General features: G+C 53.5%; 61 protein-coding genes and 1 riboswitch (2 of these 62 only partly in view). Of the genes, 45 read left to right on the top strand and 16 right to left on the bottom strand.

Features of this window, described 5'->3' with window-relative positions:
• The 3 genes from V9K95_RS21570 to V9K95_RS21560 all read left to right on the top strand — a co-directional run.
• Positions 1-779: the 3' portion of a phosphoglycerate kinase gene (locus V9K95_RS21570; RefSeq protein ID WP_336442034.1), read on the top strand. Its footprint begins 415 nt before the window's first position; the window shows 779 of its 1,194 coding nt (coding positions 416-1,194); its start codon lies off the left edge, out of view; its stop codon occupies positions 777-779.
• A 173-nt stretch (positions 780-952) separates the two neighbouring features.
• Positions 953-1,978: a class I fructose-bisphosphate aldolase gene (locus V9K95_RS21565; RefSeq protein ID WP_307280904.1), complete on the top strand. Its 1,026-nt coding sequence runs from the start codon at positions 953-955 to the stop codon at positions 1,976-1,978.
• A gap of 88 nt (positions 1,979-2,066) precedes the next feature.
• Positions 2,067-2,828, top strand: a complete 762-nt coding sequence (locus V9K95_RS21560; protein WP_307280902.1) for an SGNH/GDSL hydrolase family protein — start codon at positions 2,067-2,069, stop codon at positions 2,826-2,828.
• A 5-nt stretch (positions 2,829-2,833) separates the two neighbouring features.
• Here V9K95_RS21560 and V9K95_RS21555 read toward each other — a convergent pair whose 3' ends face one another.
• The gene (locus V9K95_RS21555) at positions 2,834-2,995 is read right to left on the bottom strand and encodes a hypothetical protein (protein ID WP_336442035.1); all 162 of its coding nucleotides are present in this window, start codon (positions 2,993-2,995) and stop codon (positions 2,834-2,836) included.
• Positions 2,996-3,116: 121 nt separating this feature from the next.
• Between V9K95_RS21555 and V9K95_RS21550 the strand changes: the two genes are divergently transcribed.
• The 5 genes from V9K95_RS21550 (at position 3,117) to V9K95_RS21530 (ending at position 7,588) form a co-directional block, all read left to right on the top strand.
• The gene (locus V9K95_RS21550) at positions 3,117-5,027 is read left to right on the top strand and encodes a propionyl-CoA synthetase (RefSeq protein ID WP_336442036.1); all 1,911 of its coding nucleotides are present in this window, start codon (positions 3,117-3,119) and stop codon (positions 5,025-5,027) included.
• Between the two features lie 48 nt (positions 5,028-5,075).
• Positions 5,076-5,861, top strand: coding sequence for an SDR family NAD(P)-dependent oxidoreductase (locus V9K95_RS21545; RefSeq protein ID WP_336442037.1), 786 nt, complete (start codon positions 5,076-5,078; stop codon positions 5,859-5,861).
• An 86-nt stretch (positions 5,862-5,947) separates the two neighbouring features.
• Complete coding sequence (locus tag V9K95_RS21540; RefSeq protein ID WP_162802576.1) at positions 5,948-6,247, top strand: DUF1127 domain-containing protein; 300 nt, start codon at positions 5,948-5,950, stop codon at positions 6,245-6,247.
• Positions 6,248-6,274: 27 nt separating this feature from the next.
• Positions 6,275-6,874, top strand: coding sequence for a DJ-1/PfpI family protein (locus tag V9K95_RS21535; RefSeq protein ID WP_115054127.1), 600 nt, complete (start codon positions 6,275-6,277; stop codon positions 6,872-6,874).
• A gap of 3 nt (positions 6,875-6,877) precedes the next feature.
• Positions 6,878-7,588 (top strand): helix-turn-helix transcriptional regulator, encoded by a 711-nt coding sequence (locus V9K95_RS21530; protein ID WP_115054128.1) that lies wholly within the window; start codon positions 6,878-6,880, stop codon positions 7,586-7,588.
• 6 nt (positions 7,589-7,594) lie between these two features.
• Here the strand turns inward: V9K95_RS21530 and V9K95_RS21525 are convergent, their stop codons facing one another.
• Positions 7,595-8,137, bottom strand: a complete 543-nt coding sequence (locus tag V9K95_RS21525) for a GNAT family N-acetyltransferase (protein WP_307280885.1) — start codon at positions 8,135-8,137, stop codon at positions 7,595-7,597.
• 77 nt (positions 8,138-8,214) lie between these two features.
• Positions 8,215-8,907 (bottom strand): DUF1013 domain-containing protein, encoded by a 693-nt coding sequence (locus V9K95_RS21520; protein WP_115054130.1) that lies wholly within the window; start codon positions 8,905-8,907, stop codon positions 8,215-8,217.
• Between the two features lie 249 nt (positions 8,908-9,156).
• Between V9K95_RS21520 and V9K95_RS21515 the strand changes: the two genes are divergently transcribed.
• On the top strand, positions 9,157-11,355 hold the full coding sequence (locus V9K95_RS21515) for an esterase-like activity of phytase family protein (RefSeq protein ID WP_336442038.1): 2,199 nt from the start codon (positions 9,157-9,159) through the stop codon (positions 11,353-11,355).
• Between the two features lie 52 nt (positions 11,356-11,407).
• On the opposite strand, the gene V9K95_RS21510 is transcribed toward V9K95_RS21515, so the two are convergent.
• Positions 11,408-12,412, bottom strand: coding sequence for an NAD(P)H-quinone oxidoreductase (locus tag V9K95_RS21510; RefSeq protein WP_336442039.1), 1,005 nt, complete (start codon positions 12,410-12,412; stop codon positions 11,408-11,410).
• A 96-nt stretch (positions 12,413-12,508) separates the two neighbouring features.
• Here V9K95_RS21510 and V9K95_RS21505 point away from each other — a divergent pair, with 96 nt between their 5' ends.
• From V9K95_RS21505 to V9K95_RS21495, 3 genes are all read left to right on the top strand, one after another.
• Positions 12,509-12,694: a DUF1192 domain-containing protein gene (locus V9K95_RS21505; protein ID WP_115054133.1), complete on the top strand. Its 186-nt coding sequence runs from the start codon at positions 12,509-12,511 to the stop codon at positions 12,692-12,694.
• A 111-nt stretch (positions 12,695-12,805) separates the two neighbouring features.
• A complete protein-coding gene (locus V9K95_RS21500) occupies positions 12,806-14,047 on the top strand; it encodes an MFS transporter (RefSeq protein WP_115054134.1) in 1,242 nt (413 codons plus the stop codon).
• Between the two features lie 46 nt (positions 14,048-14,093).
• Positions 14,094-14,357, top strand: coding sequence for an ArsR/SmtB family transcription factor (locus tag V9K95_RS21495; RefSeq protein WP_008128262.1), 264 nt, complete (start codon positions 14,094-14,096; stop codon positions 14,355-14,357).
• A gap of 141 nt (positions 14,358-14,498) precedes the next feature.
• On the opposite strand, the gene V9K95_RS21490 is transcribed toward V9K95_RS21495, so the two are convergent.
• A complete protein-coding gene (locus tag V9K95_RS21490; RefSeq protein ID WP_115054136.1) occupies positions 14,499-14,678 on the bottom strand; it encodes a YdcH family protein in 180 nt (59 codons plus the stop codon).
• 224 nt (positions 14,679-14,902) lie between these two features.
• Between V9K95_RS21490 and V9K95_RS21485 the strand changes: the two genes are divergently transcribed.
• The 5 genes from V9K95_RS21485 (at position 14,903) to V9K95_RS21465 (ending at position 17,799) form a co-directional block, all read left to right on the top strand.
• A complete protein-coding gene (locus tag V9K95_RS21485) occupies positions 14,903-15,106 on the top strand; it encodes a YdcH family protein (protein ID WP_008128260.1) in 204 nt (67 codons plus the stop codon).
• A gap of 91 nt (positions 15,107-15,197) precedes the next feature.
• Complete coding sequence (gene purE / locus V9K95_RS21480) at positions 15,198-15,695, top strand: 5-(carboxyamino)imidazole ribonucleotide mutase (RefSeq protein WP_115054137.1); 498 nt, start codon at positions 15,198-15,200, stop codon at positions 15,693-15,695.
• A gap of 2 nt (positions 15,696-15,697) precedes the next feature.
• Complete coding sequence (locus V9K95_RS21475; RefSeq protein WP_115054138.1) at positions 15,698-16,771, top strand: 5-(carboxyamino)imidazole ribonucleotide synthase; 1,074 nt, start codon at positions 15,698-15,700, stop codon at positions 16,769-16,771.
• Positions 16,772-16,937: 166 nt separating this feature from the next.
• Positions 16,938-17,063 (top strand): type B 50S ribosomal protein L36, encoded by a 126-nt coding sequence (gene ykgO, locus V9K95_RS21470; protein ID WP_040856283.1) that lies wholly within the window; start codon positions 16,938-16,940, stop codon positions 17,061-17,063.
• A 61-nt stretch (positions 17,064-17,124) separates the two neighbouring features.
• The gene (locus tag V9K95_RS21465) at positions 17,125-17,799 is read left to right on the top strand and encodes a tetratricopeptide repeat protein (RefSeq protein WP_336442040.1); all 675 of its coding nucleotides are present in this window, start codon (positions 17,125-17,127) and stop codon (positions 17,797-17,799) included.
• Between the two features lie 306 nt (positions 17,800-18,105).
• On the opposite strand, the gene pyk is transcribed toward V9K95_RS21465, so the two are convergent.
• The 3 genes from pyk to V9K95_RS21450 all read right to left on the bottom strand — a co-directional run bounded on the left by pyk (position 18,106) and on the right by V9K95_RS21450 (position 20,432).
• Complete coding sequence (gene pyk, locus V9K95_RS21460) at positions 18,106-19,542, bottom strand: pyruvate kinase (protein ID WP_115054140.1); 1,437 nt, start codon at positions 19,540-19,542, stop codon at positions 18,106-18,108.
• On the bottom strand, positions 19,539-20,012 hold the full coding sequence (locus tag V9K95_RS21455) for a DUF1036 domain-containing protein (RefSeq protein ID WP_307286259.1): 474 nt from the start codon (positions 20,010-20,012) through the stop codon (positions 19,539-19,541). The genes pyk and V9K95_RS21455 overlap by 4 nt, the downstream gene beginning before the upstream one ends.
• A 210-nt stretch (positions 20,013-20,222) precedes the next feature.
• Positions 20,223-20,432, bottom strand: coding sequence for a hypothetical protein (locus tag V9K95_RS21450; RefSeq protein ID WP_336442041.1), 210 nt, complete (start codon positions 20,430-20,432; stop codon positions 20,223-20,225).
• Between the two features lie 165 nt (positions 20,433-20,597).
• On the opposite strand from V9K95_RS21450, the gene V9K95_RS21445 reads away from it, so the two are divergent.
• The 3 genes from V9K95_RS21445 to V9K95_RS21435 all read left to right on the top strand — a co-directional run bounded on the left by V9K95_RS21445 (position 20,598) and on the right by V9K95_RS21435 (position 22,089).
• Positions 20,598-21,401 (top strand): N-formylglutamate amidohydrolase, encoded by an 804-nt coding sequence (locus V9K95_RS21445; RefSeq protein WP_336442042.1) that lies wholly within the window; start codon positions 20,598-20,600, stop codon positions 21,399-21,401.
• A complete protein-coding gene (locus V9K95_RS21440; protein WP_115054144.1) occupies positions 21,394-21,699 on the top strand; it encodes a DUF1244 domain-containing protein in 306 nt (101 codons plus the stop codon). Before V9K95_RS21445 ends, V9K95_RS21440 begins: the two co-directional genes overlap by 8 nt.
• Before the next feature lie 120 nt (positions 21,700-21,819).
• Positions 21,820-22,089 carry a DUF2312 domain-containing protein gene (locus V9K95_RS21435; RefSeq protein ID WP_008128240.1) on the top strand — a complete coding sequence of 90 codons (270 nt, stop codon included), beginning with the start codon at positions 21,820-21,822 and terminating at the stop codon, positions 22,087-22,089.
• On the opposite strand, the gene V9K95_RS21430 is transcribed toward V9K95_RS21435, so the two are convergent.
• On the bottom strand, positions 22,062-22,331 hold the full coding sequence (locus V9K95_RS21430; protein ID WP_336442043.1) for a hypothetical protein: 270 nt from the start codon (positions 22,329-22,331) through the stop codon (positions 22,062-22,064). The genes V9K95_RS21435 and V9K95_RS21430 overlap by 28 nt on opposite strands.
• 405 nt (positions 22,332-22,736) lie before the next feature.
• Complete coding sequence (locus tag V9K95_RS21425) at positions 22,737-23,015, bottom strand: hypothetical protein (RefSeq protein WP_115054145.1); 279 nt, start codon at positions 23,013-23,015, stop codon at positions 22,737-22,739.
• A gap of 839 nt (positions 23,016-23,854) precedes the next feature.
• On the opposite strand from V9K95_RS21425, the gene V9K95_RS21420 reads away from it, so the two are divergent.
• Genes V9K95_RS21420 through V9K95_RS21410 form a run of 3 tightly spaced genes read left to right on the top strand, consistent with a single transcriptional unit; the run spans position 23,855 to position 25,597 of the window.
• Entirely contained in the window at positions 23,855-24,334 is a 480-nt protein-coding gene (locus V9K95_RS21420; protein ID WP_336442044.1) for a carboxymuconolactone decarboxylase family protein, read from the top strand.
• Positions 24,335-24,391: 57 nt separating this feature from the next.
• On the top strand, positions 24,392-25,147 hold the full coding sequence (locus V9K95_RS21415; protein WP_336442045.1) for an SDR family oxidoreductase: 756 nt from the start codon (positions 24,392-24,394) through the stop codon (positions 25,145-25,147).
• Between the two features lie 33 nt (positions 25,148-25,180).
• Complete coding sequence (locus tag V9K95_RS21410) at positions 25,181-25,597, top strand: cupin domain-containing protein (RefSeq protein ID WP_115054148.1); 417 nt, start codon at positions 25,181-25,183, stop codon at positions 25,595-25,597.
• A gap of 55 nt (positions 25,598-25,652) precedes the next feature.
• Here the strand turns inward: V9K95_RS21410 and V9K95_RS21405 are convergent, their stop codons facing one another.
• Complete coding sequence (locus V9K95_RS21405) at positions 25,653-26,138, bottom strand: RrF2 family transcriptional regulator (protein WP_336442046.1); 486 nt, start codon at positions 26,136-26,138, stop codon at positions 25,653-25,655.
• A gap of 415 nt (positions 26,139-26,553) precedes the next feature.
• Between V9K95_RS21405 and V9K95_RS21400 the strand changes: the two genes are divergently transcribed.
• The 6 genes from V9K95_RS21400 (at position 26,554) to phoB (ending at position 33,082) form a co-directional block, all read left to right on the top strand.
• The gene (locus V9K95_RS21400) at positions 26,554-27,603 is read left to right on the top strand and encodes a PstS family phosphate ABC transporter substrate-binding protein (protein ID WP_115054150.1); all 1,050 of its coding nucleotides are present in this window, start codon (positions 26,554-26,556) and stop codon (positions 27,601-27,603) included.
• An 88-nt stretch (positions 27,604-27,691) separates the two neighbouring features.
• Positions 27,692-29,065 (top strand): phosphate ABC transporter permease subunit PstC, encoded by a 1,374-nt coding sequence (pstC, locus tag V9K95_RS21395; protein ID WP_115054151.1) that lies wholly within the window; start codon positions 27,692-27,694, stop codon positions 29,063-29,065.
• Entirely contained in the window at positions 29,058-30,797 is a 1,740-nt protein-coding gene (pstA, locus tag V9K95_RS21390; RefSeq protein ID WP_307280825.1) for a phosphate ABC transporter permease PstA, read from the top strand. The genes pstC and pstA overlap by 8 nt, the downstream gene beginning before the upstream one ends.
• A gap of 14 nt (positions 30,798-30,811) precedes the next feature.
• Positions 30,812-31,627 (top strand): phosphate ABC transporter ATP-binding protein PstB, encoded by an 816-nt coding sequence (gene pstB / locus V9K95_RS21385; RefSeq protein ID WP_307280822.1) that lies wholly within the window; start codon positions 30,812-30,814, stop codon positions 31,625-31,627.
• A 23-nt stretch (positions 31,628-31,650) separates the two neighbouring features.
• On the top strand, positions 31,651-32,379 hold the full coding sequence (phoU, locus tag V9K95_RS21380; protein WP_115054154.1) for a phosphate signaling complex protein PhoU: 729 nt from the start codon (positions 31,651-31,653) through the stop codon (positions 32,377-32,379).
• Between the two features lie 16 nt (positions 32,380-32,395).
• The gene (phoB, locus tag V9K95_RS21375) at positions 32,396-33,082 is read left to right on the top strand and encodes a phosphate regulon transcriptional regulator PhoB (RefSeq protein WP_008128223.1); all 687 of its coding nucleotides are present in this window, start codon (positions 32,396-32,398) and stop codon (positions 33,080-33,082) included.
• 163 nt (positions 33,083-33,245) lie between these two features.
• On the opposite strand, the gene V9K95_RS21370 is transcribed toward phoB, so the two are convergent.
• Positions 33,246-35,099 carry an ABC transporter ATP-binding protein/permease gene (locus V9K95_RS21370; RefSeq protein WP_336442113.1) on the bottom strand — a complete coding sequence of 618 codons (1,854 nt, stop codon included), beginning with the start codon at positions 35,097-35,099 and terminating at the stop codon, positions 33,246-33,248.
• Between the two features lie 166 nt (positions 35,100-35,265).
• Positions 35,266-37,059 carry a chloride channel protein gene (locus tag V9K95_RS21365; RefSeq protein ID WP_336442047.1) on the bottom strand — a complete coding sequence of 598 codons (1,794 nt, stop codon included), beginning with the start codon at positions 37,057-37,059 and terminating at the stop codon, positions 35,266-35,268.
• 270 nt (positions 37,060-37,329) lie between these two features.
• Between V9K95_RS21365 and V9K95_RS21360 the strand changes: the two genes are divergently transcribed.
• The 9 genes from V9K95_RS21360 to V9K95_RS21320 all read left to right on the top strand — a co-directional run bounded on the left by V9K95_RS21360 (position 37,330) and on the right by V9K95_RS21320 (position 46,597).
• Positions 37,330-37,563 carry a hypothetical protein gene (locus V9K95_RS21360; RefSeq protein WP_115054158.1) on the top strand — a complete coding sequence of 78 codons (234 nt, stop codon included), beginning with the start codon at positions 37,330-37,332 and terminating at the stop codon, positions 37,561-37,563.
• 212 nt (positions 37,564-37,775) lie between these two features.
• Positions 37,776-38,774, top strand: a complete 999-nt coding sequence (locus V9K95_RS21355) for a BMP family protein (protein WP_115054159.1) — start codon at positions 37,776-37,778, stop codon at positions 38,772-38,774.
• A 257-nt stretch (positions 38,775-39,031) separates the two neighbouring features.
• Positions 39,032-40,594 carry an ABC transporter ATP-binding protein gene (locus V9K95_RS21350; protein WP_336442048.1) on the top strand — a complete coding sequence of 521 codons (1,563 nt, stop codon included), beginning with the start codon at positions 39,032-39,034 and terminating at the stop codon, positions 40,592-40,594.
• A complete protein-coding gene (locus V9K95_RS21345; protein WP_336442114.1) occupies positions 40,594-41,679 on the top strand; it encodes an ABC transporter permease in 1,086 nt (361 codons plus the stop codon). The genes V9K95_RS21350 and V9K95_RS21345 overlap by 1 nt, the downstream gene beginning before the upstream one ends.
• Before the next feature lies 1 nt (position 41,680).
• Positions 41,681-42,622 (top strand): ABC transporter permease, encoded by a 942-nt coding sequence (locus V9K95_RS21340; RefSeq protein ID WP_115054162.1) that lies wholly within the window; start codon positions 41,681-41,683, stop codon positions 42,620-42,622.
• A gap of 7 nt (positions 42,623-42,629) precedes the next feature.
• Entirely contained in the window at positions 42,630-43,922 is a 1,293-nt protein-coding gene (locus tag V9K95_RS21335) for an amidohydrolase family protein (protein WP_336442115.1), read from the top strand.
• A 111-nt stretch (positions 43,923-44,033) separates the two neighbouring features.
• A complete protein-coding gene (locus V9K95_RS21330; protein WP_115054163.1) occupies positions 44,034-44,981 on the top strand; it encodes an ABC transporter substrate-binding protein in 948 nt (315 codons plus the stop codon).
• Positions 44,982-45,038: 57 nt separating this feature from the next.
• On the top strand, positions 45,039-45,815 hold the full coding sequence (locus V9K95_RS21325; RefSeq protein WP_307280797.1) for an ABC transporter permease: 777 nt from the start codon (positions 45,039-45,041) through the stop codon (positions 45,813-45,815).
• Complete coding sequence (locus V9K95_RS21320; protein ID WP_307280793.1) at positions 45,812-46,597, top strand: ABC transporter ATP-binding protein; 786 nt, start codon at positions 45,812-45,814, stop codon at positions 46,595-46,597. Before V9K95_RS21325 ends, V9K95_RS21320 begins: the two co-directional genes overlap by 4 nt.
• A gap of 5 nt (positions 46,598-46,602) precedes the next feature.
• Here V9K95_RS21320 and V9K95_RS21315 read toward each other — a convergent pair whose 3' ends face one another.
• Entirely contained in the window at positions 46,603-46,860 is a 258-nt protein-coding gene (locus V9K95_RS21315) for a GlsB/YeaQ/YmgE family stress response membrane protein (protein ID WP_115054166.1), read from the bottom strand.
• 348 nt (positions 46,861-47,208) lie between these two features.
• On the opposite strand from V9K95_RS21315, the gene V9K95_RS21310 reads away from it, so the two are divergent.
• The 6 genes from V9K95_RS21310 (at position 47,209) to V9K95_RS21285 (ending at position 53,000) form a co-directional block, all read left to right on the top strand.
• Entirely contained in the window at positions 47,209-48,249 is a 1,041-nt protein-coding gene (locus tag V9K95_RS21310; RefSeq protein ID WP_115054167.1) for a glutamine synthetase beta-grasp domain-containing protein, read from the top strand.
• A 137-nt stretch (positions 48,250-48,386) separates the two neighbouring features.
• Positions 48,387-48,609, top strand: a riboswitch (cobalamin riboswitch).
• Between the two features lie 102 nt (positions 48,610-48,711).
• Positions 48,712-48,975, top strand: a complete 264-nt coding sequence (locus V9K95_RS21305; RefSeq protein WP_336442049.1) for a hypothetical protein — start codon at positions 48,712-48,714, stop codon at positions 48,973-48,975.
• Positions 48,972-49,745 (top strand): precorrin-6A synthase (deacetylating), encoded by a 774-nt coding sequence (gene cobF, locus V9K95_RS21300; RefSeq protein ID WP_336442050.1) that lies wholly within the window; start codon positions 48,972-48,974, stop codon positions 49,743-49,745. Before V9K95_RS21305 ends, cobF begins: the two co-directional genes overlap by 4 nt.
• Before the next feature lie 139 nt (positions 49,746-49,884).
• Positions 49,885-50,856, top strand: coding sequence for a GAF domain-containing protein (locus V9K95_RS21295; protein WP_336442051.1), 972 nt, complete (start codon positions 49,885-49,887; stop codon positions 50,854-50,856).
• Between the two features lie 170 nt (positions 50,857-51,026).
• A complete protein-coding gene (gene adh / locus V9K95_RS21290) occupies positions 51,027-52,544 on the top strand; it encodes an aldehyde dehydrogenase (protein WP_336442052.1) in 1,518 nt (505 codons plus the stop codon).
• A 105-nt stretch (positions 52,545-52,649) separates the two neighbouring features.
• Positions 52,650-53,000 (top strand): DUF779 domain-containing protein, encoded by a 351-nt coding sequence (locus V9K95_RS21285; protein ID WP_115054172.1) that lies wholly within the window; start codon positions 52,650-52,652, stop codon positions 52,998-53,000.
• Here V9K95_RS21285 and V9K95_RS21280 read toward each other — a convergent pair.
• Positions 52,993-53,403: a DoxX family protein gene (locus V9K95_RS21280; protein WP_307280773.1), complete on the bottom strand. Its 411-nt coding sequence runs from the start codon at positions 53,401-53,403 to the stop codon at positions 52,993-52,995. The genes V9K95_RS21285 and V9K95_RS21280 overlap by 8 nt on opposite strands.
• 133 nt (positions 53,404-53,536) lie before the next feature.
• Between V9K95_RS21280 and V9K95_RS21275 the strand changes: the two genes are divergently transcribed.
• Positions 53,537-54,091, top strand: a complete 555-nt coding sequence (locus tag V9K95_RS21275; protein WP_307280770.1) for a DNA-3-methyladenine glycosylase — start codon at positions 53,537-53,539, stop codon at positions 54,089-54,091.
• 35 nt (positions 54,092-54,126) lie between these two features.
• Here V9K95_RS21275 and V9K95_RS21270 read toward each other — a convergent pair whose 3' ends face one another.
• On the bottom strand, positions 54,127-55,114 hold the 3' portion of the coding sequence (locus tag V9K95_RS21270; protein WP_115054175.1) for a TRAP transporter large permease. It continues 455 nt past the right edge of the window; only the last 988 of its 1,443 coding nucleotides appear in the window; the start codon falls outside the window, past its right edge — the gene reads right to left on this strand; it ends in the stop codon at positions 54,127-54,129.

The raw sequence follows: 55,114 nt of genomic DNA, 5'->3' as shown, positions 1-55,114 counted from the left end.
GTGACATCTACGTCAATGACGCTTTTTCCGCCGCGCACCGTGCGCATGCTTCGACAGAAGGTCTGGCTCGTGTTCTGCCAGCCTATGCCGGACGAACGATGGAAGCAGAGCTTAAAGCGCTGGAAAAGGGTCTCGGCGCACCGAAACGCCCTGTCGTGGCCATTGTCGGCGGCGCAAAGGTTTCGTCCAAGCTGGATCTGCTCGGCAATCTGGTAGAAAAAGTCGATGCACTGGTCATTGGCGGCGGCATGGCAAATACATTTCTGGCGGCGCAGGGCGTCAAGGTCGGCAAATCGCTGTGCGAACACGATTTGGCCGGAACCGCGCGCGAGATCATGGCAAAAGCGAAAGCAGCTAACTGCACAATCATTCTTCCGGTGGATGCCATTGTGGCTTGGCATTTTGAGGCCAATGCTCCATTCCACGCCTATGGGCTCGATGCGATCCCCGATGATGGCATGATCCTTGATGTGGGTCCGCAATCCATTGAGCGCGTAAAGGCGGCAATTGATGATGCATCCACCCTCGTCTGGAACGGCCCGCTTGGTGCCTTTGAGCTGACGCCATTCGACAAGGCAACGGTGGCCGCAGCCCGTCACGTTGCGCAGCGTACCAAGGCCGGACATCTGGTTTCGGTTGCTGGCGGCGGAGATACCGTGTCGGCGCTCAATCATGCCGGAGTCGCCGATGATTTCAGCTATGTTTCAACTGCCGGAGGCGCTTTCCTTGAATGGATGGAAGGCAAGCCATTGCCCGGCGTCGATGTGCTGAAGAAGTAAGTTTTACTCCCTGATCAAGCCCGGAAATCGGGCTTGATTACCAATTATAAGAAAATGTTATCCGGTTAAATCGGTTGAAAAAATTTCAATCGTTTCAGTTACTTGGTGCACCGTTTCGTTTGTCATAGGCTTCTGTTATGGGGCGGATAAGGGAAAAAGGAGTACATCAGTCTATGAGCGAACGTCTGGAAGATATAGCGGTTGCAATGGTTGCCAATGGCAAGGGCCTCCTTGCCGCCGATGAAAGTTCAGGAACAATCAAAAAGCGGTTCGATAGTATCGGGCTGGAATCCACCGCCGATAGCCGCCGCGACTATCGTGAAATGCTGTTCCGCTCCGATGAGGCGATGAAGAACTACATTTCCGGTGTCATCCTTTACGATGAAACCATTCGCCAGAATGCCAAGGACGGAACATCACTGGTCAAGATCATGCAGGATGCAGGCTGCATTCCAGGCATCAAGGTTGACGCAGGCGCCAAGCCGCTTGCTGGGTTTCCCGGCGAAACCATCACAGAAGGTCTGGATGGTCTTCGCGAGCGCCTAGCGGAATATTACAAGCTTGGCGCACGCTTCTCCAAGTGGCGGGCCGCTATCTCGATTTCCGACGGTCTGCCAACATGGGGTGCCGTGAAGCAGAATGCCCAAGCTCTGGCACGCTATGCCGCGCTTTGTCAGGAAGCTGGAATTGTGCCAATCGTTGAGCCGGAAGTACTTATGGACGGCACACCGGGCAATCACTCGATCGAACGCTGCTATGAAGTCAGCGAATGGGTTCTGAAGACCGTATTCGACGAGCTTTATGATGCACGCGTTGTTCTGGAAGGCATGATCCTCAAGCCGAACATGGTCGTTGCAGGACAGAAGGCCCAGAAGGCTTCCGTCGAGCAGGTTGCTGAGCTGACTGTGCGCCTGTTGAAGTCGACTGTTCCATCCGCTGTACCAGGCATTGCATTCCTGTCCGGCGGTCAGACGGAAGAAGAAGCAACAGCGCATCTATCGGCGATGAACGCTAATTTCACCATGCCTTGGAAGCTGACTTTCTCCTATGGTCGTGCCTTGCAGGCAGCAGCGTTGAGCGCCTGGAACGGGAAGTCAGAAAATGTTGCAGCAGGTCAGCGCGCCTTTGCACATCGTGCAAAAATGAATGGTCTTGCTGCCACTGGCGGCTGGAAGAAAGACCTGGAAAAGGCTGCTTAAGGGTCTCTTAAGCATTTTTTATCCAAAAGCGTATCTCATGGAGCCCGGGGAATCAGCCCGGGCTTTTTTATGGGACAACCAAAGACGAATGAAACCTGCGCCATTCCATCCTTTGCTGAGTTGGTTTCTTTATCCTGTCTATGCGTGGCAGGGGATAAATGTACGATTGAAGACAGAGCGAATGATTCCGCCTGTTGGCCTGCCCGTGGGGGAAATTGCGGGCAAAGATCCGGCTATCCGGCTGCTTGTTCTGGGGGACTCGTCTGCCGCAGGGGTGGGTGTCACTGATGCATGGCAGGGGCTTTGTGTACGGTTGGCGGTCTATCTGCAGGGCCGGACAGGCCGTAAGGTCATCTGGCGTGCTGCAGGGTTCAATTCAGCAACATCGGGACAATTGCGCGATCATGTCGTGCCAAATCTTGAACGCGGAATGTGGACGCATATCGTGCTATCAACCGGCACAAATGACACAAAGAATTTTCACTCGCTGCCACGCTTCAAGCGCGAATTTGGCGGGCTTCTTTATGCACTGAGAGCGAAATGGCCTGAGGCCCACGTGGTATGGTCACAGGTTATCGATTTTCGCGATGTTCCGGCTATGCCTCCATTGCTCGGGCGTATTCTGGAAGGACGCGCTGTCGCAATCAACAAGCTCGGCGAAAGATTGTGCCGCGAGCGAATGGCTATTCCAGCGCTTCGCCTACCAGTGGAATCTGCCGAAGGTTTTTCCACGGACGGCTTTCACGCTTCGGCATTGGGCTATGATGCTTGGGCAAAACATCTCGTCCCCTACATCCTCAATCGCCCCCAGGTCGATGAGAAGGATGCCGCTTCCCCCGCTGGTGGCTAAACGCACTATCCTATGTGTCTTGAGACGCCAACGACCAAAATAGCCAGCACTGCTCCGACGGCGATTTTCCAGAAATCCTTGCGCTTTTTCAATCCGGGCAAGCCGAGCGGCTTGAATAGATGCAGCGCCATAATGACGATGAAAACAAAGGACAGGATTTTGGTCATGGATGATCTGTCTGCAATATCCTGTTGATTGAATTGAGCAGTGTGCCAAGCGCGGAGAATTGTCAATTCGCCCTTTGACTCCGCCTTCCGGATTTAGGATGCTTCTTACGGGAGGAATTTCATGACATCACTATATGCGCAGGTCTATCAGGATTGGCAGACCGATCCCTTGGCATTCTGGGCCAAAGCAGGAGTAGCCATCGATTGGATCAAGCCGTGGGATACGGTTTTTGATCCAGACAGTGGCCCTTATGGCCGTTGGTACGCGGGAGCTGAATGCAACACCTGTTACAACGCCGTAGACAGGCATGTTCTCGCAGGGCGTGGCGATCAGGACGCGCTGATCCATGATAGCGCCATAACAGGTACGGTTCGCAAGATAAGTTATAGTGATTTACAGGCCGAAATCGAGGCATTGGCGTCGGTGCTGGTCGATAAAGGGGTGGGGAAGGGGGATCGCGTCATTATCTACATGGCGATGGTGCCTGAAGCCGTTGTTGCAATGCTCGCATGCGCGCGCATTGGTGCAGTTCATTCGGTTGTCTTCGGAGGATTTGCCGCTAACGAGCTTGCCACAAGGATAGACGACGCCAAGCCGGTTATGATTATCGCTACGTCCTGCGGGCTGGAACCGGGCAGGGTGGTTGCTTACAAACCGATGCTCGACAAGGCTATCGAACAGGCCCAGCACAAAGTGGCTACTTGTCTGATCCTTGTGCGCCCGCAACAGCCGCATGAACTGGTTTCGGGGCGGGATATTGACTATGCCCAAGCAGTTGCCGCCTCTGCGGGGCGTAAGGTTCCCTGTGAGCCTCTTAAATCGACTGATCCGCTTTATATTCTTTATACATCAGGTACGACGGGACAGCCAAAAGGCGTTGTTCGCGACAATGGCGGCCATCTGGTCGCCTTGGCGTGGTCGATGGGCGCAATCTATGACACCTACCCGGGAGATGTGTTCTGGGCGGCTTCGGACATAGGCTGGGCCGTCGGCCACTCCTATATCGCTTATGCGCCACTTTTCGTTGGGGCGACGAGCATTCTTTATGAAGGCAAGCCGGTTGGAACGCCCGATGCTGGTACATTCTGGCGCGTAATCGCTGACCACAAGGTCAAGGTACTATTTACCGCGCCGACCGCATTTCGGGCGATCAAGAAAGAAGACCCCAAGGGCGAGCTTATCGGCAGATATGATATTTCTTCGTTGAAGTATCTTTTCCTGGCGGGAGAGCGCGCCGATACGGATACGATCAAATGGGCCGAACAAAAACTAGGCGTTCCGGTCATAGATCATTGGTGGCAGACCGAAAGCGGCTGGCCCATGGCAGCCAACCCGGCGGGGCTTGGAATGTTGCCGGTAAAATATGGCTCGCCGACGGTCCCAATGCCCGGTTATGACGTGCAGGTTCTTGACGATGCAGGTCATCCAGTCAAGCGCGGCGAGCTTGGCAATATCGTGGTCAAACTGCCCTTGCCGCCGGCATTCCTGCCGACATTGTGGAATGCGGACCAGAGGTTTCGCGAGGCGTACATCAGCGAGTTTCCGGGATATTACAAGACCGCAGATGCAGGCATCATGGACGAGGACGGTTATATCTATATTATGAGCCGCACCGACGACATCATCAATGTTGCCGGTCATCGCCTGTCGACCGGGGCGATGGAAGAGGTTCTTTCCAGCCATCCGGATGTTGCCGAATGCGCTGTTATCGGCATTGCCGACAGTGTGAAAGGTCAGGTTCCTTGCGGGTTCATTGTGCTGAAATCCGGCGTTACAAGGAGCGAAGCCGATATTGAGCAAGATTGCGTTGCTTTGATGCGGGAGAAGATTGGCCCGGTTGCTGCGTTTAAAATGGCCATAACGGCAAAACGTCTGCCCAAGACGCGCTCCGGTAAAATATTGCGGGGCACCATGCAGAAGATTGCCGATCAGGAGCCGTGGAATATGCCCGCAACGATTGACGATCCAGCGATTCTTGAGGAAATCCAGTTGGTGCTCAATGCACGAGGAATTGGTCTGGTTACTGGTTGACCATCTGCCATCCAAGGTTAAGCTCTGTTGTCAAATTGGAGACTGGCAATGGCATTGGATGGCAAAATCGCAATTGTAACGGGTGGCGCTCAGGGTATCGGGCTGGCCATTGCAAGGCGCTTTCTTCAAGATGGGGCCAGTGTTATGCTTGCTGACATCAATGATGCTCAGGGAGCCGCGGCGGTAAAAGAGCTGTCCCCTTTGGGTAAAGTCCGCTTTTCCTCAACAGATGTCAGCAGCAGGCTGGATGTGCACAATCTCGTGGCTGGAACAATCGAGGCATTCGGTGATGTGGATATACTGGTCAATAATGCTGGTATTGTACACACCGCAGATTTTCTCGAGCTGAACGAGGATGATTTTGATCGGGTTCTGCGGGTTAATCTAAAAGGATCGTTTCTTTGTGGTCAGGCTGTAGCCCGGTATATGGTCAAAAAGATAAAAGACGGAGGTAATGCAGGCTCCATAGTCAATATGTCGTCAATCAATGCAGTCGTCGGTTTGCCGGAGCAAATTGCCTATTCGGTTTCGAAGGGTGGCGTCAGTCAATTGACCAAAGTCATGGCTCTTTCGCTCGCACCCTATGGGATTCGCGTGAACGCAATCGGTCCAGGCTCGATCAAAACCCAGATGCTGGATACGGTCAATTCGGATATGGCCGCAAAACAGCGGATATTGTCCCGTACACCGCTGGGCCGGGTGGGAGAGCCCTCCGAAATAGCTGCTGTGGCGGCGTTCCTGGCTTCAGATGATGCGAGCTACATAACGGGGCAAACGATCTATGCCGATGGTGGTCGATTACCATTGAATTATACAGTGCCGGTCAATGGATGATTTTTTAGGCTGTTGACATCCTACTGACAGAAGGTTGTCAGGAGGGGTATGCCATTATGTTCCCGTAGTCAGAAGGAGACAGGGATATGGCTTACCTCGATTTTGATATCGTACAGAGTGTGAAGCATTGGTTTTCCGAGTTTGCAATTCACCGGCAGGAGCTGCGTACGGAACGGCATCTTAACTCGCTTCCCGAGCATCTCTTGAAAGACATTGGCTGGCCGGATGCCTATGCTGAACGATTGGCAAAACGCAATTCCCTAGGCGAAGACGACACTGCCGTGCCTGCAACCAGTGATGAGCTTACGCCATGGCAGTTGGATTGGCCAAAACACTATGAGAGCTTAAAAGCTCGCAAATCCAGCCCCTTAGAGCTGGGATGTTGAATTTGACTGCCATGGAGGAGGGCTTCAATGGAAAAGAAACGAACAGTTGGATTTGTTTTCGTTGAAGGCTTTGCCGATTGGGAATTTGGCATGCTTTCCGGCTCGGTCAATGAGTGGTTTGGTGGCCGAGCCGTCTGCCTTTCACCTTCTCCGGGTCCGCTAAAATCAATTGGCGGCTTTCGCATGCTCCCGGATCGCGGTGTCGATCCATCAGACAATCTTGATCTTGATGCGGTTGCCGTCATTGGATCCGACACATGGTCGGACGCGGATGCTCCTGACATAACACCCTTATTGAAGGATGTTCTGGCGCGCGGTGGAATTGTCGGTGGCATATGTGCCGGTACTCTTGCACTGGCGCGTGCGGGCCTGTTTTCAGGCCGCAAGCATACCAGCAATGGAGCCGGTTGGATCGAATCGCGTCTGGATACTTATGCCGGGTCTGAGCATTATCAGGATGTGCCCTATGCAGTACGCGATGGGCATGTTGTAAGTGCGGCGGGAACTGCGCCCGGAACCTTTGCCATTGCCTTCCTCGAAGCGCTCTTTCCCGAACAAGCGCCCCAAATCGCCGAGATGCGTGAAATGATTGCAAGAGAATTTACTTCCCGAAGTGAGAAGGCTTGAGCGATGCGTAGAGCAGACCGACTTTTCCAGATTGTGCAGAAGCTGCGTGGCGGGCGACTTGTAACGGCAAGGCAACTTGCCGAAAAGCTTGAAGTGTCAGAACGTACGATCTATCGCGACATTGCCGATTTGCAGTCTACGGGTGTTCCCATTGATGGCGAAGCGGGCGTTGGCTATATTTTACGGGAAGGTTTTGACCTCCCACCCTTGATGTTCACCCGGGATGAGGTGGTAGCGCTTGTTGCTGGCGCGCGGCTGATAACTGCCTGGGGCGGTGCTTCCATGGCGCGCGCGGCCGAAGAGGCGATTATAAAGATCGGAGCCGTCCTGCCAAAGGAGGATCGCCCGCGTATCACCAATACACATATTCACGCATCGGGCACCAATATTAGTGATAGCGCACGCGCTTTGATTGATCTGGCAGAAAATGCTGCCGAACAATGCCGTGTGCTTTCGATCACCTATACCGACCTTGAGGGCAAGGACAGTACGCGGGATATCAGGCCACTCGGTCTGTGGTTTTGGGGAAAAGTCTGGACATTGATCAGCTGGTGCGAGCTGCGTAATGACTTTCGGACCTTCCGGATCGATCGCATCACGAAGGTTGAGAAGGCTGATCGCATCTTCCGTCAGGAGCGCGGCAGGACGCTTGCCGATTTCTACCGCAGGGTGGAACTTAGCGAAACACCCAATACCGAAGCCCGTGCTTCATAAAGCCTTTTAACTGGGCAATTGATCAATGGCGGTCTGGAAAGTTGCGCGCAATATTGCGTAGGTTACGAAATGATAGCCGTCCTCCTCAGTTTCGCCCATCAGCTCCATTCCAAGCTTTTCGGCGACTCGGACTGATGCGCTGTTGCGAGGATCAATAGCGGCGATAATTCGATCCACGGTGGTCGCCTTGAAACCATGTTCAAGAACAGGCTTGGCTGCTTCAGTTGCGATTCCTTTGCCCCAAGCCAGACGGTTGAGACGCCAGCCGATTTCCACATCGGGCCCGATAGCATTATGGGGAATCAACAGCACCCAGCCAAGAAATTGATCCGAACGGGTTTTCTCGAAGATTGACCAGTAGCCAAGGCCGATACCGAAATCGGTTGTTATCCGATCCGTCAGAAACTGTCTGTGACTGGTGTCATCGGTCCATGGACCGGGGATGAACTTTGTCACAGCGGGATCGCGATCCATGGCAATGCAATCTTCGAAATGATCCATGGTCCGAGGTCGCAACAGCAAACGTTCAGTTTCAAAACCTGGAAGCATTGCTCACTCCTTGACGTAAAAAGCCTCGTCACGGACGAGGCTTTTGCTACATAGTCAGTCGAATGGTGCGGAGACGATTATTCCTCGTCTTCGTCGTCCTGACGGCCTTTCAACGACGAAAGCTTGGCGAAAACCTTGTCTGCGTCAAGCTCCTGGTCTTCTTCACGAACCGTTGGCTGAATGTCGAGATTTTCAGTCGCGGAAGCTGGCAGAAGTGTATCGCCACCTTCGCCCGGTTGTACTGGACGCCCGCGCGAAGAACGCTCGACTTCGATATCCAGATCAATCTGCGACGAGAGGCCCAGTGTAACCGGGTCCATTGGTTGCAGATTGTTGGAGTTCCAATGGGTGCGGTTGCGGATCTGTTCAATTGTCGATTTGGTCGTACCGATCAGGCGCGAAATTTGCGCATCTTTGAGCTCTGGATGATTGCGAACGAGCCAGAGAATAGCATTCGGACGATCCTGACGCTTGGACAACGGCGTATAGCGAGGGCCCTTGCGCTTGGTCTCGGGAACGCGAACCTTGGGGTCCGAAATCTTGAGCTTATGGTTCGGGTCTTTTTCGCCCTTGGCAATTTCTTCGCGGGATAGCTGTCCGGTGATCAATGGATCAAGGCCCTTGATGCCTTGGGCCGATTCACCGTCCGCGATAGCCTTAACTTCAAGCGGATGGAGCGTGCAGAAAGCAGCGATCTGATCGAAAGACAGGGCCGTATTATCGACAAGCCAGACGGCCGTTGCCTTTGGCATTAGAAGCTGGGTGGCCATAGATATAGTCCTCTTGTTCGTCCGCTCCGGAGGGGCGGGACGTGGGTTCAACCACAATTTCCGGGATTTCGAGCCGTTATATAGCGGTATTTTAATCGATGAGCAAGAATCGCTTTGGGGATTCGTGCCATGTTCCAAATAACCGCACATTCCCTCGGGCAAGTGTTTCATCAAACTGTCATGTAAATGTCATGACACTGCAACAGACGCACGCGATCAGTCTCTTCAATTCAATCGGAGATTGTTCCAATGTCGCATCGTTTTCTCACCATCGGTCTTTGGACCATTCTGGCTGCATCCACAGCAATACCTGCAATGGCAGAACCAGTGTTCAACCGCATTGCAAGCTTTCCCGTGATTTCCAACCTGCCAAAGGATTCCGATGTCTCGCAGGTGACTTCTTCCGAGATCATCACAGCATCAGAAGATGGCAAGACATTGGTTTATTCTGACAGCCCAAATGGTGCGATCGGTTTTATTGATATCACTGAAGCAGGCAAGCCGCAGCCGCTGGGACAACTTAAGCTGGATGGCGAACCGACATCGGTAGCAGCCGTCGGTGCAAACGTCCTTGCCGCGGTCAATACTTCCAAGGACAAGGCTAATCCTTCAGGCCGCCTCGATGTGGTCGAGCTAGCCTCCCGCAAGGTGATTGCTACATGTGATCTCGGTGGACAGCCCGATTCTGTCGCTATCTCTCCCGACAAGACTTTTGCTGCCATAGCAATCGAAAATGAACGTGATGAAGAGTTGAATGATGGAGAAATACCCCAGCTTCCAAGCGGCAATCTCAAAATAATTTCGCTGAAGGATGGTGCTCCGGATTGCGCAACAGCGAAAACCGTTGAACTTACCGGACTTTCCGAAATCGCACCGGAAGATGCCGAACCTGAGTTTGTCTCCATCAACCGGGAAAACCAGATTGCGGTAACACTGCAGGAAAACAACCATATCGCAATTATCGATGCGGCGAGCGGAAAAATTACAAATCATTTCTCTGCCGGCACTGTCGATCTGGATAAAATCGACGTGGAAAAAGATGGCGCTCTCAAGTTTGATGGCAGTGCAAAAGGTGTTCTGAGAGAGCCTGACACGATCAAATGGCTCGACAATAACCGCGTGATTGTTGCCAATGAAGGCGATTACAAAGGCGGATCGCGCAGCTTTACAATATTCACCAAAGACGGGAAAGTTGCCTACGAATCCGGCGCATCGCTTGAGCATAAGATTGCTGAAGCTGGTCACTATCCCGATAAGCGCAACAAGAAGGGCGTAGAGCTTGAAGGGGCTGAGGTCGGCAAATTCGGCGATACAAACTACCTGTTTGTTGCCAGTGAGCGTGCTTCGATTGTCGGTGTCTACAAGGACACGGGCGCTGAGCCGGAATTTGTTCAATTGCTGCCATCAGGCATCGCCCCCGAAGGTGTATTGGCAATCCCATCACGCAATCTGCTGGTAACAGCCAATGAGGCTGATTTGATTAAAGATGGCGGCGTACGCTCGCATGTTATGATTTATGAACTCAAGGATCAGAAGCCGAATTATCCGCAGATCGTTTCGACGATGAAGGATGATGGAACGCTGCTTGGCTGGGGCGCTCTATCGGGATTGGTTGCTGATCTAAAGGAAGCGGGCAAGCTCTATGCCGTATCGGATTCCTTCTACTCCGCGGCGCCTTCGATCTTCACGATTGATGCGAACCAAAGCCCGGCAAAAATCACCAAAGCACTGGTCGTCAAACGCGGTGGGCAACCGGCACAGAAACTTGATCTTGAAGGCATCACCACGGATGGCGATGGCGGTTTCTGGCTCGCCAATGAAGGCGACCAGGCCAAGCTCGTGCCCCATGCAATTCTCAACGTAAACGGGAAAGGCGAGATCAAAAAAGAAATCGCACTTCCCGAAGAACTTCTGCCAAACCAGGTTCGTTTCGGCCTGGAAGGGATTACGCGTGTTGGGGAAGGTGATGACGCCACATTGTGGATGGCGATCCAGCGCGAGTGGAAGGATGACGAAAAAGGTTTCGTCAAACTGCTGAACTACAACATCAAGGATAAATCCTGGACTGCTGTTTCCTATCCGCTCGATAAGAGCGGAGCAGGTTGGGTCGGTCTTTCCGAAATTACCGCTCATGACGGTCAGCTTTATATCGTTGAACGCGATAACCAGATTGGTGATAAGGCTGCCAACAAACGGTTATATCGTGTGGCGCTAGAGGGTTTGAAACCTGCCAAGATCGGCGAAAAGCTACCCGTCGTTGAAAAGGTGCTGGCACATGATTTCATTGACGATCTCAAGAGCGCCAATGGCTACATTTCGGAAAAGCTTGAAGGGTTCGCTATTGATGTTGATGGCAATGGTTATGCCGTTACTGACAATGATGGTGTCGATGACTCATCGGGGGAAACCCTGTTTTTCGGCATCGGTAAGGTCCAGGCTACAAACTGATAAAACCGGAAATAAGATAAAGGCCGCATATAGCGGCCTTTACAGTCTTGGTTCAGCTTACATCTAAAACAATTTTGCCAATATGCTGGCCATCTTCCATACGCTCATGCGCGCGCCAGGCTTCATGCAGTGGATAGACCATATCGATCACCGGCGCGACTTTACGCTCAGCCAATAGCGGCCAAACGTTAAGTTCAAGCTCGCGGGCAATTCCGGCTTTGAACTCGATTGTTCGGGCCCTTAACGTTGATCCCGTATGTTGCAGTCGCTTGACCATCAGCTTGGTCATATCGGTCGTTGCCTTTGCCCCGTTGAGAAAAGCAATCTGCACGATACGGCCATCAATAGCCGCCGCGTCATAGTTCCGGTCGACGTAGTCGCCGCCAACCATGTCGAGGATCAGATTGGCACCTTTGCCGTCCGTAAGTCGCTTAATAGCCTCGACAAAATCCTCTTCGCGATAATTGATTGCGTGATCGGCTCCAAGCTTGACGCATGCTTCGCACTTGTCGCCTGATCCAGCCGTTGTAAATACGCGCGCCCCGAAGGCCTTGGCCAGCTGTATCGCTGTCGTGCCGATACCGGACGAGCCGCCATGGACGAGAAATGTCTCGCCGCTTTGCAGGGCACCCCTCTCAAAAACATTGTGCCAGACGGTGAAGAATGTTTCGGGAATTGCGGCGGCCTCTATGTAGCCGTAGCCTGCCGGGATCGGCAGGGCGTTGGATTCATGAACCGTGCAATATTGGGCATAGCCGCCGCCGGCCACCAGTGCCGTAATACGTTCACCAAGGCGGAAACGGGTTACACCTTCCCCTGTTGCGACAACATCCCCGGAAATTTCCAACCCCGGAATGTCTGAAGCGCCTTGTGGCGGTGGATAATGGCCTTGCCGTTGCAAAACATCGGGACGATTAACACCGGCGGACCGCACTCGCACAAGAAGCTCCCCGGATTTGGGCGCAGGAACGGGTCTCTCGCCCGCTTTGAGAACCCTTGGGCCACCTGGAGAACTGATCTCAATCGCCGTCATCACTGTTGGAATCTCTTCTACCATTATGAACTTCCCTGATATTGATTCATTGGAATAATTTGCAATTCCAAGTGGTTGGAATGTATCTTACTACGCGGAGGCGACAAGTGGAGGAAAGAAATGTCACTTTTCGATGAAGAGCCCCGGCGCAAGACTGTTCATGATATCGGCCAGGACTTGTCTTTGCTATCTGTTGCAGAACTTGATGAGCGTATAGGCTTGTTGCGTGCGGAGATTGTACGTCTTGAGGAGGAGCGTTCGCGAAAGGGAGATAGCAAGGTTGCTGCAGAGGCGCTCTTTCGCTGATTGATTTCAATTTGGTGCAGGTGCCATCAAGTTTCCGCATTGATAACCGAGAGAAAGCTGCATCCCTATCAATACAGAGCCGTCTTCCCCCGCTCGTCCGAAGGATATCTCGTGTTTCGTTCATTCATTCAGGTCTTTGCGCTTCTTTGCGGCACATCTTTTCTCGTCATGGCTTCAGGCCTGCATGGATTATTGCTACCCTTGCGCGGCGGCGCCGAAGGGTTTTCAACGACATCGCTCGGTTTGCTGGGAACAGCATGGGCAGGTGGCTTTATAACAGCCTGCCTTCTTGCCCCGCGACTGGTGAGAAGAGTCGGACATGTTCGTGCATTCAGCGCCTTTGCCGCGATTGCGGCAATCGTTGCGCTGATGACCGGAATACTCGTTAATTCAACGGCTTGGATTGTCCTGCGCGCCCTCACCGGATTTGCCATGGCAGGCTCCTATATGGTGATTGAGAGTTGGCTTAATGAGCGGGCCACGAACGCCAATCGCGGCCAAATATTCGGTCTCTATATGGTGGTCAATTTCGGGTCGATAACGGTTGGCCAGCTGATGATCGGTTTTGGCGACGTGCATAATGGCACGTTCTTTATGCTGTCCGGCATATTGTTCTGCCTCGCATTGATTCCGACAGCTATTTCAACAGCCAGCAGTCCAAAACCATTGACGGAAGTGCAGCTTGATTTGCGTGCGCTTTACCGTAATTCGCCGGTGGCCTTTCTTGGCTGCATACTTATTGGCGTTGCCAATGGCGCATTCGGTACGCTGGGCGCTGTATATGGCGCTGCGACAGGGATTTCGGTCGGTGAAATCGCCTTGATGATGAGCGCCTCGGTGCTCGGCGGCGCGCTGATGCAGATTCCGGTCGGGCGTATGTCTGATCGAACCGACCGGCGTTATGTATTGGCCTTCGTTGGCGGTGCTGCGGCATTGATCGGGCTGTTGATTTTCTTCATCGCTCCAAGGCATGCCACGATCATTCTCATCATGACGGCGATATATGGTGGCTTGGCCTATACGCTCTATCCCGTGGCTGTTGCGCATGCCAACGACTTTTCGGACTCCGAAAACTTCGTCAAAGTGACGAGTGGCCTGTTATTGCTCTATGGTTTTGGCACGATGATCGGCCCGGTACTGGGTGCCTGGGCGATGGAGACCATCGGAGCCGAAGGATTGTTTGCGATCACGGCACTGGCTCATGCGGCAATCATGTGTCATGCAATCATTCGCTCGCGAATGCGCGCACCGGTGCCAATCGAACTGCGGGATAATTTTCAGACGGTGCATTCGGAACGTGCAACACCCGAAGGTGTAAAGCTTGATCCACGTGCGGAAACCCTGCCCGAATAGCGACAAATCCGTTGACATTGCTGGCGGTTTAAACCGAAACTGCAACATGGTCGAAACAGATGCTTTTGTTGCAATTTCCGATCCCAACCGCCGATACCTTCTTGAGGAATTGAGGCGGGGTCCAAAAACCGTGAATGAGTTGGCGTCCGGTCTTCCTATATCGCGCCCCGCGGTCTCCCAGCACCTTAAAGCACTGCTTGATGCGCAACTGGTTTCGGTGAAATCAGAAGGCACCCGCCGCATCTACGCAGTCGACGATAGCGGCTTTTTCCATTTGAATTTGTGGCTTGATCAGTTCTGGAATGAATAATCCGCCATAGCACCGGCAGAAAACTCATCCAAAGACATGAAAACCCGGCTGTCTGACCAGACGTGCCGGGTTTTCGGATCTGCCGCGTGATATACTCAGGCGGAATTCGGGGTCTATCTTGCCTTGCGACCCGGAGTCGTTTTAGTGGTGAGTAACGAGCGTACGAATTTTTTCGATTTGCTCTTTCAGCACAAGCTTGCGACGCTTGAGGTCGCTAATCTTAAGATCGTCCGTAGCTGGACTTAGCATTGCATCGGAGATTTCTTTCTCAAGTGCTCCATGCTTACGTTCAAGCGTTTCAAGATGAGACTCAATGGCCATGCGGCTTCTCCCTTGGTTAATTTCCTTGCTCGTAATGCCCTGTCAGCCAAGTAGCGGCTTTATGACAGAGCCGTGACACTCTGCCACTACTTGAAGCAATTGTCGAATATGTTTCGCAGGATTTTATTGTCACATGAAATGTGATATTGCGGCATACCGGCAAGTGACAGTGTTACTCCGGACCGCTTTTGATAATTCTACAGCAAAATACCGGGAATCACTGCATGTCCGATCAAGATCAGGCTGACATTCGATTGGCAGTCGCAAGATTGAAGCAAGAGCATCTGGACTTCGATGCAGCTATCCAGGCAATGATCCAAGTTGGTTGCGACCAACTGCGTATCCAGCGCATGAAAAAGAAGAAACTCATCATCAAAGATAAGCTCATCGAGCTGGAAGACAAAATCATCCCCGACATAATCGCCTGATATCAAAGAGCAATCTGCGGTGCTGTGACTTATGCTTGCAGGCTCTTTGCTTTTACACTAATTCCCCCATTCCATTATTAGAGGATGCTCAATGGCTGATACACGTGCTGACGTAGCAATCATTATGGGAAGCCAGTCCGATTGGTCGACCATGCGTCATGCGGCTGAAACGTTGGACAGCCTTGGAATTTCTCACGATGACCGGATCGTTTCGGCGCACAGAACGCCGGATCGATTGGTCGAGTTCGCCAAAAGCGCGAGAGAATCTGGTTTCAAGGTCATTATTGCGGGTGCAGGCGGTGCTGCACATCTGCCAGGCATGGCTGCGTCCATGACGCCTTTGCCGGTTTTTGGCGTACCTGTTGAATCGAAGGCTCTCTCCGGCCAGGACTCGCTGCTTTCCATAGTGCAAATGCCAGCGGGCATACCCGTCGGGACATTGGCAATTGGCCGGGCAGGCGCGGTCAATGCCGCATTGCTGGCAGCAGCGGTTTTGGCTCTGCACGATAAGGAACTGGCAAAACGGCTTGATGCTTTCCGGCAGGCACAAAGCGAGAAGGTTGCGATGCGGCCTTCCGACGAGGTTTGAGAATGATTTCTGCAGGTTCGACGATTGGTATAATCGGTGGTGGTCAGCTCGGACGAATGCTGGCTATAGCTGCTGCACGTCTCGGCTACAGAACAGTGATACTGGAGCCCCAAGCAGATTGTCCCGCAGCGCAAGTTGCCAATGAAGTTATTACCGCAGCCTATGATGATCATGACGCGTTGGAGCGATTGGCTGAGCTAAGCGACGTCATTACCTACGAATTTGAGAATGTGCCCGTCGACTCAGCGGAACTTTTGAGTGAAACGAAGTCAGTATTTCCGCCAGCAGAGGCACTGAAAGTCTCACAGGATCGCGTCACCGAGAAACGGTTTCTCAACAAGCTCGGCATTCAGACCGCGCAATGGCGCGTCGTCGAAAATGAGGTGGAGCTGGAAGCTGCCCTGCTTGCTTTTGGCGGCAAGGGCATCCTTAAGACCCGGCGCTTCGGTTATGATGGAAAAGGCCAGGCGAAGTTTTCCGGCGTGCCGGGCGAAACGGCCAAGGCCGGATTTGCCGCCGTTGGCAATGCTCCTTCCATTCTTGAGGCGCTGGTGGACTTTACTCACGAGATATCGGTCATTGCGGCGCGTGACGAGGCCGGCAATATCCGGGTTTATGACATTGCCGAGAACGTTCACAAGGATGGAATTCTCGCAAGCTCGACAGTTCCTGTTTCCGTGTCTTCAACAATGGCGGGCCTGGCAGCGGATGCGGCCCGCAAGCTACTGGAAGGATTGAATTATGTCGGCGTGCTCGGCATGGAGTTCTTTGCGCTTGCCAATGGAACTTTGCTTGCCAATGAATTTGCACCGCGCGTGCATAATTCCGGCCACTGGACAGAAGCAGCCTGCGCCGTTTCACAGTTCGAGCAGCATATACGCGCCATTACAGGATTGCCTCTGGGCGATACGAGGCGGCATTCCGATTGTGTGATGGAAAATCTCATTGGCGATGATATTGCCCGCGTGCCAGAGATATTGAAAGAAAGCGGAGCCGTGGTGCATCTTTACGGCAAGGCCGAAGCGCGTCCGGGGCGCAAGATGGGGCATGTGACTCGCATAACCAAACGCCTCTGAATGCTGGAAAAGATAAGTTTTCTCGCTGAATCATGCGATGAATCGCGGGATGGGAGTTGACAATGCAGGCATTCCTTGGCTATTTCCCCGCAACGTGTTTCCGGCGCGCTTAAAAGGCGCGCTTTTTATTGGTGCCCGGTTTCGGGCGAAAGATACCGGTGCTGAAATGAAGATCAAGAACTCCCTTAAGGCCCTCAAAGCCCGTCATCGTGACAATCAGCTGGTCCGTCGCAAGGGCCGCATGTACATCATCAACAAGACTGCTCCGCGCTTCAAAGCACGCCAGGGCTGATCTTACCGTTTCACGGTTATTTGCATTTGACGTTTTGCTGATACGGACTAACATTCGTGTCATGCGGAACGTCTTTGCTATTTTAATCGGGCTCTCAACGGTACTTTCGCCAATGATTTCAATGGCGGAGAGCGCTTGGGCGCAAGAAAGAACCGGAACGGAAGACAGGGCTGATACGCAGGGGAAACCTGCTGAAGGCCAGGCCCTCACTCCGCAACAGGCCGCATTGCCCGGCAAAACATTGGCGGAAAAGCGTGCCGCCCGGCTGGATGAGCTTTTCGGTCAATTGAAGCGGGAAACCAACGCGATGAAAGCATCGCGGATTGCCTCGCAAATCCAAACCCAGTGGCAGAATTCCGGTAGCGCAAGCATCGATCTGATGATGGGCTGGGCCTCTAAGGCCATGGAAGATAAGAAGTATTCCGTTGCGCTGGATTTTCTCGATCAAGTCATCGTCATGAAGCCGGACTATGCGGAAGGCTGGAACCGCCGCGCCACATTGAACTATGTGATGAATGATTACGGCCGCGCCATGGCTGATATTCACAAGACGCTGACATTGGAACCACGGCACTTTGGAGCCATGGCCGGTATGGCTTCCATCCTCAAGGAAACGGGCCGCAAAGAGGCAGCGCTGGGCGCATTCGAGCAGGTTTTGAATGTCTATCCGATGATGCGTCAGGCTCAGAAAGAAGTCGGTGAACTGGCAGATGAATTAACCGGCCAGCGCACGTAATTTCGGTGATTGCAACTAATCACAACTAAATCACCACTATCGATTGTAATTCTTCGGCAAATTTGTCCGTTTTTTCGGGAAAATCATTTAGCTTTGCGGGTATTTTGCTTAAAATGCTGAAAATGAGCGGGAAGCTCCATAGCTGTTGCGCTGGCGGTTCGTTGCAATGCCGTCCGCACTCTTTTCTAAACTGCCGTAGCTTTCGTTAGAGTAGCAACCAGCAATATGCTCAGCTTAAAATTGCAAATTCCGGCAATGCTTACGCATGCCGGAATTTTTATAATCAACCGCTTGCAGCGCTAGACGTCAGACGCTCGTCAGACCGTCGGAGCCGATATAGGCGATGCGCAGCATATTCGTTGAACCTGGGGTACGCAGGGGCACGCCAGCCGAGATGATGATGCGATCACCTGGATTACCGAACTCTTCCTGATAGGCAATGTGGCAAGCACGATCGACCATCTCATCAAGATCATAGGCCTCGTCGGTTACAACGCAATGCAACCCCCAGACGAGCGCTAGCTTGCGGGCGGTTTCAACGACAGGCGACAGCGCGATGATGGGTAAAAGTGGCCGTTCGCGCGCGGCACGCAAGGCAGTGGTTCCCGAGGCGGTATAAGTGACGATAGCTGAAAGATTGAGCGTTTCGGCGATCTGGCGGGCGGCGAGCGAAATTGCATCGGCGCCGGTCGCATTGGGCTCGGGGCGCTGGGCATGGATGATGCCGGGGAAGTTTGGGTCGCGCTCCACCTGTTCGGCAATGCGCGCCATTGTTGCGACGGCTTCTACAGGATAATCGCCAGCTGCAGATTCTGCCGAAAGCATAACCGCATCGGCACCTTCGAACACGGCTGTGGCAACGTCGGACACTTCGGCGCGGGTTGGCACGGCGGCAGTGATCATCGATTCCAGCATCTGCGTGGCGACGACAACGGGCTTACCTGCCCGGCGACAAGCACGAATGATCTGCTTCTGGATGCCAGGCACTGATTCCAGCGGCATCTCAACGCCGAGATCGCCGCGCGCAACCATAAGCGCATCGGAAAGCTCGATGATCTCATCAAGGCGGGTAACGGCCTGTGGCTTCTCGATCTTTGAGAGAAGAGCAACGCGGCCGCGCGAGATCTTGCGGACTTCGGCAAGATCCTCCGGCCGCTGGATAAAGGACAGGGCAACCCAGTCGATTTCTTCCTGCAGCACGGCATCAAGGTCGCGGCGGTCTTTCTCGGTCAGAGCGCCGACATCAAGTGTGGTGTCAGGCAGGCTGACGCCTTTCTTGTCGGAAATACTCGTTCCTGAAACAACCCGGCAGCGAATATGCTTGCCATCGGATGCTTCAGCGACAAGCGCCAGCTTGCCATCGTCGATCAACAGGCGATGACCCGGCTCAACGGCTTTGAGAATTTCCGGATGCGGCAGGTAAACGCGGGTGTTATCGCCAAGCGCTTCATTGTTGTCGAGGGTGAAGGTCTGGCCTGCAACGAGTTCCACCTTGCCTTCGGCAAATTTGCCCACACGCAGCTTGGGTCCCTGCAAATCGGCGAGAATGCCGATTGGCCGTCCGACTTCTTTTTCCACATTGCGCAAGCGGCGCACAAGTTCACGCATCAGGTCGTGGCTGGCATGGCTCATATTGATGCGGAAGACATCGGCACCGGCTTCGAACAGTTTGCGAATCATGCCTTCGTCGGAGGAAGCAGGACCGAGCGTGGCGAGAATTTTGACCTTGCGGCGACGTCTCATTGAGGAGGGGTATCCGTTACAATTGGAGATGAGGGAGGATTTTCTTCTGTCAGCTGGACCATCCAGCTCGTCTGCTCGCCCGTATCATATTCCTGAAATCCGGAACGCTGGAAACCGCGTGCGAAGCAGTCATTGATACCGGTTATCTTGAACTGGTTTTCGGCAACGCACATGTTGATCTTGCCGTCCCAGCGCCCGCCGCTTTGAGCATCTTCGGCGTAAAGGTAATAATAGCGCGATGTCAGCGGTCCGACAACCAAGGTGGTGCAGGAAGAGGCGTTGACATGCCACCAGCCTTCCGTGATCCAGCCAGTCTTGGCGCGGTAGCCCAGAGCAACGCCGACCAGATTTTGGGTGGAATTGCACACGCGGAAATCGGCATGGGCCTGGGTCGGCGCAAAAACGCTTCCCGAAATGAATATGAACAGAAATGCCGCGAGGAAGCTTCCCCATCTTAGCTTTATGCTCATACTCAATATTGCCTCCGTCCGGTCTTTTAGGGTCCTGCCAGCACCAAAATTAAGCCAATGGCTTCAGGGCAGGTAGACGAGGTTCCTTTTCGGTAGTTTCGCGCGCATTGTCAACGCGTGAATAAGTCGTAGAGGGGTGCCACGACAAGATTGTGATCGGCTGTGGTGTTTTTGGGACGATCCGGCTCAGGCTGCGATCTAATCGATTTGTTATGGCGCCTTGTCCGTGGTCGCTTCATCCTCTTCGTCTTCATCGTCAGACTCAATTATGTTCCACATGAAGGCGTGCAAGCGCTCCTCGATATCCTTCTTCGAGGCTCCGGATTTTTCCATCTCACGTTTTATTTTGAAGAAGTGATCTCTGTCCGCAGGCGTGAGATATTTAGTGGCGTTTTCTAACGATGATATTCGACTGGACATGCAGTGCTATTATCTTCTTACCCGCCGCAATGGAAGTAACATATCGTGCTCCAATCTTTATTGCTCTTGTGGTTCCAATAGCCCGGCGAACAATCTGCCTTGCATTGCAGCCAAGGGCGTGAAAGACAAAAGCGGTCAGATTCACCGTTGCAAGAGCCTGTCTTCATGTCCTTTTCTCCCTATCATCTGGTTGATGGCGATTATGCCAAGGGCCTTGTCCTGCTTGCCGATCATGCGAGCCGCGCGCTGCCGGAAGAATATGGCTCGCTGGGGTTGGATGCCGCGCAATTCGAGCGGCATATTGCATATGATATTGGCGTCGAGCAGTTGACCCGCAAACTTGCCGCCATGCTTGGTGTGCCAGCGGTACTTGGCGGGTTTTCGCGGCTGTTGATTGATCCAAATCGCGGCGATGATGATCCAACCCTGATCATGCGTCTGTCTGATGGTGCCGTGATACCGCGCAACAATCCAATGCCTGAAGATGAGCGAAAGAGGCGCATAGACCAATATTACAGGCCCTATCATGATGCGGTTGCCGCAGCGATCGCGGAAACGGTGGAACAGAGCGGCAAGGCGCCCCTGGTTATTTCCATTCACTCGTTTACCGCATTCTGGAAAGCAACGCCGAGGCCCTGGCACGCCGGCATACTTTGGGACAAGGATCCACGCGCTGTGCTGCCTTTATTGGCGGGTTTACGGGCAGATCCCCTGCTGGTCGTTGGCGATAATGAGCCCTATGACGGGGCACTCAAGGGCGACACAATGTATACGCATTGCATCCTGCCGGGTTATGCCCATGCGTTGATTGAGGTACGCCAGGACCTGATTGGCGATGATGCGGGCACGACCTTATGGGCTGAGCGTCTGGGGTCGATCCTTGAAGGCATGAATGCAGTACCCGATATGCATGAGGTTCGGCATTATGGTTCAAGAACGGGAATAATTGAGGAGATCATCCATGACTGATTTAAGCCGGGAACAGCAAACCGAATTGGAGGCGGCGGCTTTCCGGCGTTTGGTGGAGCATCTGCGCGCCCGCAGCGATGTGCAGAATATTGATTTGATGAACCTGGCAGGGTTTTGCCGCAACTGCCTTTCCAACTGGTATCGCGAAGCGGCGGAAGCTTCCGGCATCGCGATCAGCAAAGATGAATCGCGCGAGATCATCTATGGCGAGCCCTATGCCGATTGGCAGGCAAAATATCAACGCGAAGCAAGTGACGCAGCCAAGGCAGCCTTCGAGACAAACAAGCCCGGGCATTGAAAGGTCCAGATGGCTGCGGTCGCAGACTCTATTTCCTTGACTCCCTAGCCCTTCGTCGGGCATCGGAACGCTCCGCGCGGCTTAACCCCGAGTCGCCAGTTACGTTTTACGGAGTGAAATATGAGCATGGATGATTTGGGCGCACAGGGCGGTGTCGAAGGTGTAGCGGCAGCAGAATTGCGTCAATTCATCGAGCGCATTGAGCGCCTCGAAGAAGAAAAGACCACGCTTTCCGATGATATCAAGGAAGTGATGGCTGAAGCCAAAGGCCGCGGCTACGACACGAAGATCATCCGCACCATTGTTCGCCTGCGCAAGAAGGACGCCAATGAGCGCAAGGAAGAAGAAGCGATCCTTGAACTTTATATGAACGCCTTGGGTATGGAATGATAGCCAGCCTGCGGGTTGGGTTTTAGTGAACGATGCGGGATCGTGCGATGCACGGTCCTTTTGCTTGGGCGCGGCGCTAGGGATGAAGTGGCGTCCTCTTTGGTAGTGAAACCATCCCTGATGTGACCACTGTCGCCCCAAACAACAAAACAGCCCGAAAGTTCTTCCCATAGGATCGTATATCCACCGGAAGCCATCCGGTCATGCAATTCAGGAAGTTTTGGATTTTCAATCTGGCCCATAGCGGTCTCCTTGACTCACTTGGACGGTGTCAGCACTTGCAGTTGAAAGGATGGTTGCCTCCTGAAAAGGTTGAGAAACGTCCAATGTTTCGATCAGCAGTTCGAGATGGGTAATGTCGCGCAGAGCCTTCAGATAGGTGTCGCGGGTTTGATCGCCCGCTCCGCTTCGGCCTACACGAATAAACTGGTATTGCTCGCCAGCATCGATAGTTCCAACGATGTCCTCCGCCTTAGAGAGCTTCAGGACGGCCCAATTTAATAGTGTTTTTTGCTGCTCAACCCTGTCGCCGGATATAACAAGGCCTTCGGTAACAATTTACCACCACTGAAATTCACCAAAAGTTCCGTTTTTTCCCTCAAGGGGCGTGGAGATGAGCGGACGAGTTGTTCCGCTTCAAAAATCGATCAACGCCGCTCTGTCCTTCGCGGTAGAGCGGCGTTCTTTTGGGCTTCGGGTTCAGATTTTTGCGCAAGCTTCAGGTCGTGCCGTGAAATGACTTCCCGCAGATGGTGAGCGAGGCGGCGGTAATGGTCCGCCGTTTGCAGGGAAATGTCTTCCTTCTCGCCTGACCGCGATTTACGAAAGGCTTTTTCGACACCTTCCTCCAACCGGACAATGCGCTCTTCATGCTCCTGAACGGCCAGACGGAGTCTTTCGATAAATTCATTGTAGACTTTACCCATTACATCAATGCCCTGAGCCCGTTCATGCTTGCCTGCCAGTGGCAGCTATCTGGCAGTCTCGAAACGAGCGTAATAGCGATCAGTTCCATCGCAGACACTCGGTTTTGAATTCGTCCGGTGTCATGGGACCATGATCATTGATGTGAACTTTCCACACCGAATGAATATCCGCGAATGCTTCCGCAGCGGTCGTAAATGTCATGACATTCGAAGTGGTGATTTCATCAGGCACAAAAAGTTGGATCTTGGAATTGGATCAATTGGCATCGCCGTATCCGTCTAATTTTTCGACTGGTAAAGCTGTCTGGTTTTCCGGTTGCGAGTTTCTTTTTCGGACGGGGTCAGCCGCCGGCGTCTGAGCATGCCATAGGCCATTATTGTCCGAGAATAATGGGTCCGCCGAGCACAACAAAAAGCCAAAGATATTCGGTCATTACGGTTACCTCCTTTCGAACCGGTGCCCGGTGAATTGGTTCCAACCATTGAAAGCTTTCAAGCTGTACAAAGCCACAACCTTTGTCCAGCGCTTCGGCGGCCTCTCAATGTCGCCTGCCTTTGATTGCTGTAGGCGCCATGCATCACAGGGCCGGCTGGTGAAAAATAGAGCATCCCGAAGGCGTGAGGGCGACTGACGGAGGCACAGGTCTAAAACAACCGGCTTGATGGCAATTTTTTGGATCGCCGATAGTTCGTTAAATCAAATACTTACGTGAAATGTGGGCAGCTGAGCGAGCGCAGGCGCAATTTATTGCAGGCGCCCCACTTTACATTTTTTCTATTAAGGATATTAAATATCCTTAAGGATAACAAATATCCGTAATAGACGAATGGAGAGACATATGAGCCAGCGCCTTAACTACATTCAGCAGTCGCCCGAGTTTTTCAAAAAGTTCATGGATTTCAGCCTGGCGCTCAAGGACAGTGTCATTGAAGAGAAGATCGAGGATCTCGTACATATCCGCGCCTCCCAAATGAACGGCTGCGCCTTCTGTCTCGATATGCATGTCAAGCAGGCCAAGATGCATGGGGAGACCGAGCTTCGTCTTTACCACATTGCTATTTGGCGGGAATCGACACTGTTCTCCCCGCGCGAGCGCGCAGCTTTGGCCTGGGCCGAGATTTTGACAAAGCTGCCGGAGCAGGGCGTTCCGGATGATGTTTACGAACGCGTTCGCGGCCAGCTCTCCGAGAAGGAGCTGTCTGATCTAACCTATACGGTCATGGCTATCAATGCCTGGAACCGCGCCAATGTGGCCTTCAGGACTGTGCCCGGATCATCGGACAAGGCCTTTGGTCTCGATAAGGCTGGCCTGAACTAAACCTTTGAACATTGATCTCTTAACACCCGGATTAACGGGCATCGAAGGACAATTGCCATGAAAATCGTTATTATTGGGGGAACTGGTCTGATCGGATCGAAGACCGTTGAACGCCTGCGCAAGAAGGGTCATGAGGTGGTCGCCGCCTCGCCGAATACCGGGGTCAACACGATTACCGGAGAAGGCCTGACCGAGGTGCTTGCCGGTGCGGATATCGTCCTTGATCTGGCCAATTCGCCATCCTTCGCGGACAGGGATGTTCTCGAATTCTTCCAGACCTCCGGTAAGAACCTGCTTGCAGCCGAAGCAGCGGCAAGCGTGAAGCACCATATCGCGCTTTCCGTGGTCGGCACCGAACGTTTGCAGGAAAGCGGCTATTTTCGCGGCAAGCTTGCGCAGGAAGAACTGATCAGAAAGTCGCCGATTCCCTATACGATTGTTCACTCAACGCAATTCTTCGAGTTTCTCAGCGGCATCGCAGAATCCGGGACGGTCGGCGACAAGGTGCATTTATCACCTGCCTATGTACAGCCTATTGCTTCTGATGATGTGGCGGACGCCATGGCTGAAGTGGCGCTTGCACCGCCGGTCATGGGGACGGTGGAAATCGCAGGCCCGGAAAAGGTCCGGCTGAGCGATCTGGTTGGCCGTTACCTGAAAGCAACCAATGATCCAAGGTCGGTAGTGGTCGATGCTCACGCCAGATATTTCGGCGCGGAACTCAACGATGAATCGCTCGTGCCCGGCCTTGATCCGCGGCTTGGATCCATCGGTTTTGAAGAATGGTTCGCAACGGCGCCCCGCCGCAAGTGAGCCGCCAGACAGCGAAAATCGAAGGAGACTGAAATGATCAAAACCTCAATCACCGCATTGGCGCTTGGCTTGCTGCTCATGAACAGCGCTGCCACACATGCCGACGGGACAGATGCCAAGGTCACTATTGTTTACGAGCATGAGCTGCCGAATGTGCCGGGTAAAAGCATCAAGGGCATTCTTGTGGAATATGGGCCGGGCGGGTCTTCGCCGGGACATACCCACCCGAATTCCGCCTTTATCTATGCGACTGTTCTGGAAGGGGCCATTCGCAGCCAGGTCAATGACGGCCCCGTGAAGGTCTATCGTGCCGGGGAAAACTTTTCTGAAATGCCGGGTGATCGCCATGGTGTGAGCGCGAATGACAGTAAAACCGACCCGGCACGGCTGCTTGCCGTATTTGTCGTCGATACCAACGAGAAAACCCCTTTGACCACCCCGATCAAGTAACATTCTTGTCGATATAATAGCCGGTCACGCCGAACCGGGTTGGCCCGCATGTTATCTACGTGCGGGCCATAATCCATTCGGAACTCTTCTTCCAAAGATCAGCTGGAACGTCCTTAGCGAGTGTTTCGACCAGGCTGGCCAGCGTTACACTGCGCAACTTGCTGCGCCACGCCTCATCAGCATCCCACATGATGCGAGCCACGGAGCATGGCTTCGTATCGCAATGGTCTGCGGAGCGGCAAGGATTGTTCTCTCTGATATTATTGCAGACAAAGGTCGGGCTTTTCCCCTCAACAGCCTCGACAATATCCAGAAATGTAATTTCTGAGGTCGGTCTTGCAAGCCGGTAGCCACCGCTTGGCCCAAGTGTCGTCTCGACAATCGCGGCCTGCGAAAGATTTTGCAGCGCCTTCGATAGATATTCCTTGGGAACACCATGAAACTCAGCCAATGTCTTGGTTGAAAGATAATGGTTTTCCGGCAGCCCGGCCAGAAGGGCGCAGCAATGGAGTACCCATTCGACCTGACTTTTCAGTATCATTGCTCAATCCTGCCCGTGACAGTTTTAGGGCTCAAATGCTCGATTTAAGGATAATCAATATCCTTAAATAGGAAATTTGTAAATCATATCAACGGCAGGGCGAAAACGGGCCTGAAATTTTTGCCAGCATTGCGCAGGACAAGAACGGACATCCATCAAATGGAGAGCTGCATCCCCTTTCGACGGGCTCCGGATATCGTGATATAATTCAACAGGGTTGAAATTCGCCGCCGAAGTTTCATTTGCTGCCACGGGAATAAGCGTGGCTAAAATATATAATAAATACAAATGTTTAATCGTAACGCTTTTGCGGCTCGCTCATTGTGATCAAACCGTAATATTAGTGTCACATGACTGTTATAAACCTTCTGTAGATAGCGGTGACTTCAAAAGTTTTCAAACAGGAGTAAAACCCATGAACAAGCTTTTTTCAACGGTGGCAATTGCGGCCATCGGCATTGCAGCCTCGCTCGGCACTGCATCTGCACGCGATCAAATCCGCATCGTCGGGTCTTCGACGGTTTATCCTTTCACCACTGCTGTTGCAGAAAATTTCGGCAAGACATCCGGCATGAAGACGCCAGTTGTCGAATCCACCGGCACAGGCGGCGGCATGAAGCTTTTCTGTGAAGGCGTTGGCGAAAAGTTCCCGGATGCAACCAATGCATCGCGCGCAATCAAGAAGAGCGAATTTGCCGATTGCAACAAGAACGGCGTCAAGGACATCGTTGAAATTCTTGTTGGCTTTGATGGTCTGACCGTTGCCCAGGCAAAGGCCGGTATTCCTCTGAAGCTTTCGCGCAAGAACTTCTTCCTCGCTCTTGCCAAGGAAGTTCCGGGTGCTGATGGCAAGCTCGTTGCCAACCCATACAAGAATTGGTCTGAAATCGATCCTTCGTTGCCTAACGAGAAGATCGAAGTACTTGGCCCGCCTCCAACATCCGGCACACGCGATTCCATGCATGAGCTTTTCATGGAAGCCGGTGCGCTTGAAATTCCTGCTCTGAAGGAATTGAAGGGTAAGGACGCCAAGGCATTTGAAGCTGTCTGGAAGTCACTTCGCGAAGATGGCGCCTATGTGGAAGCAGGCGAGAACGACAATGTGATCGTTCAGAAGCTTGAAGCAAATCCAAAGGCATTTGGCGTATTCGGCTATTCCTTCCTTGAGGAAAATGCATCGAAGCTGGCCGGTGTGCCAATCGACGGTGTTGTTCCGACCTTCGAAACAATTTCCGACGGTACTTACAAGCCTTCTCGTGAACTTTACGTCTATATCAAAAAGGCCCATGTCGGCGTTATCCCGGGTCTGGACAAGTTTGCTGCTGAATACGTGTCGGACACTGCAAGCGGCGAAGAAGGTTACCTTTCCGAAAAGGGCCTCGTGCCGCTGCCAGCTGAGCGCCATGCTGAAGCTGCCAAGGCTGTTCTGGCCATGGAGACCATCAACGGCGACAAGCTGAAATAAGCTTTATATCAAGAATGGCAGCCGGTGATCTGACCGGCTGCCATTCAAATACATTGAAGCCAAGCCTTGGACCTGGATCGGTAGGCCTATGACCGCAACATATTTCCTGATACTCGCGCTATTGACAGTCTCGCTGTTTCTGGTGGGTCGCCAAAGGGCGTCATCCCTTGCCGGAGCGGAGCCTTCGTCTCTCCATTCGCTTCCGTCCTATCACGGCATGTTTCTTGCGGCTTTGATCGCGCTGTCCATGCTTCTGGTCTATGTTCTGGGAGCGCCGCTTGCCAATCGATATGTCGAGGCGCAGGCACTTGCGGGTATTGACCCGGCCACTATTGCTGATGGTCTTGGCCGCAGCGCGGTGTTTCGCGACATTCATTCAATTCTTGCCGGTACTTATGCAGGCACTGCCTCGCCCGAACTGGCCAATGCCGCATCGGCCTATTCAAGCGCTGTCAGCCTTACTGGCTGGTTATTGCTGATTGGCGGCGTTGCCCTTGCATTGGCCGCCGCAATGATGGGTTTTCGTCTGATCGGGCCGCAGTTTCGCGCGCGAAACAGCGTCGAGCGACTGATCAAATATGTCTTGCTGGCCTGTTCGGCCATTGCTGTCCTGACGACAATCGGCATTGTTTTTTCCGTGGTTTTCGAAACCATCCAGTTCTTCACCAAAGTATCGCCGATCGACTTTTTGTTTGGTCTGCAATGGTCGCCGCAAACGGCGATCCGGGCTGATCAGGTCGGTTCATCCGGCGCATTTGGCATTGTGCCGCTGGTGGTCGGCACATTGCTGATCACTGTGATCGCTATTGCAGTTGCTGGTCCGCTCGGCCTGTTTGCAGCGATCTACATGGCTGAATATGCCAGCCCGCGCACGCGTGCAATTGTGAAGCCTATTCTCGAAATTCTGGCCGGTGTGCCTACTGTTGTGCTCGGCTTCTTCGCTGCCTTGACAGTCGCGCCATTCATCCGCGGATGGGGCGAAACCTTTGGTCTCTCGGTCTCGTCGGAATCGGCACTCGCTGCCGGACTTGTCATGGGCATGATGATTATCCCCTTCGTGTCGTCGCTCTCGGATGATGTGATCAATGCCGTGCCTCAAAGCCTGCGCGATGGTTCCTATGCGATGGGCGCAACAAAGTCCGAAACCATCAAGAAGGTTATCCTTCCTGCGGCTTTGCCGGGCATCGTGTCGGCATTCATGCTGGCAATTTCCCGTGCAGTCGGCGAAACGATGATCGTGGTCATGGCAGCCGGACTTGCTGCCAACCTCACATTCAATCCGCTCGAAGCGGTTACGACCTTTACCGTGCAGATCAAGACCATTCTGGTTGGAGATCAGGAATTCGACAGTGCCAAAACGCTCTCGGCTTTCGCTCTCGGCTTCGTGCTCTTCTTCTTCACGCTTGTCCTCAACTTCATCGCGCTCCAGATCGTCAAGAGATATCGGGAACAATATGACTGACATCACCATATCCAACGGCATTCCCGTTACCGACTACCCACGCGATGCATTGGTCAAGAAGCGCTACCGCGCAGAGCGGCGCTTCAAATTCTACGGGATCGCAGCAATTATTCTGACGGCACTGTTTCTGTCGGTTGTTTTGCTCGATGTTCTGTTCAAGGGCTTGCCCGCGTTTTCAGAATATCGGGTAGATCTGAAGGTTACCGCAGATCAGGCGGCATTGGACCCGCAAAATACCCGCGATCCTGTGACGCTTCTTGCTGGTAATTACGACAAGATCATTCGTGACGCATTGGCTGCTCAGTTTCCTGATGTTTCAACCCGTGCGGAACGTCGCGCGTTGAATGGCCTGCTCAGTTCAGGTGCATCCGACGATTTCCGCCGCATGATTTCGGGTAATCCTTCGCTGATCGGTCAGGAAGTGACCGTCCCTGTTCTGCTTTCAGATGATGCAGATCAGTTCCTGAAGGGTTATCAGACATCGGAAATCGTGCTGGAAGGTACGGGAACGCTTTCCCAGACCCTTAACGGCGAGACCTATTCGCTGCGTTCATCGGGTGATGATTTCGCCAAGGCTTTTCAGGAAATGCAGGGTTTTCTGTTTGAGCGTCTGGAAAAGTTGACGACAGAATCCGCACGTCTTGAAAAGCTGATCCCTGGCCTTGATGCAAATGCAGCAAGCTCGTTGCAAAGCCAGATCGATGCGATCAAAGCAGAGGCGCAGACGCTGAATGCCCGCATCACCGACGCTAATGTCGCTATTGAGTTGGATGAGAAGCTGCCCAGTCTGCTTGTCAACGTCAATGGCGGGACGATCAAGGCGAGCCAGATCAGCCCCTCGGGCATTGATGGCGTCAAGCTGATAACACCTGCAAGCGCCGAAGCTGCTGCTCCCGGCAGCTGGTCCATGCTGACGCTTGTCACGCCGGAATCAAACCGCCGCGTGCAGGATCAGGCTGCGATCTGGCTCACAAAGATGAAGTCCGAGGGCCTGGTGGAACGTGCCTTTGCGACCCGCTTCTTCACCTCGGGTGACTCGCGTGAGCCTGAACTTGCAGGTATTCGCGGTGCATTGACCGGAACGCTCTGGACGCTCGCCGTAACATTGCTGCTCTGCCTGCCACTAGGGGTCGGTGCTGCCATATATCTTGAAGAGTTTGCGCCGAAAAACCGCGTGACCGAGATCATTGAAATCAATATCAACAATCTTGCAGCCGTTCCATCAATTGTCTTCGGCTTGCTCGGACTGGCGATGTTCCTTAATTTCTTTGACCTTCCACGTTCCGCCCCTTTGGTTGGCGGGCTGGTGCTGGCACTGTTGGTAATGCCGACAATCATCATTGCATCGCGCGCTGCACTTCGCTCCGTACCTCCTTCAATCAAGGAAGCGGCGCTGGGCGTCGGTGCATCGCATCAGCAGGCCATCTTCCACCATGTGCTGCCTCTGGCCATGCCCGGCATCATGACCGGCACGATTATCGGCATGGCGCATGCTCTGGGCGAAACGGCTCCGCTGCTGATGATCGGCATGGTCGCGTTCATCGTCGATATTCCTGGTGGGATAACCGACGCTTCGACGGTGCTGCCGGTGCAGATTTATCTGTGGTCCGACCTTCCTGAAGTCGCCTTCCAGGCAAAGACTGCCGCAGCCATTCTGGTGTTGCTGGTGTTCCTATTCGTGATGAATGCTGCGGCGATCATGCTGCGCCGACGTTTTGAACGTCGCTGGTAATGAGGTACAAGGACATGAACATGTTATCCGAAGTTGATGTGGAAAAGAAATTGCATAACTCCTCGAACCAGCCTGCGATAAAGATGAAGGGCGAAAACGTCTCCGTATTTTACGGAGCCAAACAAGCGCTCTTTGAAGTCAGTCTCGATATCAGGGAAAAGGAAGTCACCGCGCTTATCGGACCATCGGGTTGCGGCAAGTCGACTTTCCTGCGTTGCCTGAACCGCATGAATGATACGATTTCGATCTGCAGGGTCACGGGCAATATCACGCTTGATGAGCGCGATATCTATGATCCCAAGATCGACGTGGTTCAGTTGCGCGCCCGTATCGGCATGGTATTCCAGAAGCCAAATCCATTTCCGAAGTCGATCTTCGAAAATGTTGCCTATGGCCCGCGCATTCATGGTCTTGTCAAAAGCAAGAGTCATCTCGACGAAATCGTGGAAAAAAGCCTGCAGCGCGCAGGCCTGTTTGCGGAAGTGAAAGACCGTCTGCATGAATCTGGCACAGGTCTTTCCGGCGGACAGCAGCAGCGTCTTTGCATCGCGCGCGCCATTGCGGTCAGCCCGGAAGTGATTTTGATGGACGAGCCTTGCTCGGCGCTTGATCCTATCGCGACGGCAAAGGTTGAAGAACTGATCGACGAATTGCGCCAGAACTACACGATCGTCATCGTCACGCACTCAATGCAGCAGGCGGCACGCGTGTCGCAACGCACGGCAATGTTCCATCTTGGAAATATTGTTGAAGTCGGTGACACTGAAATGATGTTTACCAGCCCTACCGAAAAGCGCACGCAGGACTACATTACCGGACGTTTCGGTTGATCTCACGGGAAGAGGGTTAGACAATGACTGACACAGCACAACACACCGTCCGCTCTTATGACGATGAACTGAAGTTTCTGACGCACAAGATTGCAGAGATGGGCGGACATGCGGAGCGCATGGTCGAACAGGCTGTGTCGGCCATGGTCAATTCGGACAATGCGCTTGCCCAGCGCGTGATCTCTGACGACCTTATCCTCGACGCCGGTCAGCGCGAGATTGACGAAAAGGCGATCACCATCATCGGCAAGCGCCAGCCAATGGCGATCGACTTGCGCGAAGTAATCGGTACGATCCGCATTTCATCCGATCTTGAGCGTATCGGCGATCTTGGCAAGAACATTGCCAAGCGTGTCGTAGCCGTCAACGATACGCGCCAGACGCTCTCTGTCTATCGCGGCCTGCAGACCATCGCAGAACTGGCATTGACACAACTTAAGGATGTTCTCGACGCTTATGCGACACGCTCGGTGGCACAGGTCAATATCGTCCGTGAACGCGATGATGAGATTGATGCGCTTTACACGTCGCTGTTCCGCGAACTCCTGACCTATATGATGGAAGATCCGCGCAACATATCCGCTTGCACGCATCTTTTGTTCTGCGCCAAGAATATTGAGCGCATCGGTGACCATGCCACCAATATCGCCGAGACGGTCTATTACATTGTAACGGGAACACAGCTTCCGGCGGAACGCCCGAAGGAAGATCAGTCGCATACCGTTATTCTTGACGAGCCAGTAACGCCATAATTGCCGGAAGCAGACCATGCCTATAGCTCCCAGAATCACAGTCGTTGAAGACGAAGATGCCCTCAGTGTTCTCCTGCGTTATAATCTGGAGGCAGAAGGCTATATTGTCGAAACCATCAGCCGTGGTGACGAAGCCGAAATCGCCTTGCGCGAAAAGGTGCCGGATCTGCTGATCCTCGATTGGATGCTTCCAGGCCTTTCCGGTATTGAACTTTGCCGCCGCCTGCGTGCTCGGCGCGAGACAGAAATCCTGCCGATCATCATGTTGACCGCGCGCGGTGAAGAAAGCGAGCGTGTTCGCGGTCTTTCAACCGGTGCGGATGATTACATGGTCAAGCCGTTCTCGACACCGGAATTGCTGGCACGCATCAAGTCCATGCTACGCCGGGTCAATCCAAGTCTCTTGTCGCATGTGTTGAGCTTTGGAGATCTGAAACTTGACCGCGAACAGCACAGGGTTTTCCGCAAAGAGCGTGAACTCAAGCTCGGACCGACAGAATTCCGCCTGCTGGAATTCCTGATGCAGTCTCCAGGCCGGGTGTTCTCGCGCGGACAGCTCCTGGACAATGTATGGGGCGCGGATATTTACGTCGATGACCGCACGGTTGACGTGCATGTTGGCCGTTTGCGCAAGGCAATCAATATTGGCAGATCGCTTGATCCGATCCGGACCGTGCGCGGTGCAGGCTATTCCTTCGGATAGGATTAAAGCGCGTTTTTCTTTATCGAATTTCTGTCTCGGCCGGGAAACAGAATCGGCGTTATATGAGCCAATTTGCGCTAGAGATGGCTTGCGCAAATGACCGGTAGTCTCATTTAAACAGAACTGCTTCTACCGGACAAAAAGCGCGGTGTTCCGAAAAGGGCTATTCGGCGGCAATCAGCGGGAAGTTTGTTGCTGGTAGCGGATCTGGCTCGACCAATGTCTCCAGAAGTGGCCGCTGGATGGCTGTGCCGCCATTGATCTCCAAAATATGCGTATAGAAGTTTTCGCCGGAAACCGAGCGTGGCGCTTCGATCTCATGCATCACGCTGATAACGGTGGTTCCGGCGCAATGATCCTTGATGGCCTGATGGAAGGCGATCTTGGAGTCCGGGTCCAGCGCGCCGGTTGCTTCATCAAGAAACAAAACCGCAGGCTTGTGCAGCAATATGCGCGCAAGCACCAATTTCTGCTTCTGACCACCCGACAGGAGCTGGTCCCAAGACGTGCCATCGCGGCATTCTTCACCAAGGTTTTCAATAAAGTCGCCCATGCCGGCGCGGTGCAGGGCGGCCGCAACGGAGGAATCGCCAAAACGGCTTTCATCCATTGGGAGGCATACGAGCTGTTTCAGCGAGACGCCGGGAAGTTTGACCTCTTGCGCCGCATACATCGTTGCCGCATCTTTCGGGTAAAAGATTTCACCACGGCCATAACCCCAAAGCCCGTTCATTGCTTTGAGCAAACAGGTTTTTCCACTACCGGAATCGCCCTTGATGTAAGCCCATTGGCCCTTGCGCAACCGCATATTTCCAAGCGTGAGAAAAGCTTTGGCCTCGCTGTCGCGGTGCATCAATTCAAGTCCCCGCACCGAGACGCCAAAGGCTTCATGCTGTGTTGCAAATTTGAACTCACTGACACCGGTGGACCGATAATATTCCGAGGGCTGGCTGACACGCTCGACCGCTTGGGCCAATTCGGTAACGCGCCGTGCATTTGCCTTCAAATTGGCAATTGCGGGCATGACATGGATAAACCAGGAGCATTCATTGATCATCGAACCAACAAGCTCGGAACCGGTAATATAGTTCTTGAAGCTGATCGTATTACCCATATAGGGCAGAAGACCGGGTATATAGGCGACAATACGGGCGGAAAAGAAATTGTAGATCGAGGTGAACGACATATAGCAGGCATCGAACACATTGAAACGCCCCCAATTATTGTCGACGCTTCTGTAAAGCTTGTCATTTAACGACTTTTGAACAGTCTCGCCATTGGCAGCGGCAACCTGAAAGCTGCGGCGCAACAATGTGGTCAGCTCACTTCTGTAACTGCCTTCGGATTGCTGCATGGCGAGGGTGAGTTTTTCAAGAGCGCGGCCAATACGCATGGCAATCCATGTGCTGAGCGGCACGTAGAGCGCAATGCCCGTAAAGGCCAGCGTGGCACTGCCATAATCTCCAAGAAAATCAAGGCCGGGTATTGGCGTTGAAAGTTCAATGAGTTTCTGGCCCACGAAAAGAATGGACATTGTGACGCCCAGCACGCCCATGGCCAGCCCAATGGCGCCGCCGGTCATTCCCTTGATGGATTCCTGAATGCGCTGGTCGATATTGTCGGGAGTTTGCTCCGCCGAACTTCCCTGCTGCAAATGATAATGTGTGTGCTGTTCATCAAGCAGCGCCTCACCGAAGCGGCCATTGAGCCAGCCGCGCCATTTACGATGCAAGGTTGTCGAAAGGAGATGACGGACACCGATGAAACCAATTTCCTTGACTGCAACAATTGCAACGAGAATACCGGCATTTGCGAGGATCACATTGAGCGGATTAACGACAAAAGGGTCGTGTATATCGACCAGCGAGTTGATCAACTCGCCCGACGCCATCGCCATCCAGACGCTGGCCTTGCTGGCTGCGGCGGTCAAAAGCGCAATGGCGATTGTCAGCGTCCAGGCTTCAACCCAGCGCTCGGAGGTCCAGTACGCCCTAAGCAGTCCCCAGAAGCTGCACATTGATGCCAATGCGGAGTTTCCGTTGACGGGAGATGATTTCCCAACTGGCTTGGTGCCTGATTGCAAGAGATTGCCCCGGTTTGATTCCAATTACAGTAACACAATGTTACGCATTGCAACAAACCGTGGTTAAAATGGGGTTAAAATTTGCGAATATGATGAGTGATCAGATTTCGCCGGACACGTGTCGGCGCTGCCGGTCAAGCTCTTCACTGTATCGCCGCAGCGTGTGGCTTTCGCTCAAAAGTCCGACGACCTTCAGTTCCACAATGTCATTAACGACGGCCAAAGCTTCGGCTTCGGCATTGTCGAACAGGCGTACGGCCTGTCGCGCATTCATTTGCGGTTGTAGATACTCACCCTGATATTTGATCAATGGGCCAATAGGTTGCGCTTCATCGGTTGTCTCCGTGATGCCTGAATGCGCTTCCGCAACGATTATGATGCCGACATACTTATTCTCATCGCTGACAATGATGACACGTTGCGTTGAGCCGAGCGGAAACTCCTGACGGAATTCGCTGATGCTCATCTTGTCGGAAGCCGTGCGCACATCTGTACGCATCAGCTTGGCCACTGTCAGATTGCGAATCCAACCCACATCGTGGGCGCTACGGATGCTTTCACCCCGTAAGTGAAAGCGCCATGTGGCAAAGGAGTAGCCGAATGTGTTCCGGACTGTAATGGATGCCGCAATGACAGCGGCAAGCACGAGAACCGTTATCGGAAAGTCCCCTGTGATTTCCAATGCGAGGAAGGTCATCGTCAAAGGGCCACCGATCACCGAGACTGCCAGAGCGCTCATGCCGACAACCGCATAGGTCACCGGCGTCAGGGTTGCGTGGGCAAAGACATAGGGTGCGGAAAAAGCAAAGAGTTTGCCAAGGAGTGCACCTAGGAAAAGTGAGCCGAAGAACAGGCCCCCGCGAAAACCCGAACCGATGGAAATGGCGGACGCAAGCGCTTTCAGCAGGATAATACCGATAATGCCGGCAATAGGCCCTGTGTAATCCAGATTGAGATGCAGCGCGCCATGACCTCCCGACAGCACCTGCGGTGAAATCAAGGCCAGTCCGCCGACAACCGCACCGCCAAGGACGGGTCGCATCCAGAATGGGATGAAGCTTTTGCGGGCGAGTTCTTCAACGAAAGCGACGCCCTTCATCAGCGCGATACCAGCACCGGCACAAAGCAAGCCGAGGAGAAGCGCCGGGACATAGTCGGCGGGAACAACGGTGCCGAACTCGCCAATGTCGATAACGAAATTATCACCGGCAAGTGCCCGCGCGACAAGATTGGATACAAGTGCGGCGGCAACAACGGGTGTCAGGCTTAAAATAGTATAGGAACCAATGATCAGCTCGAAGGCATAGAATGCGCCAGTCAACGGAGCGTTGAACGCGGCGGCGATAGCGCCGGCAGCGCCGCAACCAACGAGGATGCGCATATCCGAACGTCTCAAGCGCAAGGACAGACCAAACTTCGACGCCAAACCGGAGGCGAGCTGGGTATAACCTGCCTCCAGCCCCACGGAAGCGCCAAAGCCATTGGAAATCAGATTCTGGACGGTGACGATGATGCTGTCATTGAGTGAGAGCCGGCCACCATGCAGGGCATTCGCCTCAATCGGATCGACAATCGGCTTTTTACGGTAGAGCGCCAGAAGGAAGAGCAGGACACCAAGAATAGCGCCTCCCACAATTGGAGCGAAAAAGAGCGCCGTATGACTTGCGGACATTGATGATGACAGACGTTCACCGGGTTGCAGGTTGAAGATCACCAAGTGCAGATATTGGGCGATGCGGCTCATCGCAGTCACGACGAAACCTGAAACAATGCCGACGAGTACGGCCACTAGAACAAGACCTGCTTCATGACTTCGTGCAAAGGCACGCAAGCGGCTCGGTGCGAGAAAAATGGAGAAGACGCCGAGACGACGCAATGTAAACTTACGGAGCATGGAACAGTCTTTGAATTATTCGAACTGCGGGAAAATATGCCGTTTCGGGCGTCTTTTGGTTATAGCGACAAGCCCTGACCCTAAGCCGCTTGGCAGCAAAATTCAAATGATGCATGCGCATGCGTCCATTGATTGCTTTTGGTTTTTCCACTTTATGGCGAGATTTTCCAGATCGCCCGAAGCAATTCTTACAACCGCCATAATGACGACATGCAAGCGACATTGAGCGCGGTCAGATTGCCAGCACTGTCATCATTTGAGGAGAGAATCATGCTGGAAGCGATTGAACCAACACTGAACGAATTGCTGGCTGAACCGATCATTCGTCAAATGATGGCGAGTGATGGCGTGAAGTCGGATGAGGTTCGCACATTAATGGCGCGCGTCGGCAGGCTGAGCCAGGCACCGCAAAGACAGGAACGCGCATTTCACGTTCTGAAAATGCCACCCAATTGGCTTTATCGTCCGGGTGCGGCAGAGCGTTCAATGTGCTGCCCGAAATAGAGCTGCATGATATACCGGACCTTCCGGCATGAGATGGCGCCTGTCCTGCCCGACACGGCGCCAATTTCTTTTGGTGCTCTTGCGCAGTTGAGCTGTGCAGAATTTCGATAATCCTCTTGTCATTTTCCCTTTCACATTGCGAAAAACTGCCATTGCCTATTAAGTAGCGGTGATGGGGTTGTGATCAAAAAATAAACAATAAGGGGAATGATATGAAAACTGTTTTCCAATTAGGCCGCAGGGCTTTCATCGGGCTCGTCGCTGGCGCTGCCTTGACAATGGCCGCTTTTGGACCGGCGGCAGCTCAGGAAAAAATCAAAGTGGTTGGCATCTACACGGTTCCGATTGAGCAACAATGGGTTAGCCGGATTCATCTGGCGCTAAATGCCGCCAAGGAGCGTGGCGATATTGACTATTCCTACTCGGAAAATGTCTCCAATACGGATTATGAGCGCGTTATGCGCGAATATGCCGAACAGGGCGCAAATCTGATTGTTGGCGAGGCATTTGGCGTTGAAAAGCCCTCGCGCGCTGTTGCCGCCGAATATCCAGATATCAAATTCCTCATGGGTTCTTCGCTACCGCCGGTAGAGCCGAACTTTGCCACCTTTGATAATTTCATTCAGGAGCCTGCCTATCTGACCGGGCTCATTGCTGGCGCCAAGACCAAAAGCAATATAATCGGGCTTGTCGGTGGCTATGCAATTCCGGAAGTTAACCGGCTGATGAATGCCTTTATTCAAGGCGCCAAGGAAACCAATCCTGACGTCAAGTTCCTCGTGACCTTTATCAATTCCTGGTATGATCCGCCCAAGGCCAAGGAAGCGGCATTCGCGATGATCGATGCCGGGGCGGACATTATGTATGCCGAACGCTTCGGCGTGTCCGATGCTGCCAAGGAGCGCGGCGTTCTGGCCATTGGCAATGTGATCGATACATCCAAGGATTATCCCGGAACAGTTCTTGCCAGCGCGCTTTGGCATTTTGAGCCGACGGCCGACAAGGCGATCGCGGAGGTGAAGGCGGGCAGCTTCAAAGCGGCTGATTTCGGGATCTATTCATTCCTCGGTGCCGGCGGCGGCAGCATCGTCGTCGATGAAAAGCTTGCAACCCCGGAATCAATCACGATCGCAAAAGCCAAGGAAGCCGAGATCAAGGCGGGGACGCTGAAGATCGAGATCAATGACGCGGAACCCAAATCGACGAAATAGGGCAATCAAGGCAGACTATAACGCATTGAAGAGGGTGGATTAATTGCACAGTTTGCGCTGCGTGGTTCGCCCTTCGACAAGCTCAGGAAGCTCGCCATGAGGGAGGTGGGTTGATTGCGTGGATAATCGCGACTGTGCAAATCATCGCTTCTTGCCAAACGCCACCTTCCTCATGGTGAGCTTGTCGAACCACGCATGATGTGTATGCCAAGGATAATATGGGAAATGGACAAGATCGCTTTTGGTGAGGCAGAGACATGACACAGACAAAAGGACAGGCGGAGAATGGCTCTGTCGTCCTGGCTCTCGACAACATCACCAAGCGCTTCGGTTCTCTCGTTGCCAATGATGATTTGAGCCTTTCCCTCAAACGGGGTGAGATACTCGCGCTTCTCGGCGAAAATGGCGCCGGGAAGACGACATTGATGAACGTTCTTTTCGGGCATTATGTGCCGGAAGAGGGGGCGATACGTGTCGCGGATGATTCAGGTGTTCTGCATGAATTGCCCAAAGGCTCGCCGAGTGCAGCTCTGGATGCTGGTGTCGGCATGGTGCATCAGCATTTTACATTGGCCGAAAATCTGACGGGTTTCGATAATATTGTGCTTGGCACGGAATCGCTATGGCAGGTCTGGCGCAGCCGTCGCGCTTTGCGCAAACGGATCGACGCAATCATGCGTGAAAGCGGGCTGACGGTCGATCTTGACGTGAAAACCGCGCAACTGAGTGTCGGTGAAAAACAACGTATCGAGATTCTCAAGGCGCTTTACCGCGATGTGCGGGTGTTGATTCTGGATGAACCGACCGCAGTATTGACGCCGCAGGAAGCGGACGGGCTTTTTATTATTCTACGCCGGCTTGCTGCAAGCGGATTGGGCGTTATTTTCATCTCACACAAGCTGGGTGAAGTATTGGCGGTTTCACACCGCATCGCGGTGTTGCGGGGCGGCAAGAAGGCCGGAGAATTGACTACGGCTTCTGCGGATAAACGTTCGATCGCTGATATGATGGTCGGGCGCGCTGTGCCGCCATTGCAGCGCAAGCCATCGCAGATTGGCGCGGCAGTGCTGGAATTTGATCAAGTGTCGTTGAAACGCGGATCGGTGCGTCAATCGCTCAACGAGGTTTCCTTTGTCATCAAGGCAGGGGAGATTGTCGGCGTGGCGGGTGTGTCAGGCAATGGCCAATCGGCAATTGCGGCTTTGGTTTCAGGCCTTGAGACAGTCGATAAAGGTTCGGTGCGGCTCTATGGCAAGCCCATGAAAACTGGCGATCCGCGCGCTTTGGTTGCGGCGGGCGTTGCACGCATGCCGGAAGATCGCCAGCATGATGGTGTGGTCGGGTCCATGTCGGTGGCCGAAAATATTGCAATAGAAGATCTGCACGGCAAAGAGTTTCAGACCGCCGGATTCATCAACCGCAAGGCCATGCGCAAAAGGGCGAGTGATGCCATCAAGGCCTATGACATACGTTGCCAGGGACCAGATGCACAGGCGCGGCTTCTTTCGGGCGGCAATATCCAAAAGCTCATTCTGGCGCGTGTATTGGAGCGTTCTCCCAAACTTATCCTCGCCAATCAACCAACGCGCGGCCTCGATATTGGCGCCCAATCGGAGGTCCATCAGCGTATTCTCGCTGCCCGGGATCGTGGTGCAGGCGTGCTTCTGATCTCGGAAGATCTGGATGAGTTGTTTGCACTTTCCGACCGGCTGCTCGTGGTGCATACGGGCGAAGTGATGGATGCAGGACCAGCAGAAGGACTGGACCGGGGATCAGTGGGAATGATGATGGCGGGACATACCCTACAGGTGGCATCGTGATGCGGATATCGTTGCAGCCTCGTAATGATGTTTCGCTCAATGCGCGCATCATCATTTCCGTTATAGCTGCGCTTGCCGCTTTTGCCTTGGTGGCTGTGCCGGTGAGTTTTGCGGGCGTATCGCCGCTGACGGCCTATTGGCTCATGTTCAAGGGCTCGTTCGGCTCCATATTTGCCTTTTCCGAGACGCTTACCCGGGCAACACCGCTCGTTTTGACCGGCCTCGCCGCTGCCATCGCATTCCGTGCCAAGCTCTGGAACATTGGTGCGGAGGGCCAGCTTTATGCCGGAGCTCTCGCGGCAGTTGGTGTGGGCAGCGGGCTTTTATCCTTGCCGGGACCTTTGCTGATACCCGCCATCATCCTTGCCGGTATCATTGCCGGTGGTCTGCTGATGATCGTTCCTGCGCTGCTGAAACTACGCTTTGGTGCCGATGAAGTCGTGGTGACATTGCTGCTCAATTTCATCGTCATACTCTTCGTTCAGATGCTGATAGAGGGGCCGATCAAGGACCCGCTTGCGTTGGGCTGGCCACAATCGGTTCCATTGGCCGATGCAGCCGCCTTTCCCAAGCTCTTTGCGCGCATGCGTGTCCATGGCGGGCTGATTATCGGCTTGGTCGCAGCGCTCATTTTGTGGATTACCGTTTCCAAAACTGTTCTCGGTTTTGAAATCAGGGCTGTGGGTGAAAACAAGCCAGCGGCGCGATTTGCCGGAGTGCCTGTAAATGCGACTGTGCTGAAAGTGGCCTTGATCTCCGGTGGGCTTGCGGGTCTGGCAGGGGTGAGCGAGGTGGCTGGGGTCAAAGGTTATCTTTCAGCCGATCTGTCTCCCGGTTTCGGTTACTCCGGAATTGTCGTTGCGATGCTTGCTGGTCTGCATCCCCTTGGCGTCGTCCTTGCGGCACTGTTTGTGGCGGCAGTCTTTGTCGGCGCGGATTCCATGAGCCGCGCGACGGGTGTGTCCAACTATCTCGCTGATCTCGTGGTCGCGCTGTCGCTGCTTTGCGTTCTCGTGGGTGGATTTTTCCTGCGCTACCGTTTGAAATTCGAACGTGGCATTTCGCCCCTGCAGGCAGGAGAGTAGAATGGAAATTCTCGAAATCCTGTTGACAGTAAATTTCTGGGCGGCAGCCATCCGCATCGCAACACCATTGATTTTTGGCGTGCTCGGAGCATTGCTCTGTGAGCGTGCCGGCGTGCTCAATCTCGGCATTGAAGGCATTTTTACTGCTGGCGCGATGGCCGGGTGGATGGCGGTCTGGATGGGCTGCGGCCTATGGACCGGCGTGCTGGTCGCGGCGCTGGCAGGAGCAATCTTCGGATTGCTGCATGCAATTCTGACGGTGGTGCTGGGTCTGTCGCAGCATGTTTCCGGCATTGGCATAACGCTGCTGGCGACAAGCATGGGATATTTCACCTATCGCACGGCCCTGCCCAATGTGTCGACGCCACCGCGCATTGTCCCGTTTCAGCCGCTTGATATCCCGGTTCTTTCCGATATCCCGTTTATTGGTCCGGTACTGTTTCAACAGACAGCATTGACCCTATTGGCTTTCGTCCTGGTCGGCGTGGTCGCGTGGCTGCTTTACCGCACGCCGCTTGGCCTTGCATTGAGGGCTGTTGGCGACAATCCATCATCAGTGGAAGCGCAGGGCCTTTCGGTCCGCGGCCTGCGCATAGGTGCGGTAATTGCCGGATCTTCGCTTATGGCTCTTGGCGGTGCATTCCTTACAATGTCAGCCTTTGATGCTTTCTTCTTCGGCATGGTCAACGGACGTGGATGGATATGCATTGCGCTCGTCGTATTCGCGTCATGGCAACCCGGAAAAGCGCTACTCGGAGCCTTGCTGTTTGGCGCATTTGATGCGTTTCAAATCAGACTGCAAACCGAAGTGGGAGCATTCGTTCCAGGACAGGTTTTCCTGATGATGCCCTATCTCCTTTCCATTCTGGCGCTGGTTCTGGTTGCCCGCAAGGCTGATTATCCGCGCTCATTGCTCGTGCCCTGGTTCAAGGGTCAAAGATAAAGGTTTCATCATGTTCGATCTGAAAGTAACCAATGCAACCCTGCCTGATGGTCGCTCAGGCATGGATATCGGCGTAATATCCGGGCGTATTGCAGCGGTTGAAGCCAATGTGACCGGCGAAGCGGGTGAGGTGATCGATGCGGCGGGTCTCCTGGTGTCGCCGCCTTTCATCGATTGCCATTTTCACATGGATGCAACGCTGTCGCTGGGTCAGCCGCGTCTGAACGAGAGCGGCAGGCTGCTGGACGGAATTCAGATATGGGGTGAGTTGAAGCCGCTCCTGACGCATGAAGCCGTGATTGAGCGCGCAATGCGCTATTGCGATCTGGCGGTCACGCAAGGGCTGCTTGCTATCCGCACCCATGTCGATATTTGCGATGAGCGCCTGCTTGGCGTCGAAGCCTTGCTTGAGGTCAGAAAGCGCGTTGCGCCCTATATTGATCTGCAACTCGTGGCTTTCCCGCAAGACGGTTACTATCGTTATCCCGGTGCGGTCGATCTGCTTAAGCGCGCACTGGATTTGGGTGTCGACGTTGTCGGCGGCATTCCTCATTTCGAGCGCACCATGGCAGATGGCGCGGCAAGCGTTCGGGCATTGTGCGAAATCGCTGCTGAGCGCGGGCTGATGATCGATCTGCATTGCGACGAGACTGACGACCCGCTGTCACGCCATATCGAAACTCTGTCCTATGAAACGCAAAGGCTCGGACTTGGCGGTCGCTCGACAGGCTCGCACCTGACATCCATGCATTCGATGGATAATTATTATGTCAGCAAGCTCTTGCCGCTGATTGCAGAAGCTGGTGTGGCCGCAATCGCCAATCCGCTGATCAATATTGGCATTCAGGGCCGCCATGACACCTATCCCAAGCGCCGCGGAATGACACGCGTTCCGGAACTTCTGGCTCATGGCGTTACTGTCGCCTTCGGCCATGATTGCGTGATGGATCCTTGGTATTCGCTGGGGCAGGGCGATATGCTGGACGTTGCCAGCATGGGACTGCATGTGGCGCAGATGACCAGCCGCGACGCCATGCGCCAGTGCTTTGCTGCGGTGACGACAGAGCCGGCCAAGATTTTGAATCTTGAAGGCTACGGGCTTGATGTCGGCTGCAAGGCCGACATGGTGCTGCTGCAAGCCGCCGATACGATAGAAGCCATACGCCTGAAGGCAACCCGCCTTGCTGTTATAAAGGGCGGCAAAGTGATCGCGAAAACACCGGCAAAGGTGAGCGCGCTTGATCTTGCAGGCAGGCCAGAAAATATTGATCCTGCAAGTTATGCGCCGCGTCTCGGGTGAGTTGGGTTCACATAAATTCTTCGAATATGTGTAGACAAAAGAAACCCGGCCTGCCTATCATATAGTCAGATATCTGCTTGCCAAAAAAATAAACAAAGGGGTTCTGTCACGATGAGTTTAAAAAAATACATCGCAATCGCGTCTGTTGCTTTTGCACTTTTTCCCACCGCTGCACTTGCAGAGACAGCAGTTTCCGTCGGCCTTTCCGGATGGACAGGTTTCGCGCCGCTGACGCTGGCAAAGCAGGCCGGAATTTTTAAGAAGAACGGTCTTGATGTGACGCTGACCAAAATTCCGCAAGCCAGCCGTCATCTGGCGCTTGCTTCCGGCGATGTTCAATGCGCGGCAACCACCGTGGAAACATGGATTTCGTGGAATGCCAATGGTGTCGCGACGAAGCAGATTTTCCAGATGGACAAATCCTTTGGCGCGGACGGAATGGTGGTACGCAGCGATGTCAACGCGATTGCTGACCTCAAGGGCAAATCCGTTGCGGCCTCTGCACCTGGCACCTCGCCTTATTTCGTGCTGGCATGGATGCTGAAGAAGAATGGTCTTTCGATCAAAGACGTGAAAGTAGTCAATATGGAACCTGGACCGGCGGCACAGGCTTTTGTCGCTGGGCAGAATGACGCGGCCATGACCTATGAGCCATATCTGTCCACTGTTCGCGCTGCGCCAGACAAGGGCAAGATCATCGCCACCACATTGGATTATCCGGCTGTGATGGATACTTTCGGCTGCACGAATGAGTTTCTGGAGAAGAATCCTGAAGCTGCAAAAGCGCTGGCCAAAAGCTATTTTGATGCATTGGCCCTGATTGCTTCAGACAAGGATAAATCCTTTGAGATCATGGGAGCAGATGTAAAGCAGTCCGGTGCAAAGTTCGCAGAATCTGCCCAATATCTGAAGTGGCAGGATCAGGCTGCAAACAAGATCTTCTTCGAAAAGGAATTCATGACCTTTTCTGAGGAAGCTGCAGAATTGCTGCTTGAAATTGGCATCATCAAAAAGAAGCCCGATCTTTCAACAATTGTAGATACCAGCTTCATACAATAATGAGGCTTGCGCGAAGAGCGGGCATTGTCCGCTCTTCGTTTTTGCTAAGGGGACTTTATGTTCAGACCTTTACAGCCCATCGGGGCGCAAGCGCGGATACTTCTGGGTATTCTGTTTTTCATTCTCTTTGTCGGTGGCTGGTCTTTTGCGACTTTCGGCGGCTTTGTATCCAGCACCTTTCTTGCAGACCCTCTGACCATGGTGAATGATGGCTGGATTTTGCTGTCGGAGCAGAACTTTCTCTATGATATCGGAATGACGATCTGGCGTGTTGTTGGCGGCTTCATCATTGCTGCCATTATCGCCGTGCCGCTTGGCATTGCGATGGGAGCTTACAAACCGATCGAAGCCCTGCTTGAGCCATTTGTATCCTTCGCGCGTTATCTCCCTGCATCGGCATTTATTCCGCTTCTCATTTTGTGGGCGGGTATCGGCGAATTGCAAAAGCTGCTGGTGATTTTCATCGGTGCCGTTTTTCAAATCATTCTCATGGTTGCCGTTGCCGTTGCCAATACAAGGCGAGACCTGGTGGAAGCGGCCTATACACTCGGCGCCAATGACCGGGGTGTGGTCAAGCGCGTGCTTATTCCTGCCAATGCCCCGGACGTGGCTGAGACATTGCGGCTGGTTCTGGGCTGGGCGTGGACCTATGTCATCGTGGCTGAAATGATCGGCGCATCCTCCGGTATCGGGTATATGATCATCAACAGTCAGGCGCTGCTCGCTACAGGTCAGATTATTTTCGGCATTATTGTTATCGGCATTATCGGTTTGATTTCAGATTTCCTGTTCAAGTCGGTCAATCGCCGCCTTTTTGCATGGAGGCTCGCATGAGCACGCTCATCATTAAAGGCGTGAGCCGTGTCTTTCCGGGTGTTCGCGGCGGGCAGCCTGTGCAGGCGCTGCAACCGACGGATTTGACTGTTCCGCACAATGATTTCGTGTCCATCCTCGGACCATCCGGCTGCGGAAAATCCACGCTGTTACGTATTGTTGCGGGGCTTGACCGGCCGACCACGGGCACGGTCACGCTTGATGGCAAAGAGGTGAAAGGTCCAGGCGCAGATCGCGGTGTCGTGTTCCAGTCCTATACGCTGTTTCCATGGCTGACGATCGAACAGAATATCGGTTTCGGCCTGACAGAACGCGGCGTCGGCGCAAAGGAAAAAGCTGAAATTGTCGCCTCTTACATCGACAAGGTGGGACTTAAAGGATTTGAAAACCATTGGCCAAAGCAATTGTCCGGTGGCATGCAGCAGCGCACGGCAATTGCCCGCGCCTTGGCGAATGATCCGAAAATACTACTTCTCGATGAGCCTTTCGGAGCGCTGGATAACCAGACGCGAGGCTTGATGCAGGAACTGCTGCTCAGTATTTGGGAGCGGGAACAAAAGACAGTTATCTTTGTCACGCACGATATTGAAGAAGCGATTTTTCTGGCGTCACGCGTGGTTACGATGTCAGCGCGGCCGGGCCGTATCAAGTCGATCACGCCGGTACCGCTGGGACATCCGCGCCATTACACGGTTAAAGCCGCACCCGAGTTTGCCCGGATACGGCTTCAATTGACCGAGGAAATTCGCAGCGAGGCTATACTCGCTGCCGTTTCTCATTAATCAAATCAGGCTGTTCGTTTGAACATGCGGGCAACAGCGATAAGAATACAGGCGCCGATAAAGCCTGCAATCAAATAGCCCAGCCAGCCTGTAAGGACGACGCCGACCATGGAAAGGATCGCGTTGGCGATTATCGCGCCCACGATCCCGAGTATGATGTTCATGATGACGCCCATGTTGCTCTTCATGAACATCTCTGCAAGCCAGCCCGCAACGCCACCAATGATGATTGCTGCGATCCACCCGATTCCGGCACTTTCCATAATACTCTCCATTTCGTTCATTCCAGATCGTTAATCCGGAAGTGAGTTATTGGTTCCAAGCTCGCGACAGAATTTGCGCCTTATCATGCCTAGAAATTCCGCACCTGCCTAAAAATGCATCAACGTGGCGATTGGTAAAAGCGGTTTTTCTGAGCCGTCAGCATAGCAATGGCAGCTTCAAACTGCAAAAAGCACCGCTAAAAATATCCGGCTAATATGTTTTTCAAATTTTTGCGATCCGGCTGAGCGAATTGGCACGCTGTTTGCATTGTCAATTCTATCTGCGAACTGCGCTCCACGATGCAAGCCTCGCAACCGGTCTGCACAATAAAATATGAGAGAAACGGAATGGCAAAATATAAACTCGAATATATCTGGCTCGACGGTTATGTCCCTTCGCCAAATCTTCGCGGTAAGACGCTGATCAAGGAATTCGACGTATTTCCGACGCTGGAACAATTGCCGCTTTGGGGCTTCGATGGAAGCTCGACAATGCAGGCAGAGGGCAAAAGCTCGGATTGCGTATTGAAGCCTGTTTCTCTTTATCCGGACAGTGAACGCAAGAATGGCGTTCTCGTCATGTGCGAAGTCATGATGCCCGATGGCAAGACACCGCATCCTTCCAACACCCGCGCAACTGTTCTTGATGATGACGGCGCATGGTTCGGCTTCGAACAGGAATATTTCTTCTACAAGAACGGCCGCCCGCTCGGCTTCCCTGAGACAGGTTTTCCTGCGCCGCAGGGCCCATATTATACAGGCGTTGGCTACAGCAATGTTGGCGATATCGCCCGCAAGATCGTCGAAGAGCATCTCGATATCTGCCTGAATGCCGGCATCAACCATGAAGGCATCAATGCTGAAGTGGCAAAAGGCCAGTGGGAATTCCAGATTTTCGGAAAAGGTTCCAAGAAGGCTGCCGATGAGGTCTGGATTGCACGCTATCTCCTGCAGCGCCTGACTGAAAAATACGGCATCGATATCGAATATCATTGCAAGCCGCTCGGCGATACTGATTGGAATGGTTCGGGCATGCATGCCAACTTCTCCACCACCTATATGCGTGAAGTCGGCGGCAAGGATTACTTCGAAAAGGTCATGGCGGCATTTGAGCAGAATTGCGCTGCCCATATCGCCGTATATGGACCGGACAATCATATGCGCCTTACCGGCAAGCATGAAACCCAGTCGATCCACCAGTTCAGCTACGGCATTGCTGATCGCGGTGCATCAATCCGCGTTCCGCACAGCTTTGTAAACAATGGCTATCGCGGTTATCTTGAAGATCGCCGTCCGAATTCGCAGGGCGACCCCTACCAGATCGCGTCGCAAATCCTGCGGACAATTTCTGAAGTGCCGGAAGATGCGGAAGAAGTTCTCGCCGCTTGATCTTGTTTGAATAGTTTGGAATGGCGCGGGCACCAGCCTGCGCCATTTTCTATTGGTGATGCGCCGCATTCAGCCGTTTACCGGTTTCCCCCCGATAAATTTACGCATGCCCTGTTGACCTCAATAGGTGGGCTGGGTTCTTATAAGAGTGTTCCGGTTCTCCCGTGCTGCAAAGCCGGGAGCTAAGAGGGAAGCCGGTGAAGTGATATTCACCAATGCCGGCGCTGCCCCCGCAACTGTAAACAGCGAGTTGCTGTCGCTTGAATTCGTTCAGGCAAAAGGTCACTGGGATTTCCCGGGAAGGCCAGACAGCAATACTGACCTGTGAGCCAGGAGACCTGCCGAAACATGATGAACGTCCACGGGCGGGGTGTCCCGGTGTGTCGCTTGCAATGGTTTGCCGCAGGCTGACTATCTGCAATCTTCGCGCTTGACCCTTGCCCCCAACAATCGGGGTTAAGCATGATACTCGGCGCCAATACAAATCAATATAGCAACCCACAATCGGTCAACGCGGCAACTGTGCCGGAAGACGTGTTTTTTGCCTGGCTGCTCTCCCGGCCTCGCGGCACCAATATTGTTGCAGCTGCAAGCCAGGAGATTATAAAGCTTGAGGCCTATGCCGGAAAACATGCGGGGGCAAAACGCCTCCACGAACTGTTCTGTGCTTTGATCGAAGAGAGTCAAAGGTCGGAACTATCGTCGGCCTCGCGTGTGCCCCAGTGAAACGCAAAGTGCTCATCATCGGAATTGGCGCGGGCAACCCAGACTACGTGACCATACAGGCAGTCAATGCGCTCAATCAGGTCGATGTGTTTTTCATTCCCGATAAGGGAGCTGAGAAAGAACAGCTGTCCCGCATCCGTCGGGAAATTTGCGAGCGTTTCATCACCGCCCCCCACTACCGCATGGTGGATTTTGAAACGCCGCTGCGCGCGAAACCGTCCTCTACCTATCGAACAAGTGTCACGGACTGGCACGACAAAATGGAAGCGACCTATGCGCACCTGCTGATGGAGGAGCTTGGCGATGATGAGTGTGGTGCTTTCCTCGTATGGGGTGATCCATCGCTTTATGACAGCACGATCCGCATTCTCGACAGACTGAACGCAAAGGGCAATTTCGAACTGGACTATGATGTCATTCCCGGCATCACCAGCATTCAGGCGCTCACGGCAAAGCATAAGGTTGTGCTCAATCGAATCGGCGAGTCCATTACGATAACCACCGGGCGCAAGCTTGCCGAAGGTTTTCCGAACAATTCGGAAAGCGTGATTGTGATGCTCGATGGCGAGGGCGCGTTCAAGGCAATTGATGAAGATGTCGATATTTATTGGGGTGCTTACATAGGAACGGAAGACGAGATTCTCATGTCCGGCAAGCTGCGCGATGTCGTTGACGATATTGAGCGGTTGCGAAATGTTGCGCGCGCGCAAAAGGGCTGGATCATGGATACATATTTGCTGAAAAGGTCATATGACGAGATTGGAGAATAGCTGCGATTATAACCGGGGGCGTTTTGGACCTGCGCCTTTAAATTGCGTCGGTAGAACAGCCCCGGTTGCCGCCACCAATAGGTGACTTGACGTAGGCGAGAACAGGCGTCACCCTGTACATGGACTTCGGAGGAGGACCATGGGAACGCAGGATGACGGCTTACATGCCGAGCATATCCAATCTGCCGTGACAGGTGACGCTGCCGCGCAGTCAGCGGTCGTTGCATCCTGGGGCCGTTCAATGCGTCTCTACGGCTTGAAGCCTGATGAGGGCACGCCGCCAAACATGCTAACCGATCAGGAATTGCGTGAAGCGCGTGAAGAGCTGGGATCTCTCATAGAAACGGCAGAAATCGCACTCGACCGGCTTTATTCGGCGGTGGGTGGTGCGGGATGTTGCGTCCTGTTGGCAGACAAGAATGGTGTTCCTGTCGACCGCCGGGGCTATGAGGGCGATGATGCCACCTTTTGCAAGGCGGGACTTTGGACGGGAGCAGTCTGGAGCGAAGAGTGCGAGGGCACCAATGGCATTGGCACAGCGCTGGCTGAACAACGTGCCCTGACGATCCACCGCGACCAGCATTTCCGCAGTCGCAACACAGCGCTTTCTTGTACTGTAGCACCGATTTTCGATCATCGCGGGCGGCTGATGGCGGCGATTGACGTATCGTCGGCACGTTCCGATCTGACCGAGGGCTTTGTCAAACTCATTGCCATGGCTGTGGTGGATGCCGCCCGGCGGGTGGAAGCGGAAAATTTCCGATTGGCCTTTCCCAAAGCGCGCATCGTCATGGCACAGGGTACTGAACGCGGCCATGACCGGGCTTTGAACGCATTGATTGCAGTGGACGAGGACGATCTTGTGGTTGGCGCATCGCGTTCGGCGCGTGCACTTCTCGGGCTGACTGACGAAAGCCTGAGCAGCCCATTACCTGCGGCGAATCTGCTCGGGCAGGATACCGATGCGGAACGAGGATTTGCAGCCGCCGAACGCAGCGTGATCCAGCGAGTTCTGCGAAAAGCAGATGGCAATGTTTCCATTGCCGCGAACATGATGGGCATGAGCAGAGCTACCCTGCATCGCAAGCTTAAACGGCTTGGCTTGAACTGAGACTTTCATGTGTCTCAATATTGCGACAAATCCTGCATTCGCTTTGCCTGCCAGGGATGACACTCAAGCTGTAAAGCGCGATCCTCTGAATATGCCGCGAGGAGGCGGTATGGAAATCGTGCAATGCGTCCGGTCCTTACCCTGACGCGTTGCTTCAGGGAGGAAGTTCAATGAACAAGGTAGAATTCAACCGAACCGTCAAACCCAACTTCAAGAAACGCTACGGCAACTTCATTGGCGGGAAATTCGTCGAGCCGAAGGCAGGCCGTTACTTCGAGAATACATCGCCGGTCAACGGGCAGGTGCTGTGCGAAATTGCCCGGTCTGATGCCAGCGATGTGGAGGCCGCGTTGGACGCCGCTCATGCTGCAAAGGATGCCTGGGGCCGGACAAGTGCCGCTGAGCGCAGCGTCATGCTCAACAAGATTGCACAGGTAATGGAAGATAATCTTGCTATGTTGGCGCAGGCTGAAACCTGGGACAATGGCAAACCAATCCGCGAAACGACGGCAGCCGACATGCCGCTTGCAATCGATCACTTCCGCTATTTTGCCGGTGCCATCCGTGCGCAGGAAGGCGGAATTTCAGAGATTGACCACGATACTGTGGCCTATCACTTCCACGAACCGCTCGGTGTTGTCGGACAGATCATTCCGTGGAATTTCCCAATATTGATGGCTGTGTGGAAACTCGCCCCGGCATTGGCGGCGGGCAATTGCGTGGTGCTTAAACCTGCCGAGCAGACCCCGGCCTCGATTCTGGTACTTGCGGAACTGATTGCCGATATCCTGCCGCCGGGTGTTCTCAACATCGTCAATGGTTTTGGTCTGGAAGCAGGAAAACCGCTCGCGTCGAGCCCGCGCATTGCCAAGATCGCCTTTACCGGCGAGACCACGACGGGTCGTCTGATCATGCAATATGCCAGCCAGAACCTTATTCCCGTTACGCTGGAGCTGGGCGGCAAGTCACCAAATATATTCTTCAAGGATGTGGTGGCTGAGGATGATGACTTCTTTGACAAGGCCATCGAGGGTTTCGTCATGTTTGCGCTTAACCAGGGCGAGGTCTGTACCTGCCCGAGCCGCGCGCTCATTCACGAGTCAATCTATGATCGTTTCATGGAGCGTGCCCTTAAGCGCGTGGAAGCCATCGTACAGGGCGATCCGCTTGATCCAGCGACCATGATTGGTGCGCAGGCATCCAGTGAACAGCTGGAAAAAATCCTGTCATATATGGACATTGGCAAACAGGAAGGCGCTGAGGTTCTTATCGGCGGCGAACGCAATGTTCTGTCCGGCGATCTTGCCGGGGGTTATTACGTGCATCCGACCGTGTTCAAGGGTCATAACCGGATGCGGATTTTCCAGGAAGAAATCTTTGGCCCTGTCGTTTCGGTGACGACGTTCAAAGATGATGACGAAGCCCTGTCTATCGCCAATGATACGCTTTACGGCCTCGGCGCAGGCATTTGGAGTCGTGATGCTAACAGGTGCTACCGCTTTGGCCGCGCCATTCAGGCCGGTCGCGTCTGGACCAATTGTTATCACGCCTATCCGGCTCATGCCGCGTTTGGGGGATATAAGCAATCGGGCATCGGCCGTGAAAACCACCTGAAGATGCTTGATCACTATCAGCAAACCAAGAATATGCTGGTAAGCTATAGTCCAAAGAAACTCGGCTTCTTCTAAAAACCGATGTGAATACAGCCTGACGGGCGTACCATGCCTTGTCAGGCTGAATTTTCAAATGGTTTTACTACCGATTGGTAAGCCGAGGAGAGGTTGGAGGTGTGCATGGACCATATGGTTGAAAACAAGGTGAGCGCGACACCAGCGGCGCTCGAGTTGATTGCAACTTTGCAATCCGAATATGGCCCAATCCTGTTTCACCAGTCTGGGGGCTGTTGCGATGGCTCGTCTCCCATGTGCTATGCGCAGGGTGACTTTATCATCGGCGATAATGATGTGAAGCTTGGTGAGATTGGCGGTGCGCCGGTTTATATCAGCGCGTCGCAATATGATGTCTGGAAGCATACCGAGCTTATTATCGATGTGGTTCCCGGCCGCGGCGGAATGTTCTCGCTGGATAATGGCCGGGAAGTCCGATTTCTGACGCGATCGAAAGTTTGCGCCACTCCTAATTGAATGGGATAAGAGCCCGAAGGCGACGGTCACGCAGATAAAGACCTCCCCACATGATCAGGCCAAGATAAACGCCGAAGAACAGATGCGTAAACAGCGGATTGCCAATGCGCAATTGTGTGAGGATTGCGCCGCCGAGATAGCCTGTGAGCAGGATCGCACCCAGTATGGAAGTGCGCGGCCAGGCATAGAGAGCGGTACAAACCAAGCCCAAGATACCAAGGCCGCGCGCGAATGCCACCGTGGTTGGAAGCCCGATTTCAGCGCTTGTCTGGATAACAATATCCAGTGGCACGAGCTTGATGCCGCCATCAAAGATCATGAACAGTATAAAAATGCCGCTGAGGATACGGCCAACCCACAGGCTCTTGCCGGAAATGTTGCCGGCATATGCGATATTTTCCATCTTCGTTCGTCCTTTTGAGTGTGATGTAGTGCCTCAAGGACGAACCATGGGTAATATCTCCTACAAGTGCTCTTAAATTTTTTTCAAAGCGTTGAAGGATGAAAACTGTGGCGGCTAATTTAAAGGAGGTGCGATGATTACGCCGGAGTTCTTTCAACGTGACGCGGTTACAGTTTCAAGAGATCTTATTGGCGCGAAGCTCTTTCTTCATGGTGTCGGCGGACGGATTGTCGAGACTGAAGCCTATACGCAAGACGACCCGGCATCGCATAGTTTCAGAGGCCCTGGCCCTTCCAACAAGGCAATGTTCGGGCCAGCGGGAAACGCCTATGTCTACCGATCATACGGCATTCATTGGTGCCTGAATATTGTCTGCCTGCCCGGCTCCGCAGTTTTGATCAGAGCATTGGAGCCTTTGCTGGGTATGGAGACGATGAGTGAGAGACGGTCAACCGACAATCCACGACTATTGTGCTCGGGGCCGGGCAGGGTTGCGCAGGCTCTCGGTGTTACCAAGTCCCACGATGGTTTGCCTATTCTGGAAGCGCCCTTTTCTCTCGAACAGCGCGCGGATCCGATTGAACTAAGCATCGGACCGCGTATCGGCATCACAAAGGGCGCGGAAACGCCTTGGCGCTTTGGCGCGAAGAGCTCCCGCTTCCTCAGCAGAAAATTTGCGGAAGGTTAAATCGGCGAAATTTATACTTCGCCGATTTATAGCAATCATTTGAACGAGGGTGGCTGGCCGAGGTCAAATGATGGTGCGTTGCCAAGATCATTCGCTGGCGCATTGGGCAGCTCGATCTTGAAGTTCTCCATATCCACGGCCACAGCAGGATCAAGGAAATAGGTCACCATGCCGGGGAAGGCAATGAGGAGGCCAACCAAAATCAATTGCAGCACCAGCCATGGGATTGCGCCCATATAAATATCGCTGGTCTTGATTGATTTGGGTGCAATACCTCGCAAGTAGAACAGTGCAAAGCCGAATGGCGGGTGCATGAAGCTGGTCTGCATGTTGGCGCAGATCATGACGCCGAACCAGATCAGATCGATGCCCAATGCGCTGGCGGCGGGGGCCAAAAGCGGAATAATGATGAAGGCGATTTCAAAGAAATCCAGGAAAAACGCGATGACGAAGATAAAGATATTGACGAAGATGAGGAAGCCGACAACACCGCCAGGCAAGGATGTCAGCATACCTTCGATCCAGTGACTGCCGCCCACACCCTGGAAAACCAGGCTGAAAACGCGCGCGCCGAGAAGGATGAAGACAACCATGGCGGTTAGCCGCATGGTCATGGTCATTGCTTCATAGACGAGTTTCCATGTGAGGCGGCTGTTCAGCCAAGCCATGAGCATGGCGCCAACAACGCCCATCGCGCCAGCTTCTGTCGGTGTAGCAAGGCCCATGAAAATGGTGCCGAGAACGATGAAGATAAGGGCGAGCGAGGGGATCATGCCGCGTGCACAACGAACAAATAGCGGCCAGCCGCGCAGGGTGCGAGCTTCCGGAGGAAGTGCGGGAACGTAATGTGGCTTGATAATGCTGAGGATGAATACCCAACCGGCAAACAACAGAACTTGAACGATGCTGGCCCCAGTGGCGCCGATATACATGTCACCCGGCGACTTGCCGAGCTGGTCAGCAAGAACGATCAGGACGAGCGACGGTGGAATGAGCTGTGTTATTGTTCCGGATGCCGCGATG

It is taken from the genome of Phyllobacterium sp. CCNWLW183 (genome assembly GCF_037203775.1).
GTDB lineage: Bacteria > Pseudomonadota > Alphaproteobacteria > Rhizobiales > Rhizobiaceae > Phyllobacterium > Phyllobacterium ifriqiyense.
This window is presented reverse-complemented; position numbering and strand designations above follow the sequence as displayed.

Excerpts from the sequence above, each read along its gene's own strand:
- V9K95_RS21320 (WP_307280793.1), top strand. The coding sequence starts at position 45,812 with ATGAGCACGCTCATCATTAAAGGCGTGAGCCGTGTCTTTCCGGGTGTT.
- V9K95_RS21275 (WP_307280770.1), top strand. The coding sequence starts at position 53,537 with ATGATTACGCCGGAGTTCTTTCAACGTGACGCGGTTACAGTTTCAAGA.
- V9K95_RS21325 (WP_307280797.1), top strand. The coding sequence starts at position 45,039 with ATGTTCAGACCTTTACAGCCCATCGGGGCGCAAGCGCGGATACTTCTG.
- V9K95_RS21310 (WP_115054167.1), top strand. The coding sequence starts at position 47,209 with ATGGCAAAATATAAACTCGAATATATCTGGCTCGACGGTTATGTCCCT.
- V9K95_RS21565 (WP_307280904.1), top strand. The coding sequence starts at position 953 with ATGAGCGAACGTCTGGAAGATATAGCGGTTGCAATGGTTGCCAATGGC.
- V9K95_RS21495 (WP_008128262.1), top strand. The coding sequence starts at position 14,094 with ATGGTCGAAACAGATGCTTTTGTTGCAATTTCCGATCCCAACCGCCGA.
- V9K95_RS21285 (WP_115054172.1), top strand. The coding sequence starts at position 52,650 with ATGGACCATATGGTTGAAAACAAGGTGAGCGCGACACCAGCGGCGCTC.
- pstA (WP_307280825.1), top strand. The coding sequence starts at position 29,058 with ATGACTGACATCACCATATCCAACGGCATTCCCGTTACCGACTACCCA.
- V9K95_RS21415 (WP_336442045.1), top strand. The coding sequence starts at position 24,392 with ATGAAAATCGTTATTATTGGGGGAACTGGTCTGATCGGATCGAAGACC.
- V9K95_RS21350 (WP_336442048.1), top strand. The coding sequence starts at position 39,032 with ATGACACAGACAAAAGGACAGGCGGAGAATGGCTCTGTCGTCCTGGCT.
- V9K95_RS21490 (WP_115054136.1), bottom strand. The coding sequence starts at position 14,678 with ATGGCCATTGAGTCTCATCTTGAAACGCTTGAACGTAAGCATGGAGCA.
- V9K95_RS21360 (WP_115054158.1), top strand. The coding sequence starts at position 37,330 with ATGCTGGAAGCGATTGAACCAACACTGAACGAATTGCTGGCTGAACCG.
- phoU (WP_115054154.1), top strand. The coding sequence starts at position 31,651 with ATGACTGACACAGCACAACACACCGTCCGCTCTTATGACGATGAACTG.
- adh (WP_336442052.1), top strand. The coding sequence starts at position 51,027 with ATGAACAAGGTAGAATTCAACCGAACCGTCAAACCCAACTTCAAGAAA.
- V9K95_RS21505 (WP_115054133.1), top strand. The coding sequence starts at position 12,509 with ATGTCACTTTTCGATGAAGAGCCCCGGCGCAAGACTGTTCATGATATC.
- pyk (WP_115054140.1), bottom strand. The coding sequence starts at position 19,542 with ATGAGACGTCGCCGCAAGGTCAAAATTCTCGCCACGCTCGGTCCTGCT.
- V9K95_RS21540 (WP_162802576.1), top strand. The coding sequence starts at position 5,948 with ATGGCTTACCTCGATTTTGATATCGTACAGAGTGTGAAGCATTGGTTT.
- V9K95_RS21405 (WP_336442046.1), bottom strand. The coding sequence starts at position 26,138 with ATGATACTGAAAAGTCAGGTCGAATGGGTACTCCATTGCTGCGCCCTT.
- V9K95_RS21295 (WP_336442051.1), top strand. The coding sequence starts at position 49,885 with ATGGGAACGCAGGATGACGGCTTACATGCCGAGCATATCCAATCTGCC.
- V9K95_RS21535 (WP_115054127.1), top strand. The coding sequence starts at position 6,275 with ATGGAAAAGAAACGAACAGTTGGATTTGTTTTCGTTGAAGGCTTTGCC.
- V9K95_RS21330 (WP_115054163.1), top strand. The coding sequence starts at position 44,034 with ATGAGTTTAAAAAAATACATCGCAATCGCGTCTGTTGCTTTTGCACTT.
- ykgO (WP_040856283.1), top strand. The coding sequence starts at position 16,938 with ATGAAGATCAAGAACTCCCTTAAGGCCCTCAAAGCCCGTCATCGTGAC.
- V9K95_RS21525 (WP_307280885.1), bottom strand. The coding sequence starts at position 8,137 with ATGCTTCCAGGTTTTGAAACTGAACGTTTGCTGTTGCGACCTCGGACC.
- V9K95_RS21520 (WP_115054130.1), bottom strand. The coding sequence starts at position 8,907 with ATGGCCACCCAGCTTCTAATGCCAAAGGCAACGGCCGTCTGGCTTGTC.
- V9K95_RS21280 (WP_307280773.1), bottom strand. The coding sequence starts at position 53,403 with ATGGAAAATATCGCATATGCCGGCAACATTTCCGGCAAGAGCCTGTGG.
- pstC (WP_115054151.1), top strand. The coding sequence starts at position 27,692 with ATGACCGCAACATATTTCCTGATACTCGCGCTATTGACAGTCTCGCTG.
- V9K95_RS21545 (WP_336442037.1), top strand. The coding sequence starts at position 5,076 with ATGGCATTGGATGGCAAAATCGCAATTGTAACGGGTGGCGCTCAGGGT.
- V9K95_RS21430 (WP_336442043.1), bottom strand. The coding sequence starts at position 22,331 with ATGGGCCAGATTGAAAATCCAAAACTTCCTGAATTGCATGACCGGATG.
- V9K95_RS21400 (WP_115054150.1), top strand. The coding sequence starts at position 26,554 with ATGAACAAGCTTTTTTCAACGGTGGCAATTGCGGCCATCGGCATTGCA.
- V9K95_RS21340 (WP_115054162.1), top strand. The coding sequence starts at position 41,681 with ATGGAAATTCTCGAAATCCTGTTGACAGTAAATTTCTGGGCGGCAGCC.
- V9K95_RS21420 (WP_336442044.1), top strand. The coding sequence starts at position 23,855 with ATGAGCCAGCGCCTTAACTACATTCAGCAGTCGCCCGAGTTTTTCAAA.
- V9K95_RS21475 (WP_115054138.1), top strand. The coding sequence starts at position 15,698 with ATGATTTCTGCAGGTTCGACGATTGGTATAATCGGTGGTGGTCAGCTC.
- V9K95_RS21485 (WP_008128260.1), top strand. The coding sequence starts at position 14,903 with ATGTCCGATCAAGATCAGGCTGACATTCGATTGGCAGTCGCAAGATTG.
- V9K95_RS21410 (WP_115054148.1), top strand. The coding sequence starts at position 25,181 with ATGATCAAAACCTCAATCACCGCATTGGCGCTTGGCTTGCTGCTCATG.
- V9K95_RS21455 (WP_307286259.1), bottom strand. The coding sequence starts at position 20,012 with ATGAGCATAAAGCTAAGATGGGGAAGCTTCCTCGCGGCATTTCTGTTC.
- V9K95_RS21440 (WP_115054144.1), top strand. The coding sequence starts at position 21,394 with ATGACTGATTTAAGCCGGGAACAGCAAACCGAATTGGAGGCGGCGGCT.
- V9K95_RS21370 (WP_336442113.1), bottom strand. The coding sequence starts at position 35,099 with ATGTGCAGCTTCTGGGGACTGCTTAGGGCGTACTGGACCTCCGAGCGC.
- V9K95_RS21305 (WP_336442049.1), top strand. The coding sequence starts at position 48,712 with ATGATACTCGGCGCCAATACAAATCAATATAGCAACCCACAATCGGTC.
- V9K95_RS21435 (WP_008128240.1), top strand. The coding sequence starts at position 21,820 with ATGAGCATGGATGATTTGGGCGCACAGGGCGGTGTCGAAGGTGTAGCG.
- V9K95_RS21550 (WP_336442036.1), top strand. The coding sequence starts at position 3,117 with ATGACATCACTATATGCGCAGGTCTATCAGGATTGGCAGACCGATCCC.
- V9K95_RS21355 (WP_115054159.1), top strand. The coding sequence starts at position 37,776 with ATGAAAACTGTTTTCCAATTAGGCCGCAGGGCTTTCATCGGGCTCGTC.
- phoB (WP_008128223.1), top strand. The coding sequence starts at position 32,396 with ATGCCTATAGCTCCCAGAATCACAGTCGTTGAAGACGAAGATGCCCTC.
- V9K95_RS21425 (WP_115054145.1), bottom strand. The coding sequence starts at position 23,015 with ATGGGTAAAGTCTACAATGAATTTATCGAAAGACTCCGTCTGGCCGTT.
- V9K95_RS21530 (WP_115054128.1), top strand. The coding sequence starts at position 6,878 with ATGCGTAGAGCAGACCGACTTTTCCAGATTGTGCAGAAGCTGCGTGGC.
- V9K95_RS21560 (WP_307280902.1), top strand. The coding sequence starts at position 2,067 with ATGAAACCTGCGCCATTCCATCCTTTGCTGAGTTGGTTTCTTTATCCT.
- V9K95_RS21515 (WP_336442038.1), top strand. The coding sequence starts at position 9,157 with ATGTCGCATCGTTTTCTCACCATCGGTCTTTGGACCATTCTGGCTGCA.
- V9K95_RS21445 (WP_336442042.1), top strand. The coding sequence starts at position 20,598 with ATGTCCTTTTCTCCCTATCATCTGGTTGATGGCGATTATGCCAAGGGC.
- V9K95_RS21450 (WP_336442041.1), bottom strand. The coding sequence starts at position 20,432 with ATGTCCAGTCGAATATCATCGTTAGAAAACGCCACTAAATATCTCACG.
- V9K95_RS21365 (WP_336442047.1), bottom strand. The coding sequence starts at position 37,059 with ATGCTCCGTAAGTTTACATTGCGTCGTCTCGGCGTCTTCTCCATTTTT.
- V9K95_RS21315 (WP_115054166.1), bottom strand. The coding sequence starts at position 46,860 with ATGGAAAGTGCCGGAATCGGGTGGATCGCAGCAATCATCATTGGTGGC.
- V9K95_RS21345 (WP_336442114.1), top strand. The coding sequence starts at position 40,594 with ATGCGGATATCGTTGCAGCCTCGTAATGATGTTTCGCTCAATGCGCGC.
- V9K95_RS21465 (WP_336442040.1), top strand. The coding sequence starts at position 17,125 with ATGCGGAACGTCTTTGCTATTTTAATCGGGCTCTCAACGGTACTTTCG.
- pstB (WP_307280822.1), top strand. The coding sequence starts at position 30,812 with ATGAACATGTTATCCGAAGTTGATGTGGAAAAGAAATTGCATAACTCC.
- V9K95_RS21555 (WP_336442035.1), bottom strand. The coding sequence starts at position 2,995 with ATGACCAAAATCCTGTCCTTTGTTTTCATCGTCATTATGGCGCTGCAT.
- purE (WP_115054137.1), top strand. The coding sequence starts at position 15,198 with ATGGCTGATACACGTGCTGACGTAGCAATCATTATGGGAAGCCAGTCC.
- V9K95_RS21510 (WP_336442039.1), bottom strand. The coding sequence starts at position 12,412 with ATGGTAGAAGAGATTCCAACAGTGATGACGGCGATTGAGATCAGTTCT.